52 protein-coding genes (2 of these 52 running past the window's edge) are annotated in these 56,582 nt (G+C 63.9%); 32 read left to right on the top strand and 20 right to left on the bottom strand.

The genetic code is table 11. The annotated features are described in order from the left end of the window. The 12 genes from nuoH to AC1Q7F_RS08125 form a co-directional block, all read left to right on the top strand. Positions 1-263, top strand: partial view of an NADH-quinone oxidoreductase subunit NuoH gene (gene nuoH, locus AC1Q7F_RS08180; RefSeq protein ID WP_492505593.1) — the end only. 766 nt of this gene lie to the left of the window's left edge; the window shows 263 of its 1,029 coding nt (coding positions 767-1,029); the start codon falls outside the window, past its left edge; it ends in the stop codon at positions 261-263. A gap of 72 nt (positions 264-335) precedes the next feature. Further along, entirely contained in the window at positions 336-824 is a 489-nt protein-coding gene (nuoI, locus tag AC1Q7F_RS08175) for an NADH-quinone oxidoreductase subunit NuoI (protein WP_492505591.1), read from the top strand. Between the two features lie 99 nt (positions 825-923). Then, a complete protein-coding gene (locus tag AC1Q7F_RS08170) occupies positions 924-1,541 on the top strand; it encodes an NADH-quinone oxidoreductase subunit J (protein ID WP_492505589.1) in 618 nt (205 codons plus the stop codon). A gap of 2 nt (positions 1,542-1,543) precedes the next feature. Then, positions 1,544-1,861 carry an NADH-quinone oxidoreductase subunit NuoK gene (gene nuoK, locus AC1Q7F_RS08165; protein ID WP_492505587.1) on the top strand — a complete coding sequence of 106 codons (318 nt, stop codon included), beginning with the start codon at positions 1,544-1,546 and terminating at the stop codon, positions 1,859-1,861. A 10-nt stretch (positions 1,862-1,871) separates the two neighbouring features. After that, a complete protein-coding gene (gene nuoL / locus AC1Q7F_RS08160; protein ID WP_492505586.1) occupies positions 1,872-3,809 on the top strand; it encodes an NADH-quinone oxidoreductase subunit L in 1,938 nt (645 codons plus the stop codon). Between the two features lie 18 nt (positions 3,810-3,827). Continuing rightward, the gene (locus AC1Q7F_RS08155; RefSeq protein ID WP_492505584.1) at positions 3,828-5,396 is read left to right on the top strand and encodes an NADH-quinone oxidoreductase subunit M; all 1,569 of its coding nucleotides are present in this window, start codon (positions 3,828-3,830) and stop codon (positions 5,394-5,396) included. A gap of 3 nt (positions 5,397-5,399) precedes the next feature. Next, positions 5,400-6,851 carry an NADH-quinone oxidoreductase subunit NuoN gene (gene nuoN / locus AC1Q7F_RS08150; protein ID WP_492505582.1) on the top strand — a complete coding sequence of 484 codons (1,452 nt, stop codon included), beginning with the start codon at positions 5,400-5,402 and terminating at the stop codon, positions 6,849-6,851. A 14-nt stretch (positions 6,852-6,865) separates the two neighbouring features. Continuing rightward, entirely contained in the window at positions 6,866-7,648 is a 783-nt protein-coding gene (locus tag AC1Q7F_RS08145) for a biotin--[acetyl-CoA-carboxylase] ligase (RefSeq protein WP_492505580.1), read from the top strand. Between the two features lies 1 nt (position 7,649). Beyond that, positions 7,650-8,438 (top strand): type III pantothenate kinase, encoded by a 789-nt coding sequence (locus AC1Q7F_RS08140; RefSeq protein ID WP_492505578.1) that lies wholly within the window; start codon positions 7,650-7,652, stop codon positions 8,436-8,438. A gap of 12 nt (positions 8,439-8,450) precedes the next feature. Next, positions 8,451-10,136: a ribonuclease J gene (locus AC1Q7F_RS08135; RefSeq protein WP_492505576.1), complete on the top strand. Its 1,686-nt coding sequence runs from the start codon at positions 8,451-8,453 to the stop codon at positions 10,134-10,136. 80 nt (positions 10,137-10,216) lie between these two features. Beyond that, on the top strand, positions 10,217-10,621 hold the full coding sequence (gene mce, locus AC1Q7F_RS08130; RefSeq protein WP_492505574.1) for a methylmalonyl-CoA epimerase: 405 nt from the start codon (positions 10,217-10,219) through the stop codon (positions 10,619-10,621). Between the two features lie 10 nt (positions 10,622-10,631). Continuing rightward, entirely contained in the window at positions 10,632-10,880 is a 249-nt protein-coding gene (locus AC1Q7F_RS08125) for a DUF1467 family protein (protein WP_492505572.1), read from the top strand. Between the two features lie 13 nt (positions 10,881-10,893). On the opposite strand, the gene AC1Q7F_RS08120 is transcribed toward AC1Q7F_RS08125, so the two are convergent. After that, on the bottom strand, positions 10,894-12,309 hold the full coding sequence (locus AC1Q7F_RS08120) for a purple acid phosphatase family protein (RefSeq protein WP_492505570.1): 1,416 nt from the start codon (positions 12,307-12,309) through the stop codon (positions 10,894-10,896). Positions 12,310-12,463: 154 nt separating this feature from the next. Next, the gene (locus AC1Q7F_RS08115; protein ID WP_492505568.1) at positions 12,464-15,307 is read right to left on the bottom strand and encodes a TonB-dependent receptor; all 2,844 of its coding nucleotides are present in this window, start codon (positions 15,305-15,307) and stop codon (positions 12,464-12,466) included. A 222-nt stretch (positions 15,308-15,529) separates the two neighbouring features. Between AC1Q7F_RS08115 and AC1Q7F_RS08110 the strand changes: the two genes are divergently transcribed. Next, the gene (locus AC1Q7F_RS08110; RefSeq protein ID WP_492505566.1) at positions 15,530-16,108 is read left to right on the top strand and encodes a DNA-3-methyladenine glycosylase I; all 579 of its coding nucleotides are present in this window, start codon (positions 15,530-15,532) and stop codon (positions 16,106-16,108) included. 631 nt (positions 16,109-16,739) lie between these two features. Here AC1Q7F_RS08110 and AC1Q7F_RS08105 read toward each other — a convergent pair. Further along, positions 16,740-18,035 (bottom strand): NCS2 family permease, encoded by a 1,296-nt coding sequence (locus AC1Q7F_RS08105; RefSeq protein WP_492505564.1) that lies wholly within the window; start codon positions 18,033-18,035, stop codon positions 16,740-16,742. Positions 18,036-18,115: 80 nt separating this feature from the next. On the opposite strand from AC1Q7F_RS08105, the gene AC1Q7F_RS08100 reads away from it, so the two are divergent. The 3 genes from AC1Q7F_RS08100 (at position 18,116) to AC1Q7F_RS08090 (ending at position 20,802) form a co-directional block, all read left to right on the top strand. Continuing rightward, positions 18,116-18,490, top strand: a complete 375-nt coding sequence (locus AC1Q7F_RS08100) for a hypothetical protein (RefSeq protein WP_492505562.1) — start codon at positions 18,116-18,118, stop codon at positions 18,488-18,490. Positions 18,491-18,513: 23 nt separating this feature from the next. Beyond that, the gene (gene ade / locus AC1Q7F_RS08095; protein ID WP_492505560.1) at positions 18,514-20,229 is read left to right on the top strand and encodes an adenine deaminase; all 1,716 of its coding nucleotides are present in this window, start codon (positions 18,514-18,516) and stop codon (positions 20,227-20,229) included. Positions 20,230-20,415: 186 nt separating this feature from the next. Beyond that, positions 20,416-20,802, top strand: coding sequence for a hypothetical protein (locus AC1Q7F_RS08090; RefSeq protein WP_492505558.1), 387 nt, complete (start codon positions 20,416-20,418; stop codon positions 20,800-20,802). Positions 20,803-20,903: 101 nt separating this feature from the next. Here AC1Q7F_RS08090 and AC1Q7F_RS08085 read toward each other — a convergent pair whose 3' ends face one another. Continuing rightward, entirely contained in the window at positions 20,904-22,604 is a 1,701-nt protein-coding gene (locus AC1Q7F_RS08085) for a hypothetical protein (RefSeq protein ID WP_492505557.1), read from the bottom strand. Between the two features lie 89 nt (positions 22,605-22,693). Beyond that, positions 22,694-23,536 carry a glycosyltransferase family 25 protein gene (locus AC1Q7F_RS08080; protein WP_492505555.1) on the bottom strand — a complete coding sequence of 281 codons (843 nt, stop codon included), beginning with the start codon at positions 23,534-23,536 and terminating at the stop codon, positions 22,694-22,696. Between the two features lie 354 nt (positions 23,537-23,890). Between AC1Q7F_RS08080 and AC1Q7F_RS08075 the strand changes: the two genes are divergently transcribed. Beyond that, complete coding sequence (locus tag AC1Q7F_RS08075) at positions 23,891-27,172, top strand: sensor histidine kinase (RefSeq protein WP_492505553.1); 3,282 nt, start codon at positions 23,891-23,893, stop codon at positions 27,170-27,172. Between the two features lie 475 nt (positions 27,173-27,647). Here the strand turns inward: AC1Q7F_RS08075 and AC1Q7F_RS08070 are convergent, their stop codons facing one another. Together AC1Q7F_RS08070 and AC1Q7F_RS08065 are read right to left on the bottom strand one after the other, a co-directional pair. Further along, positions 27,648-28,031: a type II toxin-antitoxin system VapC family toxin gene (locus AC1Q7F_RS08070; protein WP_492505551.1), complete on the bottom strand. Its 384-nt coding sequence runs from the start codon at positions 28,029-28,031 to the stop codon at positions 27,648-27,650. After that, positions 28,028-28,201: a type II toxin-antitoxin system Phd/YefM family antitoxin gene (locus AC1Q7F_RS08065; RefSeq protein WP_492505549.1), complete on the bottom strand. Its 174-nt coding sequence runs from the start codon at positions 28,199-28,201 to the stop codon at positions 28,028-28,030. Before AC1Q7F_RS08065 ends, AC1Q7F_RS08070 begins: the two co-directional genes overlap by 4 nt. Positions 28,202-28,429: 228 nt before the next feature. On the opposite strand from AC1Q7F_RS08065, the gene AC1Q7F_RS08060 reads away from it, so the two are divergent. Then, positions 28,430-29,392 carry a DUF2806 domain-containing protein gene (locus AC1Q7F_RS08060; RefSeq protein WP_492505547.1) on the top strand — a complete coding sequence of 321 codons (963 nt, stop codon included), beginning with the start codon at positions 28,430-28,432 and terminating at the stop codon, positions 29,390-29,392. Between the two features lie 12 nt (positions 29,393-29,404). Here the strand turns inward: AC1Q7F_RS08060 and metH are convergent, their stop codons facing one another. Continuing rightward, the gene (gene metH / locus AC1Q7F_RS08055) at positions 29,405-32,089 is read right to left on the bottom strand and encodes a methionine synthase (protein ID WP_492505545.1); all 2,685 of its coding nucleotides are present in this window, start codon (positions 32,087-32,089) and stop codon (positions 29,405-29,407) included. A gap of 87 nt (positions 32,090-32,176) precedes the next feature. Here metH and AC1Q7F_RS08050 point away from each other — a divergent pair, with 87 nt between their 5' ends. After that, positions 32,177-32,476 (top strand): hypothetical protein, encoded by a 300-nt coding sequence (locus AC1Q7F_RS08050; RefSeq protein ID WP_492505543.1) that lies wholly within the window; start codon positions 32,177-32,179, stop codon positions 32,474-32,476. After that, positions 32,473-32,904, top strand: coding sequence for a type II toxin-antitoxin system VapC family toxin (locus tag AC1Q7F_RS08045; RefSeq protein WP_492505541.1), 432 nt, complete (start codon positions 32,473-32,475; stop codon positions 32,902-32,904). The genes AC1Q7F_RS08050 and AC1Q7F_RS08045 overlap by 4 nt, the downstream gene beginning before the upstream one ends. A 10-nt stretch (positions 32,905-32,914) precedes the next feature. Here AC1Q7F_RS08045 and AC1Q7F_RS08040 read toward each other — a convergent pair whose 3' ends face one another. Then, complete coding sequence (locus tag AC1Q7F_RS08040) at positions 32,915-33,982, bottom strand: homocysteine S-methyltransferase family protein (RefSeq protein WP_492505539.1); 1,068 nt, start codon at positions 33,980-33,982, stop codon at positions 32,915-32,917. Between the two features lie 103 nt (positions 33,983-34,085). After that, complete coding sequence (locus tag AC1Q7F_RS08035; RefSeq protein WP_492505537.1) at positions 34,086-36,269, bottom strand: ATP-binding protein; 2,184 nt, start codon at positions 36,267-36,269, stop codon at positions 34,086-34,088. A 163-nt stretch (positions 36,270-36,432) separates the two neighbouring features. On the opposite strand from AC1Q7F_RS08035, the gene AC1Q7F_RS08030 reads away from it, so the two are divergent. Next, a complete protein-coding gene (locus AC1Q7F_RS08030; RefSeq protein WP_492505535.1) occupies positions 36,433-36,963 on the top strand; it encodes a pentapeptide repeat-containing protein in 531 nt (176 codons plus the stop codon). A gap of 10 nt (positions 36,964-36,973) precedes the next feature. On the opposite strand, the gene AC1Q7F_RS08025 is transcribed toward AC1Q7F_RS08030, so the two are convergent. Beyond that, the gene (locus tag AC1Q7F_RS08025) at positions 36,974-37,342 is read right to left on the bottom strand and encodes a VOC family protein (protein ID WP_492505533.1); all 369 of its coding nucleotides are present in this window, start codon (positions 37,340-37,342) and stop codon (positions 36,974-36,976) included. 172 nt (positions 37,343-37,514) lie between these two features. On the opposite strand from AC1Q7F_RS08025, the gene AC1Q7F_RS08020 reads away from it, so the two are divergent. The 5 genes from AC1Q7F_RS08020 to ligA all read left to right on the top strand — a co-directional run bounded on the left by AC1Q7F_RS08020 (position 37,515) and on the right by ligA (position 43,544). Next, the gene (locus AC1Q7F_RS08020; RefSeq protein WP_492505531.1) at positions 37,515-37,934 is read left to right on the top strand and encodes a hypothetical protein; all 420 of its coding nucleotides are present in this window, start codon (positions 37,515-37,517) and stop codon (positions 37,932-37,934) included. A 97-nt stretch (positions 37,935-38,031) separates the two neighbouring features. After that, positions 38,032-39,384 carry a histidine--tRNA ligase gene (gene hisS / locus AC1Q7F_RS08015; protein WP_492505530.1) on the top strand — a complete coding sequence of 451 codons (1,353 nt, stop codon included), beginning with the start codon at positions 38,032-38,034 and terminating at the stop codon, positions 39,382-39,384. A 177-nt stretch (positions 39,385-39,561) separates the two neighbouring features. After that, positions 39,562-40,332, top strand: coding sequence for a GIN domain-containing protein (locus AC1Q7F_RS08010; protein WP_492505528.1), 771 nt, complete (start codon positions 39,562-39,564; stop codon positions 40,330-40,332). 195 nt (positions 40,333-40,527) lie between these two features. Then, a complete protein-coding gene (locus AC1Q7F_RS08005) occupies positions 40,528-41,322 on the top strand; it encodes a head GIN domain-containing protein (protein ID WP_492505526.1) in 795 nt (264 codons plus the stop codon). 86 nt (positions 41,323-41,408) lie between these two features. Continuing rightward, on the top strand, positions 41,409-43,544 hold the full coding sequence (gene ligA / locus AC1Q7F_RS08000; RefSeq protein WP_492505524.1) for an NAD-dependent DNA ligase LigA: 2,136 nt from the start codon (positions 41,409-41,411) through the stop codon (positions 43,542-43,544). 31 nt (positions 43,545-43,575) lie between these two features. On the opposite strand, the gene AC1Q7F_RS07995 is transcribed toward ligA, so the two are convergent. From AC1Q7F_RS07995 to AC1Q7F_RS07980, 4 genes are all read right to left on the bottom strand, one after another. Next, the gene (locus AC1Q7F_RS07995; RefSeq protein WP_492505522.1) at positions 43,576-43,875 is read right to left on the bottom strand and encodes a ribbon-helix-helix domain-containing protein; all 300 of its coding nucleotides are present in this window, start codon (positions 43,873-43,875) and stop codon (positions 43,576-43,578) included. A 112-nt stretch (positions 43,876-43,987) separates the two neighbouring features. Then, a complete protein-coding gene (gene rnhA, locus AC1Q7F_RS07990; RefSeq protein ID WP_492505520.1) occupies positions 43,988-44,458 on the bottom strand; it encodes a ribonuclease HI in 471 nt (156 codons plus the stop codon). Further along, positions 44,458-45,423, bottom strand: a complete 966-nt coding sequence (locus tag AC1Q7F_RS07985) for a homoserine kinase (RefSeq protein WP_492505717.1) — start codon at positions 45,421-45,423, stop codon at positions 44,458-44,460. The genes rnhA and AC1Q7F_RS07985 overlap by 1 nt, the downstream gene beginning before the upstream one ends. A 71-nt stretch (positions 45,424-45,494) precedes the next feature. Further along, positions 45,495-46,592: an alkene reductase gene (locus AC1Q7F_RS07980; RefSeq protein ID WP_492505519.1), complete on the bottom strand. Its 1,098-nt coding sequence runs from the start codon at positions 46,590-46,592 to the stop codon at positions 45,495-45,497. A 233-nt stretch (positions 46,593-46,825) separates the two neighbouring features. On the opposite strand from AC1Q7F_RS07980, the gene AC1Q7F_RS07975 reads away from it, so the two are divergent. Both AC1Q7F_RS07975 and AC1Q7F_RS07970 read left to right on the top strand, forming a co-directional pair. Beyond that, positions 46,826-48,118 carry a hemolysin family protein gene (locus AC1Q7F_RS07975; protein WP_492505517.1) on the top strand — a complete coding sequence of 431 codons (1,293 nt, stop codon included), beginning with the start codon at positions 46,826-46,828 and terminating at the stop codon, positions 48,116-48,118. 194 nt (positions 48,119-48,312) lie between these two features. Next, positions 48,313-50,454, top strand: coding sequence for a transglycosylase domain-containing protein (locus AC1Q7F_RS07970; RefSeq protein ID WP_492505515.1), 2,142 nt, complete (start codon positions 48,313-48,315; stop codon positions 50,452-50,454). Between the two features lie 15 nt (positions 50,455-50,469). Here the strand turns inward: AC1Q7F_RS07970 and AC1Q7F_RS07965 are convergent, their stop codons facing one another. Then, positions 50,470-50,709: a hypothetical protein gene (locus AC1Q7F_RS07965; protein WP_492505513.1), complete on the bottom strand. Its 240-nt coding sequence runs from the start codon at positions 50,707-50,709 to the stop codon at positions 50,470-50,472. 72 nt (positions 50,710-50,781) lie between these two features. Here AC1Q7F_RS07965 and AC1Q7F_RS07960 point away from each other — a divergent pair, with 72 nt between their 5' ends. From AC1Q7F_RS07960 to AC1Q7F_RS07950, 3 genes are all read left to right on the top strand, one after another. After that, the gene (locus AC1Q7F_RS07960; protein WP_492505511.1) at positions 50,782-50,925 is read left to right on the top strand and encodes a hypothetical protein; all 144 of its coding nucleotides are present in this window, start codon (positions 50,782-50,784) and stop codon (positions 50,923-50,925) included. A 49-nt stretch (positions 50,926-50,974) separates the two neighbouring features. Continuing rightward, positions 50,975-51,655 carry a PspA/IM30 family protein gene (locus AC1Q7F_RS07955; protein ID WP_492505509.1) on the top strand — a complete coding sequence of 227 codons (681 nt, stop codon included), beginning with the start codon at positions 50,975-50,977 and terminating at the stop codon, positions 51,653-51,655. A gap of 74 nt (positions 51,656-51,729) precedes the next feature. Continuing rightward, positions 51,730-52,026, top strand: coding sequence for a PspC domain-containing protein (locus AC1Q7F_RS07950; RefSeq protein WP_492505507.1), 297 nt, complete (start codon positions 51,730-51,732; stop codon positions 52,024-52,026). Between the two features lie 57 nt (positions 52,027-52,083). Here the strand turns inward: AC1Q7F_RS07950 and AC1Q7F_RS07945 are convergent, their stop codons facing one another. The 4 genes from AC1Q7F_RS07945 to AC1Q7F_RS07930 are packed head-to-tail and all read right to left on the bottom strand — an operon-like array spanning position 52,084 to position 56,091. Next, positions 52,084-53,418, bottom strand: a complete 1,335-nt coding sequence (locus AC1Q7F_RS07945; protein ID WP_492505505.1) for an NAD(P)/FAD-dependent oxidoreductase — start codon at positions 53,416-53,418, stop codon at positions 52,084-52,086. Positions 53,419-53,454: 36 nt separating this feature from the next. Continuing rightward, the gene (locus AC1Q7F_RS07940) at positions 53,455-54,933 is read right to left on the bottom strand and encodes a cryptochrome/photolyase family protein (protein ID WP_492505503.1); all 1,479 of its coding nucleotides are present in this window, start codon (positions 54,931-54,933) and stop codon (positions 53,455-53,457) included. Further along, positions 54,930-55,658: a ligase-associated DNA damage response endonuclease PdeM gene (pdeM, locus tag AC1Q7F_RS07935; RefSeq protein ID WP_492505501.1), complete on the bottom strand. Its 729-nt coding sequence runs from the start codon at positions 55,656-55,658 to the stop codon at positions 54,930-54,932. Before pdeM ends, AC1Q7F_RS07940 begins: the two co-directional genes overlap by 4 nt. Before the next feature lie 10 nt (positions 55,659-55,668). Beyond that, positions 55,669-56,091: a VOC family protein gene (locus AC1Q7F_RS07930; protein ID WP_492505499.1), complete on the bottom strand. Its 423-nt coding sequence runs from the start codon at positions 56,089-56,091 to the stop codon at positions 55,669-55,671. Between the two features lie 260 nt (positions 56,092-56,351). Here AC1Q7F_RS07930 and AC1Q7F_RS07925 point away from each other — a divergent pair, with 260 nt between their 5' ends. Next, positions 56,352-56,582, top strand: the 5' end (the start) of a protein-coding gene (locus AC1Q7F_RS07925; protein ID WP_492505497.1) for a hypothetical protein. The gene runs 390 nt beyond the window's last position; 231 of the gene's 621 nt are visible here — the first part of the coding sequence; its start codon is at positions 56,352-56,354; its stop codon lies beyond the right edge, outside the window.

Genomic DNA, 56,582 nt, shown 5'->3' with positions numbered 1-56,582 from the left:
GCGCGATGACGTCCATCCTGTTCCTGGGCGGCTGGCTGCCGCCCATGGACATCGCGCCGCTCAACTGGATCCCTGGTCCGCTCTGGTTCATCGCCAAGATCTGCTTCGTGCTGTTCTGCTTCATCTGGGTGCGCGCCACGCTGCCGCGCTACCGGTATGACCAGCTGATGCGTCTGGGCTGGAAGGTGTTCCTGCCTTTCTCCCTGATCTGGGTGGTGCTGACGGCCGGCGTGCTCGTCTATTTCGATCTGTTGCCGAACTGATTTGGTGGGGACGGGGCGACCCGTCCGGTATTGCCGGGTGGACCACGGTCCACCCATTGATGGAGGTGTGTGATGGCCTTGCTCGACCGTACGGCGCGCGGCCTGTTCCTGGTGGAACTCGTGAAGGGACTGGCGCTGACCTTCAGCTACATGTTCCGTCCGCGGGTGACCCTGAACTATCCGTTCGAACGTGGCCCCACGAGCCCGCGCTTCCGCGGCGAACATGCGCTGCGCCGCTATCCCAACGGGGAAGAGCGCTGCATCGCCTGCAAGCTGTGCGAGGCCATCTGCCCGGCGCTCGCCATCACCATCGAAGCCGAACCGCGTGAGGATGGCAGCCGCCGTACCACGCGCTACGACATCGACATGACGAAGTGCATCTATTGCGGCCTGTGCCAGGAGGCCTGCCCGGTCGATGCCATCGTCGAGGGGCCGAACCTGGAATTCGCGACGGAAACGCGCGAGGAGCTGTACTACAACAAGGACAAGCTGCTCGCGAATGGTGACCGCTGGGAGGCCCAGATCGCGGCCAACCTCGCGGCCGACGCGCCCTACCGTTAATCCCGTGGGCGGCCGGGTTCCCGGCCGTCTCCCGTCCTTCGCCCGGAGTATCCTCCGTGACCCAGTACCCGATGACCACAGCGCCGGAGGCGGCGTAACATGACCCTGACCGCTGTCGCATTCTATGCGTTCGCCATCGTCCTGCTGGCATCCGCCGTGCGGGTGATCACGGCCAAGAATCCCGTGCACTCGGTTCTGTTCCTGATCCTCGCCTTCTTCAACGCGGCCGGCCTGTTCGTGCTGATCGGCGCTGAATTCGTGGCCATGATCCTGGTCATCGTCTATGTCGGCGCGGTGGCGGTGCTGTTCTTGTTCGTGGTGATGATGCTCGACATCAATTTCCAGGAACTGCGGCAAGGGTTCATGCGCTACATGCCGGTGGGGCTGGTGGTTGGCGCCATTCTGGCGGTGGAACTGGTGTTCCTGGCGGCGACGCAGCTGGCCGGCGGCCCGGTGGGCGGTCAGGCCAACAATGCGCCGATCCCGCCGCTGGACCAGGTCACCAATACCGAGGCCATCGGCCACATCCTCTATACCGACTATGCCTATGCCTTCCAGGTCTCCGGCCTGATCCTGCTGGTCGCGATGATCGGCGCCATCGTGCTGACGCTCAGGTCGCGCCCCGGTGTCCGTCGCCAACAGATCGGCCAGCAGCTTGATCGCAAGCGGGACGAGGTTGTGCAGGTCCGTAAGGTCCCGACGCGGGGGGGCGTCTGATCATGGAATTCGGCGAAATCGGCCTGGCGCATTACCTGACGCTGTCGGCCATCCTCTTCACCATCGGCGTGTTCGGGATTTTCCTGAACCGGAAGAACGTCATCATCATCCTGATGTCGGTCGAGATGATCCTTCTCGCCGTCAACATCAACCTGGTGGCCTTCTCCGTCTATCTGAACGACCTGGTGGGACAGATCTTCACCATGTTCATCCTGACCGTTGCCGCGGCGGAAGCCGCCATCGGCCTGGCGATCCTGGTGGTCTATTTCCGCAACCGCGGCACCATCGCGGTTGAAGACATCAACATGATGAAGGGCTGAGGCGGGCATCATGGAAATCGCTGCCATCTTCCTGCCCCTTCTGGGCGCCTTCATCGCCGGGTTCTTCGGGCGCCTCATCGGCGACCGCGGGGCCCAGATCGTCACCTGCGCCGGTGTGCTGACCGCTGCAATCCTGTCCGTCATCCTGTTCACCCAGGTCGGTTTCGGCGGGCCTGAGGCCGCACGCACCATCGAGCTGTTCACCTGGATCGACAGCGGCACCTTCGAGGTGTCCTGGTCGCTGCGCATCGATACGCTGACCGCCGTCATGCTGGTCGTCGTGAACGGCGTGTCCTCCATGGTGCATGTCTATTCGGTCGGCTATATGAGCCACGATCCGCACCGGGCGCGCTTCATGGCCTATCTGTCCTTGTTCACCTTCATGATGCTGATGCTGGTGACCGCCGACAACCTGTTGCAGATGTTCTTTGGCTGGGAAGGCGTGGGTGTCGCCTCCTACCTGCTGATCAATTTCTGGTACGAGAAGAAGAGCGCCAATGACGCCTCCATGAAGGCGTTCCTGGTGAACCGCGTGGGCGATTTCGGCTTCGCGCTGGGCATCATGGCCATCTACATCATCTTCGGCACGGTCGAGTTCGACGGCATCTTCGCGCAGGCGGCGGGCAAGGCCGATGCGACCTTCCACTTCCTCAGCTGGGAGGTGCATGCCCTGACCTGCGCCTGCCTACTGCTGTTCGTGGGTGCCATGGGCAAGTCGGCCCAGCTTGGCCTGCACACCTGGCTGCCGGACGCTATGGAAGGCCCGACGCCGGTGTCGGCGCTGATCCACGCGGCCACCATGGTGACCGCCGGCGTCTTCATGCTGGCCCGGATGAGCCCGGTGTTCGAATATGCGCCGGTGGCCCTGGAGGTCGTGACCTACCTGGGCGCCGCCACGGCCTTTGTCGCCGCGACCATCGGCCTGACCCAGTTCGACATCAAGCGCGTCATCGCCTATTCGACGATGAGCCAGCTGGGCTACATGTTCTTCGCCATCGGCGTCGGTGCCTATCCGGCCGCCATCTTCCACCTGATGACCCATGCCTTCTTCAAGGCATTGCTGTTCCTGGGCGCCGGATCGGTGATCCACGCCATGTCGGACGAGCAGGACATGCGCAGGATGGGCGGCATCTGGAAGCTGATCCCGGCGACCTATGTGCTGATGTGGATCGGCAATCTGGCGCTGGCCGGCATCCCGTTCTTCGCGGGCTTCTATTCCAAGGACATGATCCTGGAAGTGGCCTATGCCAAGCACAGCGCCGCCGGCTCCTTCGCCTTCTGGATGGGCATCGCGGCTGCCTTCATGACCGCCTTCTATTCCTGGCGCCTGCTGATCATGACCTTCCATGGCAAGCCGCGCTCGTCGGAGAAGGTGATGGCGCATGTGCATGAAAGCCCGGCGGTCATGCTGGTGCCGTTGATCGTGCTGGCCACGGGCGCCTTGTTCGCCGGTTTCGTGGCCTATCCCTGGTTCGTCGGCCATGACATGGCCCATTTCTGGTCGGGCAGCATCGTGATGCTGTCGGGTGAGCACGGGACGATCATCGAGGCCGCGCACCATGTGCCGGGCTGGGTGCCCTATGCCCCGCTGGCGGCCGGCGTCTCGGGCATCGTGCTGGCCTATCTGTTCTACATGTTCAGCCCTGGCCTGCCCGGCGCCTTCGTCAACAGCTTCAAGGCCATCCACGGCTTCGTGTTCCGCAAATACATGTTCGACGAACTGTATGACGCGCTGTTCGTGCGTCCGGCCATGAAGCTGGGATTCGGCCTGTGGAAGGGCGTGGATATCGGCGTCATCGACGGGCTGGGTCCCGACGGGGCCGCGGCCGTTACCCGCCGGCTGTCGCTGGCTGCCAGCCGGGTGCAGTCGGGTTACATGTATCATTATGCTTTCGTTATGGTGATCGGTGTGGTCGCGTTGGCCGCCTGGTTCCTCCTGGCGCGTTGAGGTAGGGAGTCTTTCGAAATGGCCGATGTGCCGATCCTTTCGCTGACGACGTTCCTGCCCCTTGTCGGTGCGCTGTTCATCCTGCTCATCCGTGGTGAGCAGGAGACGGTGAACCGCAACGCCAAGAGCGTGGCGCTGTGGACGTCGATCATCACCTTCATCGTCTCGCTGTTCATCTTGACCGGCTTCGACCCGTCCAACCCTGGTTTCCAGCTGGTGGAGGAGGTGGCCTGGCTGCCGGCCTTCAACATCGCCTATGTCAAGGGCGTGGACGGCATCTCCATCTGGTTCGTGCTGGCCTCCACCCTGCTGACCCCGATCTGCGTCCTGGCTTCCTGGGATGCCGTTGAAAAGCGGGTCAAGGAATTCATGGTGGCGCTGCTGGTGCTGGAGACCATGCTGATCGGCATGTTCACGGCATTGGACTTCGTGCTGTTCTACCTCTTCTTCGAAGGGGTGCTGCTGCCGATGTTCCTGCTGATCGGCGTGTGGGGCGGCCCCAACCGCGTCTATGCGGCCTACAAGTTCTTCATCTACACCTTCGTGGGTTCGGTGCTGATGCTGCTGGCCATCCTGGCCATGTATCTGACGGCCGGGACCATGGATATGCGGGTGATGGTGGACTATCCGTTCGCCGGCAACATGCAGATCTGGCTGTGGCTGGCCTTCTTCATCGCCTTTGCGGTGAAGACGCCGATCTGGCCGGCCCATACCTGGCTGCCGTTCGCCCACGTGGAGGCGCCGACGGCGGGTTCCGTGATGCTGGCCGGCGTGATGCTGAAGATGGGCGGTTACGGCCTGATCCGCGCCAATGTCCAGATGCTGCCGGAAGCCAGCTTCTTCTTCCAGGACCTGGTCTTCTTCATGTCCATCGCCGCCATCATCTACACCTCGCTGGTGGCGCTGGCGCAGACCGACATGAAGAAGATGATCGCCTACAGCTCCGTGGCCCATATGGGTTACGTGTCCATGGGCATCTTCGCCATGAACCAGCAGGGTCTGGACGGCGCCATGTTCCAGATGCTGAGCCATACCTTCGTGTCGGCGGCTCTCTTCCTGTGCATCGGCGTCGCCTATAACCGCCTGCATACCCGCGAGATGGCCGCCTATGGTGGCATGGCCAAGAACATGCCGCGCTATGCGGTGGTCTTCGCCATCTTCATGTTCGCCTCGGTCGGCCTGCCCGGCACTTCGGGCTTCGTGGGTGAGTTCCTGACGATGCTGGGCGTGTTCGAGGTCAATACCTGGTACGGCATGCTGTCGGCCACGGGTCTGGTCCTGGGTGCCGCCTATATGCTGCTGCTCTATCGCAAGCTGTTCTACGGCAAGCTGGAGAAGCCGGAAGTGAAGGCGATGCAGGACCTGTCCCTGCGCGAGGTCGCCTTCTTCGCGCCGCTGGTCGCCATCGTGATCGTCATGGGCGTCTATCCGGCCAGCTTCCAGAATGTCTACAACCCGACCGTGGAGAAGATCCTGGCGGACCATGAGGCGTCGCTGAAGGCTGCCGGCCTGATCCAGGCCGATGGCACGAAGACGGCCGAAATGCTGACCGAAACCCCGGCGACGCCGCCGGCGAGCGAGAACTGAGCCATGGCAACCATTCCCGATCTGGCCCCGGCCCTGCCCGAGATCTTCCTGGCCTGTGCAAGCATGGCCCTGTTGATGATCGGCGTGTTCCGGGGTGACGGCAGCCTGCGGCTCGTCTCCTGGCTGACCGTCGCCTCCTTCATCGCCACCGGGTTCCTGCTGTTGCAGGGGCCCGAGGGTCGTGCCGTCACCTTCAACGGCCTGTTCGTGGCCGACAGCTTCGGGGTGTTCGCCAAGCTGCTGATCCTCATCGCCTCGTCGCTGGCCGTCATCCTCTCGGTCAATTACCTTGAGAAGGAGCGTGTGGCCCGGTTCGAGTATCCGGTGCTGATCGCGCTGGCCACGCTCGGCATGCTGGCCATGGTGTCGGCCAACGACCTGATCTCGCTCTATGTCGGGCTGGAGCTGCAGTCGCTGGCGCTCTACGTCATCGCCTCGTTCAAGCGTGACGTGGCCAAGTCGACGGAAGCCGGTCTGAAGTATTTTGTGCTGGGTGCCCTGTCCTCGGGTCTGCTGCTCTATGGCTCGTCCCTGGTCTATGGCTTTGCCGGCACCACCAGCTTCGACAAGCTGGCCACGGTCCTGACCGGAGCGGAGGGCGCGCCGTCCATCGGCGTGGTCATTGGCATGGTGTTCGTGGCCGCTGGTCTGGCCTTCAAGATCTCCGCCGTGCCATTCCATATGTGGACGCCGGATGTCTATGAGGGTGCGCCCACCTCCGTCACGGCCTTCTTCGCCGTGGCGCCCAAGGTGGCGGCCATCACCCTGTTCATCCGCGTCCTGGTCGGCCCGTTCGGCGATCTGGCGGTGCAGTGGCAGCAGGTGATCCAGTTCTGTGCCGGTGCGTCGATGATCGTCGGTGCCCTGGGCGCCATCCAGCAGAAGAACATCAAGCGCCTGATGGCCTACAGCTCGATCGGCCATATCGGCTACGCGCTGCTCGGCCTGTCCGCCGGCTCGGTCGAGGGCGTGCGCGGCGTGCTGATCTATATGGCGATCTATCTGGCCATGAATGTCGGCGTCTTCGCAATCATCCTGTCCATGCGCCAGTCCGGTCGCGCGGTGGAGGAGATTGCCGATCTGGCCGGCCTGTCCAAGACCCATCCGTTGCTGGCCTTCGCCATGGCGGTGTTCATGTGGTCGCTGGCCGGTGTGCCGCCGGCGGCGGGCTTCTGGGGCAAGTGGGCGGTGTTTCTGCCGGCCATCCAGGCGGGCCTGTATCCGCTGGCCATTGTCGGCGTCATCGCGTCGGGCATCAGCTGCTTCTATTACCTGCGCGTCATCAAGGCGATGTATTTCGATGACGTGACGGAGCCGCTGGACCGTCCGGCCCCGATCACCGGCTTCGTGGTCGCCGGTGCGGCCCTGTTCGTGTTCCCCGTCTATATCGTCTTCCTGTCGCCGATCACGTCGGGTGCCGCTGCCGCTGCCGCCGCCCTGTTCGGGGCCCGGTGACCGGCGTTCCGGGCATGATGGCCGGAAACGACCCATCCGTTGAAACGCGGGCAGCCACGCTGTCCGCGTTTTTTCGTCTGATAGCCCTGGATGAATGCGCCAGCACCAATGACGAGGCCAAGCGTCTGGCCGCCGACGGTGCACCGGAAGGCACGATCGTCTGGGCCAGACGCCAGACGGCCGGGCGCGGGCGGCGGGGCCGGGCCTGGAGCAGTGGCGAGGGCAATCTCGCTTGCTCCTTGGTCCTGCGACCCGGCATGGCGCCGGGGCAGACGGCCCTGACCTCCTTCATCGCGGCGGTGGCGGTGGGGGAGGCGGTGTCGGCCCTGGTGCCGGGCACGGTCACCCTGAAATGGCCCAATGACGTGCTGGTCGATGGGGCCAAGATTTCCGGTATCCTGTTGGAGTCCGAAGCGGGGCGTGCCGGATCGGTCGAATGGCTGGTGCTGGGCGTGGGCATCAATGTCCGGCATTTCCCCGACGCGGCGCTGTATCCCGCCACCTCGCTGCTGGCGTCCGGCGCCGATGTCACGGTGGAGCGGGTGCTGGCGGCCTATGCTGCGTCGTTCCAGGCCTGGTATCAGCGTTTCCGGGCCCAGGGTTTCGCGCCCATCCGTGCGGCCTGGCTGAATGCCGCGCAGGGGCTGGGTGGCGACGTCACCGTGCGCCTGCAGGATGAGAGCTTCACGGGCCGCTTTGTCGATATGGATGATGACGGGGTGCTGCTGGTCGATACCGGGCGTACCATCCGCCGGGTGACGGCCGGCGACGTGTTCTTCCCGACGCAAGGGGGTTGAGATGCTTCTGGCCATCGATGCCGGCAATACCAATGTCGTCTTCGCCGTGTTCGACGGTGACGAGAAGCGGGCGCATTGGCGCATCTCCACCGACAGCCAGCGCACGGCCGACGAATATGCCGTCTGGCTGGTGTCGCTGATGGCGATGAAGGGGCTGAAGCCGGCCGATATCGACGCCGCCATCCTGTCATCGGTGGTGCCGGCGCAGACCTATGCCCTGGTCAAGCTGACCGAGGATCATTTCGGCTGCACGCCGATGCGCGTCGGCGATCCGGCGGTGGCGCTGGGGCTGGAGGTCAAGCTGACCAACCCGAAGGAGGCGGGGGCGGACCGGCTGGTCAATGCCGTGTCGGCCAAGGCATCCTATCCCGTGCCGCTGATCGTCATCGATATCGGCACGGGTACCACCTTTGACGTGGTCGACGCCGATGGCAACTTCGCCGGCGGTGTCATCGCCCCGGGCCCGGCCCTGTCACTGGACGCGCTGCACCGTGTGGCCGCCCAATTGCCCAAGGTCGATATCGCCAGGCCGGAGGCCGCCATCGGTCGTGGCACGGTGGCGGCGATGCAATCGGGCATGTTCTGGGGCTATACCGGGATGATCGAAGGGATCCTGAAGAAGATCATCGCCGAGCTGTCGCCCGATGGGCAGACGCCGGTGACGGTGATCGGAACCGGCGGCCTTGTCCGCCTGTTCGCTGAAGGAACCGACATGATCCACCATATTGATGGGGACCTGACGTTGCGCGGTCTCCGGCTGATCCATGAACGCAACGCCGCTGCCAGCTGAAAACAGGACCGAATGACGCAAGCAAAGCATCTGGAGACCAAGGATTTCGACCCCAAGGGCCTGCATTTCGTCCCCCTGGGTGGGGCTGGCGAAATCGGGATGAACCTGAACCTCTATCACCATCAGGGCAAATGGCTGATGGTGGATCTGGGCGTCAGTTTCGGTGACGAAACGACCCCCGGCGTGGACATCATCCTGCCCGATACCAGCTTCATCGAGGAGCGGCGCGCCGACCTGCTGGGCATCGTCGTCACCCACGCGCATGAGGATCACCTGGGTGCCATCCCCTATCTGTGGGAGGATTTGCGCGTGCCTGTCTGGTGCACGCCGTTCACGGCCAGCTTTCTGAAGGCCAAGCTGACGGAGACGGGCCTGCAGAACAAGGTGCCGATTAACATCATCCCGCTGGGTGGCAAGGCCAGCATCGGTCCTTTCGATATCGAATTGATCAGCCTGACCCATTCGATCCCCGAACCCAACGCCCTGGTGATCCGCACGTCGGCGGGCACGGTGCTGCATACCGGCGACTGGAAGCTGGACCCCGACCCCGTCATCGGCCTGCTGGCGGATGAGGAGGCGTTGCAGAAGCTGGGGCGCCAGGGTGTGGACGCCATGATCTGCGACAGCACCAACGCCATGGTCCCCGGCACGTCCGGGTCGGAAGCGGCGGTGAAGGACAGCATGGTGGAGCTGTTCGGGCGCCATACCGACACCCGCATCGCCGTCACCTGCTTTGCCAGCAACGTGGCGCGGTTACATTCCATCGCCGTGGCGGCCATGGCCAATGGCCGGCAGGTGGCATTGGCCGGCCGGTCGCTGTGGCGTATCAACGAGACGGCGCGGGCCAACGGTTATCTGACCGACCTGCCGCCCTTCCTGACAGAACGCGAGTCGGCATTCGTCCCGCGTGAGAAGCTGGCGGTGATCTGCACCGGCAGCCAGGGGGAGCCACGCGCCGCCCTGGCCCGCATCGCCAATGACGACCATCCGGACGTCGTGCTGGAACGCGGCGATGTGGTGATTTTCTCCGCCCGTGAAATTCCCGGCAACGAGAAGGGCATTGCGAAGATCCAGAACGGGCTGATGCGCCAGGGGATCGAGGTGATCACGGCGGATGAGGAATTCGTGCATGTGTCCGGCCATCCGGCCCGCGATGAACTGGTGCAGATGTATCAGTGGGTGCGGCCCCGGATTGCCATCCCCGTGCATGGCGAACATCGCCACCTGACGGTGCATGCCGCCTTGGCCCGCGACTGTCAGGTGCCGGAGGTGCTGATACCGGAGGATGGCGTGGTCATCCGGCTGGGGCCGGGCCCGGCTGCCAATCTGGGCCATGTCCATGCCGGCAAACTGTGCATCGATGGCAAGCGCATCGTGCCGCTGACCAACATGGCCATGCGCGGCCGCACCCGCATGGCGCAGTCCGGCGTCTCCATGGTCACCCTGGTCATGACCCCGCGGGGCGACCTGCTGGCCGACCCCAAGGTCACCTCCATCGGCCTGCTGGAAGAGGATGAGGTGGATGAGGAGACGGCGGACCTGATCGCCCGCGTGCGCGGTGCGGTGGAGCAGCTATCCAAGACCGCCCGCATGGATGACGCGCAGGTGAAGGAGGCGGCGAGGCTTGCCATTCGTCGCTCCTTCCATTCCAGCCAGGGGCGCAAGCCCCTGACGGAAGTGCATCTGGTCCGGGTTTGAGATGCGCGATTTGTCACGGGTGACGTCAATGTCGCCCGTGGCTATCTTTCGGCCAGAAAATCAAACTGGAGGAAGTTGGGATGATCGGCCGGTTGAACCATGTCGCCATTGTCGTACCGGATCTGGCGGCGGCGGCGGAAACCTATCGCACGACGCTGGGGGCCACGGTGTCGGCCCCGCTGGACCTGCCCGAGCATGGCGTGACCACGGTGTTCGTGGAACTGCCCAACACCAAGATCGAGCTGCTGCACCCGCTGGGGGAGGGCAGCACCATCGCCAAGTTCCTGGCCAACAACGCGTCCGGCGGCATCCACCATGTCTGTTACGAGGTCGAGGATATCATCGCGTCCCGCGACAAGCTGAAGGCCGACGGGCTGCGCGTGCTGGGCGACGGGGAGCCGAAGATCGGCGCCCATGGCAAGCCGGTGCTGTTCCTGCACCCCAAGGACCTGTTCGGGACCCTGGTCGAGATCGAGCAGGTCTGAGGAGAGCACCATGGGCTGGGCAACCTGGGCCGCCATCTATTTCACCGTCTGGTGGACGGTCCTGTTCCTGGTGTTGCCGTTCGGCAGGAAGCAGGAGGGGGATGTGGACGAGGTGGGGCACCAGCCCGGTGCGCCGGCCCGGCCGATGATCGTCAAGAAGTTCCTGTGGACATCGGCCATTTCTGCGGTGCTGGTGCTGCTGGCCTGGGCCAGCGGCCATTTCGGGCTGGTGGATTGGCAGGGCCTGTTCCGGGATTAGGTCCCGCCACCCCTCAATCCTTGGCCTTGGCCACGCACTTGTCGCCGTCGGGCCCCTGGCCGTCCTTGCAGGTGCGGGTGGCCAGCATCGGTTCCGTCAGTTCGACCATGCGGTTGCGGCCATCCTTGCGCCGTTCCAGGTCGAACCCGTCATAGAGCTTGCCGGACGCCGTATAGGTGCGGAATTTCAGGCGGCCCATCTCGACATCGACGATCTGGTACAGTTCCGTCGCCTCGGCCACCTTATCCGGCTGGGTGCCGGCGCGGTCATTCAGCCCGTACATCTTGGATCCGGTGACGGAGACCAGATAGACAGGCCCCTGCGTTTTGCCGCTCTTGCGCGCCGTGATGCCGGCGGCGCGGCCTGCCTCCGACGACAGGCGGCTATAGCAATGGTCATGGCCCTGCAGCACCAGGTCGACCTTGCGCTTGTCGAAGATCGGCTTCCAGGCGGCCTTCAGTTCCTCGGTATCATTGGGCCGGGCACAGGTGAAGATCGGCTGGTGGAACAGCACGACGTTCCAGTTGGCCTTGCTGGCGGCCAGCGTGTCGTCCAGCCACTTGGTCTGCACCGCCAACTGGCCCAGATCCAGGGCGGCCGTGCCGTCCAGCACGATGAAGCGCACGCCCTGGTAATCGACATAATAGGTGGTGGCCGTCAGGCCCGCAGCACCATTGGCCGGCAGGGCGAACTGCGCCTGCCAATGCTGGCCCAGCTTCCGGCTTTCGGTGCCGTCGGGCAGGACATGGTCGGCATATTCATGGTTCCCGGTGGCCGGCAACTGCGGCACCATGGCGTAGCTGTAGCCGCCCGCCTGGGTCCATTCACCCCATTCATCATCATGGTCCAGGTCGTCGCGCTGTGCCACCAGATCGCCGGCATGCACCACCAACTCCACCTTGCCCTCATGGAAGCCGCGGCGGATGACGCGGGAGGCGAAATCCAGGATACCGTTCTGGGTGTCGCCCAGATACATGAAGCGGAAGGGCCTGGCCTCCGTGGCGGCGGTCTTGAACTGGTGCCATTCGGTGAAGCCGGCCTGTCCCTTGACGCGATAGGCATAGACGGTGTCGGGCTTCAGGCCGGTGAAGCGGACATGATGGTAATGCGCCAGCCCGTTGGAGCTGGGCAAGACGATGGAGGTGCCGGTGACGGTGCTGGCATGCTTTTCCAGGGTCGGACCATCCACGGCGATGGCCAGTTGCGCCTCCGCGTTTCGCTGCAAACTGTCGGTGCGAAACGACACTGCCATCTGCGTGGCCGGATCGGCGCCGGGGGTCAGGACGACACGGTCGGGAATGTTGCGCACGGCATAGGGCAGGCCCGGCGTCCGCGGGATCTCGATGGGCGGCAGGTCCTCGGCCAGGGCGGGCAGGGAAGGTGCCATCAGGGCAAGGCCGCAGACGAAAAGCCGCAGGGTCGAAATCATCCGTGTTTCTCCTGGAAATGGTGCGGGGCCCGGCCTGACCTCTTGTGAAGGTCGGTTCCGGACCCCGCTGGTCATGACATCATGCCGGCCTGTTCAAGCCGCATGCTGGAAACGAAATGCCATCTTCAACATGAATGACTTCTGAATATCCTGGTCAGAAATTGAACTTGGCGCCGAACTTGCCGGTCCAGCTGTACTCTTCATACTGGAGCAGGTTCTCGCGGCCACCGACCTTGTTATAGGCGGTGTAGGTGGCATCGTTGGCGTTCACCAGTTCGGCGAACAGGCGGACATTGTCGGTGACCCGGTACTTGGCGCTGAAATCCCACTGGCGGTGCGGCTTGATCCAGCGATCCTCCTCGGCATCGCCGCCCAGCTCGTCCAGATAGCCCGAACGATAGGCCAGCGAGGCGCGCAGGGTGATCGGGCCCTTCTCGTAACCCAGCACGACATTGGCCGTATGCTTGGACGAGGCCGGCAGCGATACGGTGCGGCCCAGCACATCGCCCTCGGCATCGGTGTAGGTATAGTTGACATTGACCAGCAGCCCGTCGAACGGGGCCGGCAACTCGGTGAAGGCCTGGGCATAGGCCAGTTCGATGCCTTTCACCGTGGCCTTGTCGCCATTGACGGGGATCACCGCCTCGTCATAGGCGATGCCGGCGAAACTGCCGTTCTCGAACTCGGCATCGACGATGAAGTCATTGATCTTCTTATAGAAGACGCCCGCCTGGATGACGGAGTTGCTGGCGAAGTAATATTCCAGCGTGGCGTCGAAATTGTCGGCCTTGTAGGGGTTCAGCTCGGGATTGCCGAACTCGCCCGACCGTTCATTGTCGTCATTCTCCTCGATCACGAAGCGCGGGGCCATCTTGCCGAAGGACGGGCGCATGATCGACTTGAAATAGGCGGCACGGGCCACGACATCCTCGCCCAGCTCATAGCGCAGGTTCAGGCTGGGCATCCAGTCCGTGTAATCCTTGTTGAAGGACACGGGCGTGATGAACAGTGTATCGTCGTCCAGCTCCACCCCGCCGACGGTGGCCCCTTCCTCCACCAGTTCCAGCCGGTTGCCGCGCAGCTCGACCTTGGTCTGCTCCACGCGCACGCCGCCGATCAGGCGCAGCGGGCCATTGTCGTAGCGGCCCTGGATATAGCCGGCATAGATATCCTCGCTGGCGTCGAAATTCTCGGCGTTGGACGCGAAGTCGGTGTCCAGGTCATCCAGCTCGAAATCGGCGATGTTGGTGCGCACGAAGCTGCGCACGCCCTTCAGATCGGGCACGATGCCGATATCGGCCAAGCCGTAGCTGGGCTTGCCAGCCACGTCGGCCAGGGTGAAATCGCCGTCATAGCCGTCGAACACATCATAGATGAAGGACAGGCTTTTGTCGCGCAGGCGGGCCTTGGCCCCGAACTTCACCTGCGCGGCACCTTCATCCAGGTCGAAATCATAGGCGGCGTCTGCCTTGAGGGAATATTCCTCGTCCTTGCTGTTCTCGTCCGTGGTCCGCTCCAGCTTGTCGAACTCATAGTTGGACGCATCCAGGAAGTCTGCGCTGCCCTGGGTGATCGAATAGGCCGGTTTCTTCAGGTTGGCATAGTCGATGACCACGCCCAGCGAACCCTCATCCTCGAATTCCTGTTGGAAGACGATGGGGTCGAAGGAGCCATCCTCCCACTGCCGCGCCTGCGAATAGGCCGCGTCATAGGTCAGGGTCCATTTGTCCAGAAAGGTCTCCCCCCCGGCGGAGAAGGTCTTGACCGACTGCACCTCGCGCCGGTCCTTCAGGTCGCGCTCCACCGTGATGGCGGTATCACCGCTATCGTCGATGCCGAAGGTGGCACGATTGCCCGAGACGGTGATGTCGGCATCGGCCAGGTCGAAGACCAGTCGCGTGCGCTTTTCCGTATCGTCGAACTTCGAATAGAGCGAGCGCAGATAGAGCGAGGTGCTTTCCCCGGCGCGGAAATCAAAATTCAGGGTGCCGCCATAACGCTTACGGCGCACATCGTAATCGCGATATTCCAGGTCTTCGGCATAGAGACCGCCATTATCCTCCTCCCAGCCATCGGCTTCGATATTGTCGGTGGAGAACTTGCGGTCGTAATAGCTGAAGCCGCCGGCCACGCCGATATTGTCGGTCAGGCGGGTGGAGAAGTCGAGGCTGCCCTTGGGTGAGGTTTTTTCGTTCAGGTCGTTGTAGGAGCCCTCGATGGAGCCGGAGACGAAGCCCGTCTTGCGGTCGAAGGCGGAGGTCGTGTTGATCTCGATGGAGGCGCCGATCGTGTCGGCGTCCATATCGGCCGTCAGGCTCTTCTTGATGTCAATCGATTCAATCAGCTCGGATGGGATCACATCCATGGCCACGGCGCGGTCGTCGCCGCCGGTGGCCAGGATGCGGTTGCCGTTGATCGAGGCGGAGTTCAGGTTGGGATCAAGGCCACGCACGGAGACGAAGCGACCCTCGCCCTGATCGTTCAGCGTATTCACGCCGGGTGCGCGACGGATGCTCTCCGCCACATTCTGGTCGGGGAAATTGCCGATACTGTCGCGCGACAGGGTGGTTTGCACGCTGTCGGACGAACGCTGGCGTGAGATGGAGGAGGCGAGGTTGGCGCGCTGACCCACCACCAGGATCTCGGCCAGTTCGGTATTGGCACCGGCCAGCGCGAACTGGGCGCTGATATCGCCCGTCTGCGGTACGGTGATCTGCTGGACCTGATCCTCCGCCCCGGCATAGCGTACATGCAGCTTGTAGGTACCGGCCGGCACGCTGGCGAAGCGGAAGGAACCGTCGGCCTGCACCGTGGCGCTCTGCCCCAGTTCGACCAGGGTGACCTCGGCACCGCGCAGCGCGCTGGTCCCCGTCACGTCGGTGACGGTGCCGGTGACCGTCCCGGCATAGGCGGCGGAGACGGCGGCCGTGGAGACGATAGCGGTCGTGGCCAGCAGCCGGGCCGCGCGCCGGAAGCCGAGGGAGAAACGGGTGTGCATGACGGGTCCCCAACTGATCAGAAGCTTTTTCAGCGGGGTAGCGGGATTGTGTGACAGTTTGAGTTGGTTTTCGTGAAAGAAACATACTGCCGGTTCCCTATGGCTTTTTGGCCACGCTCAGGCATCCGGGGCTTGGATGGATACAAAACAAGAACATTGGGGGCGACAGGCGGGGCGTCACCGGCTATTCTGCCGCCCTCCCTTGGTTCGCGATAATGAAGGATGTCGGGCGTGTCGGGCTATTGCGATGTGGCACCGGGGCATGAATGGCATGGCCCCTATCACCAATATGAATATGGTGCGCCCTTGACCGGGGATGACGAGCTGTTCGAACGGTTGGTGCTGGAGATCAATCAGGCCGGCCTGTCCTGGCTGACCATCCTGAAGAAGCGGGAAGGGTTCCGTGCCGCCTATTCCGGCTTCGTGGTGGACAAGGTCGCGGCTTATGGGCCGGGCGATGTCGACCGGCTGCTGGCCGACCCCGGCATCATCCGCAACAAGCTGAAGGTGCATGCCGCGATCAACAATGCCCAGGTGATTCAGCGCCTGCGCGACAGCCATGGATCCTTCCATGCCTGGCTGCGGACCCATCATCCCAGGGCCAAGGCCGACTGGGTGAAGCTGTTCGGAAAGACCTTCCGCTTCACGGGCGGGGAGATCGTGGGGGAGTTCCTGATGAGCATCGGCTTCCTGCCGGGTGCTCACCGCGCCGACTGCCCCGCCGGCATCGCCCTGCGCCGGCTCGATTTGCCCTGGCAAAGGGCCGTGGCCGCGGGATTTGCCGGATATGCCGCCTTCTGATTGGGCAAACACCTGTTCGGATGGGCGGCATTTGCACAAGTGGCAGGCAAAAATCTAAAAATCGACCAAATAAAAAGGCAAGCCGATAAAATCGGCTTGCCTTCATATTCAGAAAGTTAAAAACTTAACTTGTCTAACGGGGTTGGATCCCTGTTTTGACACCGCCTGGTGGCGATTCCTCCCTAAACTCAGGCCGCGCTGCCTTGCTGGCGCGGTCTTTTCTTTTGTGGGGCGGAGTATAAGCAGTGCTCGCAAAAGCCGTCACCATCTAAATTCGATGAACAGACGTTAAGCTTAAAAATGCAGCGGCCACTGTTGCCGCCTTGCCACGATTGCATGCGTCCAGACGGGCCCATAACCGTATCGCATGGCTCACGATCATGTGAGTGATGATCTAACTATATGAAAAACAACAATATTGATGACAAGTGAAGGTTTAGCTGCGGAAGGGTTTGGTCTCGCTGTTTACGTCAACGGAAGATATGCCCAGAGTTTCACCTTATGCCTATAATATAACCATTGCTATCGGTACCATGATTTTGACTGCACAGTGAACAGGCTTCACTGGCGGTCATGAAAAAGGGGCCGCCCCGGCGGGAGCGGCCCCTGTCATCGAATCATCTCGAATCAGTTACGCCAGCAGGATGAATTTCAGCAGGAACAGCAGCGCCAGCACCGCCACCACCGGCCCGACATCGCGCCAGCGTCCGGCCAGGATCTTGATGCCGGTATAGGTGATGAAGCCGATGGCGATGCCGTGGGCGATGGAATAGGTCAGCGGCATGGAGATGGCGGTCATCACCGCCGGTGCATAATCGGTCACGTCGTCCCAATCCACCTCCGTCAATCCGCGCGCCATCAGGCAGGCGATATAGAGCAGGGCCGGAGCCGTGGCATAGGCGGGGATGTTGGCGGCCAGCGGTGCCAGGAACAGGCAGGCCAGAAACAGCAATGCCACCGTCACCGCCGTCAGCCCGCTGCGCCCGCCAACATTGGTGCCGGCCGCACTCTCGATATAGGAGGTGACAGTGGAGGTGCCCAGCGTCGCACCGATGGTGGTGGCTGCGGCGTCGGCGAACAAGGCCCGCTTCAGGCGCGGCAGCTTGCCATCCTTGTCCAGCAGCCCGGCGCGGTGCGACACACCGATCAGGGTGCCGGCCGTGTCGAACAGATCGACGAAGAAGAAGGCGAAGACCACGGTGATCAGCCCGACGCTGAACGCACCGCCCAAATCCATGGCCATGAAGGTCGGGCTGGGGTCCGGCGGCAGGGAGACGATGCGGCCATTGAAGGGCGATACGCCGGCCAGCATGCCGATGACCGCCACGGCCAGGATGGTCAGGATCACCGCCCCCGTCACCTTGCGCGCCGCCAGCGCGCAGAGCAGGATGAAGCCGATGGCGGCCATCACCGGCGGTGCCTTGGTCAGGTCGCCCATGGTGACCAGCGTGACGGGATGCGCCCGGATCAGGCCGGCATTTTCCAGCGCGATGATGGCCAGGAACAGGCCGATGCCGGCGGAAATGGCCAGTTTCAGCGTGCGGGGGATGGCGTTCACCACCGCCTCGCGCACGGGCAGGATCGACAGGATGATGAACAGCACGCCCGACAGGAACACCGCCCCCAGCGCCACCTGCCATGAATGGCCCATCTGCCCCACCACGGTGAAGGCGAAATAGGCGTTCAGCCCCATGCCGGGGGCCTGGGCGATGGGGTAGTTGGCATAGAGCCCCATGATGGCCGACCCGATGGCGGCGGCCACGCAGGTGGCCACGAACACCGCCCCATGATCCATCCCCGCCGCCGACAGGATCTGCGGATTGACGAAGATGATGTAGGCCATTGTTAAAAAGGTGGTGAAACCGGCCAGCAACTCCGTCCGGACATCACTGCCCAGTTCGTTCAGCTTGAAGTAGGATGTCAGCATGTGCGGGACGCCCCGGCGAAGGAGGGGAAATGACGAGGATGCCAGTATTCCTTGAAAAAGCGTTGGGGGCCATAGGGTTGATGGCGCTATTCGCAAGTGCGGCACAGGCCGACACGCCCACCATCCGCGTCGATCCGGCCGCCTGCCGCTATGTTACCCGCCATCAGCCCAGCGCCGATGTCGAATACAAGCCGGGCGTGGACGTGCATGGCAAGCCCGTCGCCCCCGCCGACCTGCCCGATGGCGCATCGATCCAGATGCCCGACCATATCGATATCGACCTGACGGCCGATATTGCGCGCCGCTTCGGCATCCCGACAAATAACCTCTACCGGGGGGAGGCGCGGATCGGTACCGTGACGGTTCAGGGCAGCCAGGTGCTGTTCAACGGTCGCCCCATCCAGCCGGCGGCCGAAGCCGACCTGCTGGCGCTCTGTGCCAAGACACCGCGTTGATATTGATAGCGAAGGACGAACCCATGGACCGCGCCGCCGCCAAAGCCATCCTGAAACAGCGGATCGACCAGGCCATGGGGCGCAACCGCGCCGACCTTGTCATCAAGAATGTCCGGCTGCTGAACGTCGCCACGGCCACGATCGAGGAGACGGACATCGCCATCTGCGGCGACACCATCGTCGGCACCTATGACCGCTATGACGGATTGGTGGAGATCGACGGCAAGGGCCGCTTCGCCGTGCCCGGCTTCATCGACACCCATGTGCATTGCGAAAGCACCCTGGTCGCCCCGTCGGAATTCGACCGCTGCGTCCTGCCGCGTGGCACCACCACGGCCATCTGCGATCCGCATGAGATCTGCAATGTGCTGGGGGAGACGGGGCTGACATATTTCCTGGACAGTTCGCTGTCCACCGCCATGGATCTGCGCGTGCAGCTGTCCTCCTGCGTGCCGGCCACGCATCTGGAAACGGCGGGCGCCCGGCTGAAGGCCGACGATCTGGCCCGTCACCGCCATCATCCCAAGGTCATCGGCCTGGCCGAGTTCATGAACTTCCCCGGCGTGCTGTGGAAGGACGAGGAGGTGCTGGACAAGCTGGCGGAATTCTACGGCGCCCATATTGACGGCCATTCGCCGCTGGTCACCGGCAAGGAACTGAACGCCTATCTGTCGTGCGGCATCCGCAACTGCCATGAATGCACCAGCCAGGCCGAAGCGCGGGAGAAGATCGCCAAGGGCATGCAGGTGCTGATCCGCGACGGGTCGGTGTCCAAGGATGTGGATGCGCTCTCCGGTTTGATCGACCCGGTGACCAGCCCCTTCCTGGCGTTTTGCACCGATGACCGCAACCCGCTGGATATTGCCGAGGAAGGGCATCTGGATCACCTGATCCGCCGCGCCATTGCCGGCGGGGCCGACATCGCGGCGACATATCGCACGGCCACATGGTCAGCGGCGCGCGGCTTCGGGCTGAAGGACCGGGGGCTGGTGGCGCCAGGATATCTGGCCGACATTGTGCTGCTGGACGATCTGGCCCAATGCACGGTGTCCCAGGTCATCCGCGCCGGCAAGCCGGTGACGGCGGAGACGTTTGCCGGCCGCGCCTCCCCGCCGCCCGTGGGCCTGAATTCCATCAAGCGCGACCGGATCGTCGCCGAAGACCTGGCCATCCCGGCCAACGGCCCCGGCACACCGGTCATCGGCGTCCTGCCCAACAAGATCATCACCGAGGCCTTGCAGGCCACCGTCCCCTATCGCAACGGCCGCCGCCATGCCGATCCGGACAATGACATCCTGAAGATCGTGGTGGTGGAGCGCCACGGTTTCACCCGCAATATCGGCAAGGGCTTCGTGAAGGGCTTCGGCATCCGGTCGGGTGCGCTGGCCAGCTCCGTCGGCCATGACAGCCACAATATCTGTGCCGTCGGCTCCAGCGATGCCGATATGGTGGTGGCCATCAACCGCCTGACCGAGATCGGCGGCGGCTTCGTGGCCGTGAAGGATGGCGCGGTGGTCGGCGAACTGGCCCTGCCCGTGGCCGGCCTGATGAGCCTGAAGCCGTTCGAGACGGTGGAACATGAGCTGGAAGCCCTGCGCGCCGCGGTGAAGGCCCTGGGCTGCCCGTTGGCCGAACCCTTCCTGCAACTGGCCTTCCTGCCGCTGCCGGTGATCCCGCATTTGAAGATCACCGATATGGGGCTCGTGGATGTGGACAAGTTTGAACTGGTGGCGGCGTGAGGGGACGAGTTCCATATATCGTCTATGGTTTGAGGGACGGCTTGTCTGCCATGGTCATCATCAAGGTAACTTCCGGCGAGTGATGGAGATTTATTTCCTCAATAAGGATTTGTTTGATCAGCATATTCTCATTATGATTGTTCGGGTTTGACATATCGACATCGGGAAATTGATTGGCGGTAAATCATGGATCTGATAATCGTCATTGTGCTTGTTGTCGTTTCCATTTTTTTTGCTTCTATTTCCGTGTTGACCGTCTATTTAAATCGATCAGATAAGGTCATGGGTCGTGGGGAATTTGCGAAAAAAGTATTAGCCTCTTTTGTCCTAGCCATTGTTCTTCGGGCGTTGGTGTCTTCCAGTCCTTATGGCTCGTTTATTGGGCTGATGATCAGTGTGGTATTTTTAATCCTGGCGACAAATTGGTCGATATATCGGTGCACCGATGCTGGCATATCCAGGAAAGTAGCAATTCTCATTGGAATCCCGCTTTTCGGATTCTTGGTTTTGGTCTTTTTGATGCTGTTAAGGAATGATCGGGAGCTTGGCCTCGCGGAGGATGTGCGCGATTGAATGGGGGATGGTTTGGCGGGGTCTTTCCAACCCCACCCACACGGAGTTCTTGCGAGGAGCAGGGGCGAGCGGACGCTGCCGCGCCGCTTGGCTTATCCGTCTCAGACCAGGGCGGTTTTGCAGAAGATGATGCAGCCGCTGGCATTGTCCTCGACCAACTTCTGCAACAGAGCGGGGAATGCCGCCTTTCCGCCCTGCAGCATGGCAAAGGGTGCATAACCGAACTCGAAACTGTCGCTCAGCAGGGCCGCGACCTTCTCAACCTTGTCGGGATGGGTGCGGAAGCCTTCCGCGGCAAAGTCCAGGAACAGCAGACGCGCCTGCTTCAATGTTTGCTTCGCCCCGGTCAGTGCGGCCAGCTCCCCACGCCCGTGAATTGTCGACACCACGACCTGGGCAGGCTCATCGAAATAATCATCGACCCGAACGCAGTTCACATAGAGGATCTCAGCGCCGTCGCTGGCGATATCGTCAGCCTCGGCCATATCGACCAGCCCCGCAAACTGGTCCCGGCCCCGCACGAATTTCGCCACCGCGTTATGGTCATAGGCGGCGAGCCGCTCGACCTTGGCATTCCCGCAGCCATTCACCTGGCAGGTCAATGACAGGGCCTCCACGGCCGCCGCATCGGGATCCAATGCCCATGCAAAGCGCGCGCGGCGGGCGATATCGACAATCGTGGTCGAATAGCCGGGGCCCAGCAGCAGAACATAATCATCCGGCAACAGCAGGTTCGTCACATAGACCGGAAGTTCCGGTGCCAAGGAAGCGGCCGCTTCCGTGGCGGGGGCGTCGCCGGGCCGGACAATGAACTTGTCGGCCTTCCTGTACAGCGCACCCACCAGGCCGTCGCGCTGCTCAAACGTATGTGTCCTGAGCTGGTGATAATTGTTGTAGTTGGTGAAATCGTTATTCAGAAGCTCCGCTTCCTGCAGGGAATTGATCTCGATCACCTTGCGCCGTTTGCGCAGCGACTGCTCCGCCAACTTGGCGTTGGAGCGGGAGTAGGTATCGATCTCATCGGAATCAAGATTACCCTTCAGCCGGGCCGGCACACCACAACCGGGGCAGAACTTCTTGACCTGCGAGGTGAAGTCCTGAAGCGGCTTGTTCCACCAACCTTCGACGACGGGATAACCGTAATCCTCCCCGCGCGCCAGATCGAAGGATCCCGCCACTTCACAGAAATAGGCCCGAAGCTCGCCCTTATTCTGCAGGACGGTGGCCGACCATTGGCGGTTGATGTCGCAGGTCGAAATCTGGTCCCACATTTCTGTCTTGTCGGGATACAGATCCTGCACCGCCGTCAACAAGGGGGAATGGTGCGAGTGGCCGTTGAAAAAATTGACCCTTGGTATCAATTTTTTCAATCGTTCCAATGATTTGCGCCCGCGCTGATCATTGTGGGGATTGAGATTGAAAAAGCCGAACGTGTCGGCGACAAGCTGTTCATAGTCGAACAGATTGTTCGACCAAAGGCCGCGCTGCGATTTGATTGGCACTTCTTCGGTGAAAATCTGGCACAGCTCGGCAAACTGCTTATGGACACAGGGATTGCCGCCGATCATGGCGATGACGCCGTTGAAGCCGCGCAAACTCCGCAATGCCAGTCGGAAATTCTCCGGCGTCATGTCCCAGAAACTGGTCTGATTCTTCAGCAGTCTCGTGCAGTTCGAACAGTGAAGATCACACTTGTTCGTCACATCGACGCAGATGATGTGCATTTCGGAGGGCGAGCGCATCCTGGCGATCGCCGCATCGGCGAGCTGATCGTCATTCACGGTCGATATTTCCGCAAGCATGATTCTCCTGCTTTCCTGTCCTTGGAAGTGGAGATAATCCACCCTCGCGCCGCATTGCGGCCGGCCTCCATCGCCGTAGTCCAGCTTAGCTAGATCAAGGCGTACTGTCGAGATAGCAAGCGACCGAAGACGGATTGGAAGCGCTCAACATCAGGCGTGACCTCGCCACGCGCCAGCCCGGGACGTTGCAGGTCGAGGTCGCTTTCCACCCAGATCAAGCGGCGAAATTCATGCATCAGGCTGCATTCATAAACCCAGTCGTCTGGATGGGCCACGTCCGGGGCGTCGCCATGAAGGTTGACTGTTGCCGGAAATGGGAAGATGGCAAATGCCTTGACCTCACCATTGTCAATGCGGCTGCGTAAATACACGTCATATGCGGCAGGGATGCTGTCGACATTGAAGGTTGCGAACATTTTGCGCAGGGAGGCATTATTCACGATATAAGCGCCGGCGCCGATAAATCCAAATCGACTGCGAAGCGATTCCAGATTTAGAACAATAGTCTCTTTCCTCAATGCGCAATATTGTCTCATAGAGAAGAACAATGGCATATCGATGGCGCGGGGAATCAGCAAATCGAGAAAAAAAATATCCCAGCTATCCGGGTCTACGCCGTGGAGGGCTGTATTGACCATCTCCTCGGCCTTTGGTGAGAATTCGGCGTCATCTTCCGCGATCAGAAGGTGAGATGTCCAGCCATTGTCAATGGCCGTCTTCATGCAACCGACATGGCTCAGCCAATTGCCCTTCAGGGTCGGTTTTGCCGGGCCCGGCATCTGCGTCACGGCATCGGTGGTCCACAGGATCGCGGGAAACCGGGTCAGCCGCCAGGCGCTGGAGAAATTTGCGTCACGGAAGTTCCGTTCCAACGCCTCGCGCCGCTCAACGGCGCGGTCCAGATTAATGTAAATCAGATCAATATCCGGCATCGCCCCTGCTCTACTTGATTGGTTGATTTTGCGATTTGGAAAATGGCGTCGCCGATGGAGAATAGCCGCCCGCGCCGCCGAAATATATACTCACCAGCGGCCACCGCGATGTGAAAAGGTCGGCTGAGACAGAAAGGGGGGCTGCCGCCTTGCGGAGGTGACGGTCACTCAAGATTGCAGATTTCGTGTCCATAACCGCCATGCGGATTCCCCTTATGACCGCGGCTTGCTATGGTGTCGCCATCCGCAAGATGGCTGATGATGATGCCGGTGACAACAATGTCTTTCGATCGGTCGCAGCATCCGCAGCCGTGGTTTCGATGGGTGCGCTTCTTAGCCCCCCTGGTTGCGATGATGCTTGGATCGGCTCCGGCGCTCGCCGCCGACTGGTCGGCGTTCTCCGAGCCCTTGTTCGAGCGGCTGGGGCGGGAGCAGGGGTTGCCCAACGACGTGGTGGGCGCCATCGTCCAGGACCGGGCGGGCTTCATCTGGTTCGGTACGGGGGGCGGGCTGGCCCGGTATGACGGGCACCGGTTCCGCCATTATACGGGCAATGCCGGCGATCCGGACAGCCTGCCCGACAGCTATGTCACCGCCCTGCATGTCGATCCCCAGGGCGTGCTGTGGGTGGGGACCAATGCCGGCGGACTGGCGCGGTTCGATGCCGCCACCGACCGGTTCGTGCGCGCCAATGACGGGCTGCAGAACCTGTCCGTGCTGTCGATCCTGACCGATGCGCAGGGCCGGCTATGGACGGGCACGGTGGGCGGCGTGCATATGCGCGACCCGGCCAGCGGCGCCAACCGCTTCTACACACGGCGCGGGCCGGAACCCGACAGTCTGGCCCTGGACCAGATCCGCGACATGGTGGAACTGCCCGATGGCGGGCTGCTGCTGGCCAGCGGGCGGGGGCTGGTGCGCCTTGACCCGTCGGGCGATATGGCGGTGCCGGTATCGCTGGGCGGCATCGTCCCGGCGGATGCGCCCATCCAGGGGCTGCTGCGCGATGGCAAGGGCCGGCTCTGGGTGACGGGGGAGTTTCCCGGTATCGCCATGTGGGACCCGGCCACGGGGGAGCAGCGCCTGTTCGACCTGCCGGGCATGGGTGAAGCGGCCGCCGCCCCGGTGGCCAAGCATGCCTTGGCCGAACTGGCGCCCGACCGCATCATCATCGGCACGCAAGGGGCGGGGCTGGCGGAACTGGATGTGGCCAGCGGCCAGGTCACCGTGCATCGCAATGACCCGACCCTGATCAGCAGCCTGGTGGCGTCCGACGTGCGGTCGCTGCTGGTCGACCGGTCGGGTATCCTGTGGATCGGTACCTGGGGCGGCGGGGTGGCCCGTCGCAACCCGGTGACCAGGGCCGTGCTGTCCGTCCCCGCCTCCCATATCCGCGCCGACCGCCTGTCCGACCCGCAGGTGCGCAGCCTGATGCTGGCCGGCGACGGCAAGCTGTGGGCGGGGTTGCAGGCCAATGGCATCGACATCCTGGACCCGGCATCGGGGGAGCGCGACGGGATCAGGCCCGGCCCCGGCGGCCTGCCCGACGGGGCGGTGCTGTCGATGGAGACCCTGCCCGACGGTACGATCTATATCGGCACGCAGCGCGGATTGTTCCGCCGCCGGCCGGGCGCGGTGGGGAAGCTGGAGGCGGTGCCGCTGCCGGCACCCGGCCCTAATGCTGCCGTCTGGTTCCTGCTGCGCCGCGACAATGTGCTGTGGATGGCCACGGACGGGCTGGTGGTGCTGGACCTGACCACCGGCACCATGCAGGTGGACCGCACCCGGCTGGGCGATGCCCGCTCGTTGATCGACAACCGGCTGCGCCTGCTGGCGCCCGGCCCGGAGGATGGGCTGTGGGTGGGCGGCAATGCCGGGCTGCATTACCGCGACGCCAAGGGCGGGTTCCAGCGCATCCGCAACGACCCGGCCGATGCGCAATCGCTCAGCCATAATTTCGTCACCGCCGTCCTGACCGATGCCAAGGGCCGCGTCTGGGTCGGTACGCTGGGCGGCGGGCTGAACATCCTGGCGGCCGGGTGGCAGCCGGGGCAGGTGCCGCATTTCCGCCGGCTGGGCCAGGCGGAGGGCCTGCCCACCCTGCTGATCAATGCCCTGCGGGAGGATGCGGCGGGCCGTATCTGGGCCTCCACCGATGCCGGGCTGGCGGTGATCAACGGCGATGATCTGTCGGTGCAGGCGCTGGGCCGGCCGGACGGGGTGGGGGTGGGCAGCTTCTGGGCCAATTCCGTCGCCACCGACGCTGATGGGCAGATGATGTTCGGCGGGCGTGACGGGCTGGTGGTGGTGAAGCCGGCCCTGCTGGATGCCTGGCGCATGCTGGCGCCCACCGTGGTCACGGACCTGCGGGTGGATGGACGGCCGGTGCCGGCCGACATCTATAACCTGCCCAACCCGCCCGCCCTCCGCCTGCTGCCCGATCAGCGGTCGCTGTCGGTGGAATTCGCCGCCCTGGATTATACCGCACCCGACCGTACCCGCTTCCTCTACCGCCTGGACGGGTTCGAGGAGCAATGGATAGCGGGCGATGGCAATCACCGCCATGTCGCCTATGCCAACCTGTCGCCCGGTTCCTACCGGCTGCTGGTGCAGGGCAGCAACCGCGCCGGGATGTTCGCGCCCGAACCGCTGGTGCTGCCGGTCACGGTGCTGCCGGCCTGGTGGCAGACCTGGTGGTTCCGGGGGCTGATGCTGCTGGTCGGCGCCCTGGTCGCCTGGGGGGCCGTGCAGGTACGCACGCTCAGCCTGCGCCGCCGTCAGCGGGAGCTGGAGCGCGAGGTGGATGAGCGTACCGAGGTCATCGCCCGGCAGAAGGACGAACTGGCCGCCACGCTGGAGGATCTGCGCGCCACGCAGGACCGGCTGGTGCGGGAGGAGAAGCTGGCCAGCCTGGGTCGCCTGGTCTCCGGTGTGGCGCATGAGATCAACACGCCGCTGGGCGTGGCCATCACCACCTCCAGCTTCCTGTCGGAGGAGATGGGGGCGGTGGGACGGCAGGTGGAGGGCAAGGCCCTGACCCGCACGGCCCTGTCCGATTTCCTGGCCACGGGGCGGGAGGCGATGGCCGTGCTGCAAGCCAATCTCCAGCGCGCCGCCCGGCTGGTGCAGAGCTTCAAGCAGGTCTCCGCGGAGGAATATGCCGGCCCCCGCCAGCGCCAGCGCCTGTCCACCCTGGTGGCCGAGGCCGTGGCCCCGCTGCAGCCCCGCCTGCGCGAAAAGCAGGTGGCGTTCCATCTGGAGGGCGTGCGGGACCTGACGGCCCTGGTGCAGCCCGGCGCCATGGTCAATGTGCTGACCAACCTGCTGCTGAACGCGCTCCAGCATTCCTGGCCCCAGGGCGGGGGCGGCACCGTGACCGTCACCCTGTCGGCCATCGAGGATACAGCGGTGATCACCGTGGCCGATGACGGGGTGGGCATGGATGACAATGTCCGGACCAAGGCCTTCGACCCGTTCTTCACCACCAGCCGCGACCATGGCGGCACCGGCCTGGGCCTGCATATCGTCCATAATCTGGTGGCCGGCCCGCTGTCCGGCAGCATCAGCCTGGAAAGCGCGCCCGGCCTGGGCAGCCGGTTCATCATCACCCTGCCGGGGGCGGTGGCGGCTGAGTAGGGTCTGTCAGTTTTAATTAGAATCAAGACTTTACCCGCCTTCCCGGCGCAGGCCGGGACCCAGGGGCCACAAGCTCAAACCTCTACGCGGCTTGGATCAAAGCTGCCGACAGGTCGGGCGCTTGGCCCCTGGGTCCCGGCCTGCGCCGGGAAGGCGGAAGAGACGATCCCATCTAAACCAGGCCAGTTCCCGCGGAAGGTGGCGAAGGCGCCGCCGACGCCGGGGCAAGGGCGGCTTGTGCAACATCGTGCAACATAAAAACGGGGTGTGTTGCACGGGTGGCTTTTCAGGTATTGAGTAAAATCAATGGCTTGATGGCCGTGGTATTCGGAGGTGCTGGTGATCGGCTCCGAATGCATTCGGAGTGCTGTTGTGGTCTTCTCCTGTTTGAATGGACGGTAGCGGCGGACAGAGTTCATGCGATTTTAGGATTAAGAGCCTAAGTCAGATTGGGCCGCGGCGCAAGAGATGCGTGCTACCAGAGCCGCTGGACGTGACCATCGAAGTTGGCGTCGGCGGAGATGAGGGGCAAGTTGTGATGTCGGGCCGTGGCGGCCAGCAGCCGGTCAAACGGATCACGGTGCGGCCAGTCCATCAGGCCGGCGGCAATGGCGATGGCGGGATCGAGTGACAGGGCCGCGCGCTCCTGTTCGGCCAGCAAGTCCGGCAGGGTGGCGACATGAGATGCCACTTCCGGCCATTTGCCCAGCCGGGCCTTCTGGGCGATCTCGAAGAAGCTGACGGCGCTGACGCAGACCCGGCTGGCTTGGGCGATGGCGGTCAGGGCGGTTTTGGGAAGCCGGCTGTCACCCGTCAGGCTCCAGGCCCAGGCATGAGTGTCCAGCAGGATGGCAGTCAAGCGCCACCTTCCCACCAGTCAAGCTCGTCCGCATCCATCAGTTCCAGGAGGTCGGGGGTCTGACCCAGCTTGTCCTTCAGGATGCCGACCTTGAAGCCGCCCTGGACCACGGGCACCAGTCGCACCATGGGCTTGGCGCCCTTGGCAATGACCACGCCCTCGCCGTTCATGGCCTGCTCAATCGGCTGGGACAGGTTGGTTTTGCCGCTGTGGATAGTGACCTGAAGCATAGCGGGGCGGTTGTGATTATGGTTAGCAAATAGGACCAAGATAACGAAACAGTGAGGGCTTTTGGAGTTTGACGGATAGATGTTTTTGATGTTTTTTGTATATGGTCGGCTTTATTAAAAAATTGTATTGTAATTTCTAATTCAGAACGCTTCTGTGGAGTTGATGACATGGTTGGAAAGCAGGTTGAAAATGTTTCTATTGAGGGCCGGCTTACTGATTCAGGCTTTTCTGCTAAAGTTAAAAGCAGAGCTTTTGCCGCAGCTGATCGTCTTCTCGGGTCATTGATTGACGTGCCAAACGTATATCTGGAAGGCGTTGCTGAGAGAATTCGGAAGAAAAATGAATTTAAGATAAAAATAATTGAAGGGGTAAATGAAAGAATTGAAGAAATTGTCGTATCTGAATCTATTAGTAATGAAATAAGGAAGATTGAAAACAGATCGGCCGTCGTTTCATTGGCATTTGAAGAGTTAAATTCAACAAAAAATGGCAAAAAAGAAGATATCAATAATTTATCTGGTGACGAATATTTAAATCCAGACTGGCTAAATGCATTCTATGATTACGCTGGGCGAGCGTCTACGGAAGATATGCAGAAAATTTGGGGGCGTCTATTGGCTGGGGAAATTAAAATACCAGGTGCCTTTTCTATAAGAGCGATGAGAATAATTTCTGAATTAGATAATAGCTTAGCGTCATTATTTCAGAAATTTGCTTCTATTCGTATTGCCAATGGCGCCATCATTAAAATGGACGCCAGTGATGACATTATGGATATTATATATCTAAAAGAAGTTGGGCTAATTGAAGATAGTGGACTTGGACTAAGTTTTTCTTTTAAGAAGCAGTCGGATGGAAAGTTTGTACAGAGAATCAATGAGCATGTCGTTATTGTTGAATTTAATAAAGAAAAAAGCGACGAAATTGAAATACCAGTTTATGCAATTACGAGATCTGGGGTTCAGTTATGCTCTCTGTTTGAATGGGATGGGCTGGCAGCGGCGAAGTATTTTGTTGAATATTTGAATGTTTCAGAAAACTATAAAGATTATTCTTTTACTATTGGAAAGGTAACAAATGTCCTCCCGGGGCATGTTCGGTATGATACAATTCAGTCTGGATCAAAATAAAACGGTGTTCCGTCAAGCCGCCGCCACCCCCGCCCGGTCCGCCGCATCCGGATCGTAGTTCAGGTTGGGCGCCAGCCAGCGTTCCATCTCGGCCAGGGGCATGCCCTTGCGGGCGGCGTAGTCAGCGACCTGGTCGCGTTCCACCTTGGCGACGCCGAAATATTTCGCGTCCGGATGGCCGAAATACCAGCCCGACACGGCGGCCGTCGGGGTCATGGCGAAGCTTTCGGTCAGGGTGATGCCGGCAGCCTTGGTGGCGTCCAGCAGGCGGAACAAGGTCGCCTTCTCGGTGTGGTCGGGGCAGGCGGGATATCCTGGGGCGGGGCGGATGCCGCGATAGGCCTCGGCGATCAGCTGCTCGTTGGTCAGGGTCTCGCCAGCGGCATAGCCCCAGAGTTCGGTGCGCACGCGTTGATGCAGGCGCTCGGCGAAGGCCTCGGCCAGACGGTCGCCCAGGGCCTTCAGCAGGATGGCGCTGTAATCGTCGTGGGCGGCCTCGAACGCCTTGGCCCGTTCCTCAAGCCCGATGCCGGCGGTGCAGGCGAAGCCGCCCATCCAGTCGGCGATGCCGCTGTCCTTGGGCGCCACATAGTCGGCCAGGGACAGATGCGCGCGGTCGCGGCCGGGATCGCGGGCCATCTGCTGACGCAGCATGTGCAAGCGGTCCAGGACGGTGCTGCGGGTGTCGTCGGTATAGAGCTCGATATCATCGCCGGTGCTGTTGGCGGGCCACAGGGCGACCACGGCATTGGCGCGCAGCCATTTCTCACCCACGATGCGCTGGAGCATCGATTGGGCATCGGCCCACAGGGCGCGGGCGCTTTCGCCCACCTTCTCATCCTCCAGGATGGCGGGGAAATTGCCGTGCAGTTCCCAGGCCTGGAAGAAGGGCTTCCAGTCGATATGGCTGACCAGCTCGGCCAGATCATAATCCTGGAAATGGGTGATACCGGGCTTCAGGGGCTGCGGCGCGTCGTAGGCGGCCCAGTCCAGCTTCAACGCGTTGGCCTGCGCCTGGGGGAAGGGCAGGCGGGCGCGGTTGATCTGGCTGCGGGCATGGGCCTCGCGCATGGCGGCATAGTCGGCCTTGGTCTTTTCGGTGAAGGTCGGGCCGTTGACGGCGTTCAGCAGGTTCTGGGCCACGCCCACCGCCCGGCTGGCATCCAGCACATGCACCACGGGGCCGTCATAATTGGGGTCGATCTTGACGGCGGTGTGGACCTTGGACGTGGTGGCCCCGCCGATCAGCAGGGGCATCTTCAGGCCCGTGCGCTGCATCTCCTTGGCCACGAACACCATCTCGTCCAGGGACGGGGTGATCAGGCCGGACAGGCCGATGATGTTGCACTTATGCGCCTTGGCCTCTTCCAGGATGCGCGCACAGGGGACCATGACGCCGAGATCCACGATCTCGAAATTATTGCACTGGAGCACCACGCCGACGATGTTCTTGCCGATATCGTGGACGTCACCCTTCACCGTGGCCATCAGGACGCGGCCGGCGGGTTCGGACTTGCCGCCGCCCTTTTCCTCCTCGATGAAGGGCAGCAGCCAGGCCACGGCCTTCTTCATGACGCGGGCCGACTTCACCACCTGCGGCAGGAACATCTTGCCCGCACCGAACAGGTCGCCGACGACATTCATGCCGTCCATCAGCGGGCCTTCGATGACATGCAAGGGGCGTTCGGCCGCCAGCCGCGCCTCCTCCGTATCCTCGTTGATGAACTCGTCAATGCCATGGACCAGGGCATGGGCCAGACGCTGGCTGACCGGCAGGCTGCGCCAGGTCAGGTCGGCGGCCTTGCGTTTCTCCCCGCCCTTGTACTTGTCGGCCACTTCCAGCAGCCGGTCGGTGGCATCGTCGCGCCGGTTGAGGATGACATCCTCCACCCGCTCGCGCAGCTCTTCCGGGATATCGTCATAGACCGGCAGTTCGCCGGCATTGACGATGCCCATATCCATGCCGGCCGGAATGGCGTGATAGAGGAACACGCTGTGCATGGCCGCGCGCACGGTATTGTTGCCGCGGAAGCTGAAGGAGACGTTGGACAGGCCGCCGGAAATATGGGCGCCGGGGCATTCGCGGCGGATGTCGCGCGTAGCCTCGATAAAGTCGACGGCGTAGTTGTTATGTTCCTCGATACCCGTGGCGACGGCGAAGACATTGGGGTCGAAGATGATATCCTCGGGCGGGAAACCCACCTGCTTCACCAGGATGTCGTAGGAGCGCTTGCAGATTTCCAGCTTGCGCGCGCGGGTATCGGCCTGTCCGACCTCGTCGAACGCCATGACGACGACGGCGGCGCCATAGCGGCGCAGCTTCTTCGCATAGGCGATGAAGGGCTCCTCGCCCTCCTTCAGGCTGATGGAATTGACGATGGGCTTGCCCTGGACATTCTTCAGCCCGGCCTCGATCACGCTCCATTTGGAACTGTCGATCATCACCGGCACCCGTGCAATGTCGGGTTCCGAGCCGATCAGGCGCAGGAAGCGGACCATCGCCGCCTCGCTGTCCAGCATCGCCTCGTCCATGTTGATATCGATGACCTGGGCGCCGTTGGCCACCTGGTCGCGCGCGATGTCGAGTGCGGCCTCATACTGCCCCTCCAGCACCAGCTTCTTGAACTTGGCCGAACCGGTGACGTTCGTGCGCTCGCCGATATTGATGAAGCTGGCGGTGCGGGGGGCGGTGGTCATGGGGGCGTCTCGGGGGTTCTGGGCGGGGGACTTGGGGGGAGGGGACGGGCGTGCTATATCACTGATATGGCCGACCGGGAGGTGGCAATGACGATGAAACTGACATTGGAGATCGATGACGATCTCCGCGCCCGTATCGAGGCCCGCGCCCGAACCAATCAGCGCAGTGTCGAGGAAGAGGCTGTGGACATGATCTGGGGTGGTTTGCGGCCTCTACCCGATGATCCGTCCCTTCCGGCGGGGGAGCGCATTCGGCGGGCTTGCGCCGGCTCTGGCCTCTGGCTGGACGAGCAGTTCCAGGAGCAGAATGACGCCATGTGGCGGGAAGATCAGTGGCGGTTGCCGGACCTGGAGCATCTGCTGGATGAGAAGGACAGCGCTGCGTGATTGTGCTGGATACCAATGTCGTATCCGCCATCACGTCGCGGCTGCCACCGCAGCCGGTCATCCATTGGCTGAATGGCGTTCCGATTGCGGAACTGGCCATCACCAGCATCAATCTGTTTGAAATGCGGTTCGGGATCGAATTGTTGAAAGACCCGGTCGCACGCGAGCGATTGGCGCTTCGGCTAAACTGGTTTCTGGAACGCTTCATCGGCAACCGCGTGTTGCCATTGAATGCACGCAGTGCGGAGGCCACGGCAATTCTGGCGGGAAGGCTGCAACGATCAGGCAGGCCTGTTGGCCGGGAAGACACCATGATCGCCGGCATCTGTCTGGCCCATGGGGCGACGCTAGCCACCCGCAACATCCGGCATTTCGCCGATGCGGGCGTGACGCTTGTCGATCCCTGGGCTGAACCGGCGGACACCTGACGCGTCCCCCTCAGAAGGCCGACATGGTGAAGGGCTCCAGCCCCGACAGGCGCATCACCGCATCCGGTGCTGCCGGCTGACGCGGCGGCACGCCCTGGACGGCCAGCGCGATGGCGCGGATATGGTCAGGCGTGGAGCCGCAGCAGCCGCCGACGATATTCACCAACCCATCCTTGGCCCAGCCGGCCAGATCGCCGGCCATATGCTCGGGCTTCTCGTCATACTGGCCGAATTCGTTGGGCAGGCCGGCATTGGGATAGGCGGACACGAACACGTCGGCCACGCGCGACAGTTCCTGCACATAGGGGCGCATCAGGTCGGCCCCCAGCGCGCAGTTCAGCCCGATGGAGAAGGGCTTCACATGGCGCAGGCTGTTCCAGAAGGCCTCCGTCGTCTGGCCGGACAGGGTGCGGCCGGACCGGTCGGTGATGGTGCCGGAGATCAGGACGGGCAGTTCCAGCCCCTTCTCCTCCAGCACCTCCTCAATCGCGAACACGGCCGCCTTGGCGTTCAGCGTGTCGAAGATGGTTTCCACCATCAGAACGTCGGCCCCGCCATCAATCAGGCCGGCCGTCTGTTCCTTGTAGGCCACCCGCAACTCATCGAAATCGACATTGCGGAAGCCGGGGTCGGTCACCACCGGGCTGATGCTGGCCGTGCGGTTGGTGGGGCCCAGCGCGCCGGCCACATAGCGCGGGCGGGTGGGATCGGCGGCCTCCGCCACGTCGGCGGCCTGGCGGGCCAGTTTCGCGCCTTCGACATTCAACTCATAGGCCAGATTCTCCATGCCGTAATCGGCCAGGCTGATGCTGGTGGAATTGAAGGTGTTGGTTTCGATGATGTCGGCGCCGGCATCCAGGTATTGCGCATGGATGTCATAGATGATCTTCGGCTGCGTCACCGACAGCAGGTCGTTGTTGCCCTTCACGTCGCGGTGCCAGTCCTTGAACCGTTCGCCGCGGTAATCTTCCTCTTGCGGGTTATGGCGCTGGATCATGGTGCCCATGGCGCCGTCGATCACCAGGATGCGCCGAAGGGCAATGTCACGCAGCCGCGACAGCCGTTCCGTCCTTGTCATCAACCCCTCCATCCAAACGCGGAAAAATACCGGTGGGCGCGCACGGCACCCCTGGCCCCGGTTCTAACCCGGCGCCGCCACGCATGCAAACATAAAGATATCTTTATGTGATGATGGCTGTCATGCCGATGGCGCCCACGGTGGGGGCGGGCGGTGGTGGGGCGTCGTCCCCTTTGCGGGTAGTGCCAGGCAGGCGGACCCGCGCGCGGGTGCCACCGCCGGACCGGTCCTCCATCTCCACCGTGCCGCCCAGGGGGCCGGCCACCAGCGTATAGACCATGTGCAGGCCCAGGCCCGTACGACCCTCCGCCCGGCCGGTGGTGGTGAAGGGCTCGAACAGGCGGGGGCGCACGGCGGCGTCCAGGCCGATGCCGTCATCCTCCACCACCAGCTCCACGGTCCCGTCCGGCGTCAGGCTGGCAGCGACGCGGATATGGCCGCCACGACCCTCGGGGAAAGCGTGGTCCATGCAGTTGGACAGAAGCTGCCCCAGCACCTGGGTCAAGGCCCCGCCATTGGTTTCCAGCACCAGACCGGGCTTGCTGTCCACGGTCAGGCGGATATTGGGGGCATCGGTGCGCACCTCCATGGCGGGGCGCAGCTCGTTCAACAGGTCATGCACATCCAGGCGGCGCAGCGTCTCGTCCGAGCGTTCGGTGGCGATCTGCTTGAAGCTCTGCACCACGGCGGCGGTGCGTTCCACGGTGCTGGTCAGCAGGCCCGCCGCCTCTTTCACCTCGGCCAGGAAATCGGTCAGCTGGCGCCGGGTCATGGTGCCGGCATTGATGGCCACCTCCGCCGCTTCCACCTGCTGGGCCAAGTGGGTGGCGGTGGTGAGCGCCGTGCCGACAGGGGTGTTGACCTCATGCGCCACGCCGGCGACCAGCCGGCCCAGGCTGGCCAGCTTTTCCGACTGCACGATGCGGTCCTGGGCCAATTGCAGCCGGTCGACGGTTTCCGACAGGTGCCGGGTGCGGTCAGCCACCTGGTCCTCCAGCGCGCCGTTCAGGGCGGCCAGCCTTGCATTGGACTGCTTGGCCTGGTCCAGCATGTGGCGCAGCCGGTCGATCAGCAAGGCAGCCTGCAGGAACAGCATGAAGCAGTATCCGGCCTCCATGATGCCGGTGAAGCCGACACGGTGGACCAGCGCCAGATTGGCGCAGCCCAGCACGGTCCAGGCGATGGCCATGGGCAGGGCCAGCGGCTGTCGCTGCCGGGCGGCCAGGACCGTGGCGCAGATCAGCGTCATCATGGACAGGATAAGGCCGATGGTGGCCGTCCAGGTCAGGAGCCAGGGGAACTGCAAGGTCCACAGGCTGGCCACCGGCACGGCCAGGATGAACAGGAAGGACGGCCAGGCCAGTTCCTTGCGCAAGCTGCCGGGGAACAGCAGGGTCGCACTGGCCAGACAGGACAGCCAGACGAAGGGGAACATCACATTGTTGAGAAAGCCCAGCAGCTGCCCCGGCAGGCTGTACAGAACCTCGCTGCCCAAGGGCGTGTTGGAGGTCAGCTGCACCAGCGCGATGGCCACCGACATGACGGAGAAGACCAGACATTCCCGGTCGCGCGGCCGCAACACATAGAGGATCAGGTACAGCAATCCGATGGACAGGCACAGTGACAGGAAGGCGGCCCGAAAGGCCAATTCCTGCTGCCAGTCGCCATACATGCTGTCGGCATCGCCCAGCAGCAGGGCGCGGGGAATGCCGCCATAGCCGCCGAAAGCCGACACCTGCACCGTGATGTCCAGCACCCCGTCGATGGGGCGGACGGCGGCGATGGCCTTCTGCCCGGCGCTGTTGGTGCTGCTCTCGTCCGGACCGACCTTGCCGGCATGGATGGCGCGTTCACCATTGACCAGCACATCCCAGGCCACGAAGCGCTGGTTGTGGCGCATGGCCAAGGGCGGTGCATCCTTGGGCAGCAGTACACGCAGATGATAGGTGCCGATACCTTCGGCAGCCAGCGGAATGCCGTCCACGCTCTGACTGGTCCAGCGGCCGGGCACGGCCAGCAGGGCGGGCCGCGGGGCGCTGCCGTCGGCAATATCCGACGGTGCCACCAGCCGGTCGCGCCAGAATTGCCAGTCGCCTTCCAGGAAAATCTGACCGCTATTGCGGAAATTCCAGCCACGCAGGTCCAGCACGCCGTCAACCGCCAGGGGACGCTGGTTCAGGGCCGCCGACAGGCCGGCCCAGAGGGTGGAGAGGATCAGTGCCGCGACCAGAGGCGCCCAGAACCAGCGCATCATACCGGAATGGCCCAAATAACGCCGCACGGCCATCTTTACGCACGATCCCACTTGCAAGGTTGTTCCAACCAACCTTGCGCCACTCGGCGCGCCGTTGCAATCCGCGCGTTTGCCGCGTCTGGCATTCAATTGCGCCTCTGGCAGCTTTTTGCGTCTACCCGTTGCACCGACCCGGGTGGCTGCTTATTTTCATGGCATGAGAAACCAACGCCGGCCGCACCCTCCGCTCGTTCCCCGCCTTTTTCGCCTGTCGGGCCTGGTGGCCGTCCTGCTGGTCACGGCGGGCGCGGCCAATGCCGCCTGCACGGACCCGGCGGCCGACGGGGTCAACTGGCGCCGCTGTTATCTGGATGGACGCGACCTGAAGGGGGTGGCGCTGGCCCAGGCGATGTTGCGCGAGGCGACGTTCCAGCGCAGCGATCTGTCGGATGCCAAGCTCACCAATGCCGATGCCTATCGCGCCAAGTTCCTGTCGGCCCGGCTGGACCGTGCCGTGCTGGACGGCGCCCGCCTGATCGAGGCCGATTTGACCCGTGCCGAGCTGGTGGGGGCCAGCCTGAAGGGCACGGACCTGCGCAATGCCAAACTGGTGGGGGCGGTCATGAAGGGCGCCGACCTGACCGGCGCCCGGCTGGAAGGGGCTGACTTGCGCAATGCCGACCTGACGGGGGCCCGCTGGACCGATGGCCGCGCCTGTGGCGAAGGCTCGGTCGGGCAGTGCCACTGAGGTCCTGGTCTCAGCCCTCCAACGCCTCGTCGGGATGGGGGAAGTACAGCTGGTTGCCGCTGGGGTCGGTGATGACCAGCAGGGGCCGGCCCCAGAACTCATCAGCCTGTTCCACCTCCTTGTTGGTCAGCCGTTCCTTCAGCAACGCGAACTCATCCTTGTGGAGCGCGGTATAGAGCACGCCGGTACCATTCTTGTCCGGCCATTGGTCAGTAAGGAGAATGGCGCAGCCATCGCCGTTGCTGACGCCAGCCACCCGTGCCCGTCCGTCCTCCTCATACCGCATGTTGAGGATGAAGCCGAGGCGGTCGATATAGAAGTCGATCGCGGCTTCGACGTCGGTGACGAAAAACAGTGTGCTGGATGTCCACTGTTTCATGTCTATTTCCATTGGCAGCTAGTGGGTAGATATTCTTGCCACGGGATCGGAAGGGCCGTCCAGACGTAACGATTGATGGGTATTTTCTAAAATTGTATACATTAAATCGTATAATATCTTCACCGCATCGTTGACGCAGAGAGTAGTAAAAGACATATTGCAACCCGCTTTCATGGCTAGTCGGGTCGATCATATGTTCTCCGTGGGTCACGGCGCGGACCATATCACCATCGCGCTCAGCGAGGGGTTTCTGTGCTTCCACCTGTCGGGGGATGTGACGTCCGCCGATATCGAGACCGCCTTGGGTCTGGCGGCGGTCGATGGCATGCTGCGGCCGGATAATCTGGTGCTGGTGGATATCCGCAAATTCACCGGCTCCATCGACTGGGGCATGATCCGTGACATGCGCCGTTTCGCGCCGTGGGTTCAGGGGCGGCCGACGGGCCTGCGCTGCGCCTATCTGCTGCCGGAAGGGTTCGCCAGCTTCGTCACCATCCTGGCCAGCTTCTATCCCGGTGCCAAGCACCGCGCCTTCCGGGATGAGGGGCCGGCCCTGCGCTGGCTGGCGGAGAGTCGTCGCCAAGCCGCTTGAAGGGCATGGCCCCCCCGCCGGCATTGCCGCTGGCGGGCGGGCCCGGAGGTCGGTAAAAGGCTGGCAGCCTGTTGAAATACCGTCCGGAACCCATCCAATGGCCCTGATCACCCCTCGCACCCCGCCCGGCACCATGGAACTGCTGCCGCGTCGGCAGATCGCGTTTCAGCGCATGCTGGACACCATCCGCCGCAATTACGAACGGTTCGGCTTCATTCCGCTGGAGACGCCGGTGTTCGAGGTGGCGGATGTACTTCTGTCCAAGTCGGGCGGGGAGACGGAGAAGCAGGTCTATTTCGTGCAGTCGACGGGGGCCATCGAACAGGGTCACAAGCCCGATCTGGCCATGCGCTTCGACCTGACCGTGCCGACCGCCCGCTATGTGGCGCAGTATGAACGCGAGCTGGCCTTCCCCTTCCGCCGTTACCAGATGCAGCGCGTCTATCGCGGCGAACGGGCGCAGAAGGGGCGTTATCGCGAATTCTACCAGTGCGACATCGATGTGATCGGCAAGGACAGCCTGCCTGTGGCCTATGATGCGGAAATGCCGGCCGTGATCTATGCGGTGTTCACGGACCTGAATGTCGGGCCGTTCCAGATCAATTTCAACAACCGCAAGATCCTGCTGGGCATGTTCGAGGCGCTGGGGGTCACCGATCCCGGCATCCGCACCCTGGTGCTGCGCCAGGTGGACAAGCTGGACAAGCTGTCGCGTGAAGACGTGTTGGCCCTGTTGACGGCGGAAGGGATCGCCCTGTCGGCCGAACAGGCGGCGTCGGTGCTGGACATGATCGGTTTCAGCGGGCCGTCGGCGGACACGCTGGCCCACCTGAACCGCCTGGGCTTGGACAATCAACTGTTCAAGGAAGGTGTGGACGAGTTGACCCAGGTCGTGGGTGCGCTGAAGGCGTTCGGCGTGCCGGAAACGCATTGGCGCATCAATCTGGCCATCGCGCGGGGCCTGGATTACTACACCGGCACGGTCTATGAGACGTTCCTGACCGACCATCCGTCGTTGGGCTCGGTCTGTTCCGGCGGACGGTATGAGAATCTGGCCGGGCTTTATACCAAGTCCAAGCTGCCGGGCGTGGGCATTTCCATCGGCCTGACGCGCCTGTTCTATGCGCTGGAACAGGCCGGCATCGTCAAGGATGGCGACAGCAGCGTGCAGGCGCTGGTGACGCAGTTCGATCCGGCCCTGCTGACCGACTACCTGTCCATCGGTGCCGAGCTGCGCGCGGCCGGCGTCAATACGGAGATCTACCTGTCCCCCGACAAGCCGGCCAAGCAGTTCAAATATGCCGACAAGGCCGGCATCCGCTATGCCGTCATCATGGGTGGCGACGAGAAGGAGAAGGGCGAAGTCCTGGTCAAGGATATGGCCGCAGGCAGCCAATCCGCGGTGAAGCGCGAAGAGTTGGCGGCTTGGCTGAAGGGTGTAGTCGGCTAATCGCACGACAATGAAGGTGGCGCATGTCGCCACCTTCAATCGCCATTCTCACCACTTCATTGCCGCATTCCCACCGCGCAACAGCCGCACCCTAGCAAATCCGCCATTCTCCGGCTTGGCACGGCGGTTGCTTTTACCCTGGTCAGAACCAACCGACGCCATCGGAGCCTGACCATCATGTCGCTGAAGCCCTTCCTGCTTGCCACCGCCCTGACCCTGACGGCCCTGCCGGTGCTGGCCTTCGGGCCGCAGGATTTCTCCGCCAAGGAGGTTTCCGTCCAGGGTGTGGTCGGCCGGCTGGAGGTGAAGGTGGACAGCAATGTCTCCAAGGTCACCGCCAGCGTCACCGGTCCCGCCCGCTGGGTGGATCTGGTGGAGGTCCGGCTGGAGGGTGGTGACCTGGTGATCCGCCAGAAGGAGGCGTCGCGGGAGCGCCGCTGGCGCGAGCAGGAGGATTGGGTGACTGTCCAGGTCACCGTACCGGCCGGCACCAAGCTGGAGATCGATGATTTCGCCGGTGAGGGCATTGTCGGCGACCTGCGCGGCGCCTTTTCCGTCGATGGCATGAATTCCGGCAAGCTGACGGTCGGTCGCGTCACCACGGCCAGCATCGGTATCGACGGGTCGGGCGATGTGAAGCTGGGCGATGTCGACCGCGATGTCAGCCTGGAAATCAATGGCAGCGGCTCCATCGTCACCGGCCGCACCGCCGGCAAGACCGAGCTGGAGATCAACGGGTCGGGTGAGATCACGCTGGCTCACGCCAATGGCCCGATCAGTGCCGAGATCAACGGGTCCGGCGATATCCGCATCCAGTCCGGCGTGGCCGACCCGCTGGCCGTGGAGATCAACGGCTCCGGCTCGCTGCTGCTGGACGGCGTGGCCCGCAACCAGAGCATCGAACAGTCCGGCTCCGGCAATGTGAAGGTCACCGGCCGGACCAGTTAATCATTCCCTCAGGCGCCGGGCGCCGCCATCCGGCGGCTTGGCTTACGCGGGCATGGGCCGGCGGTCGCCGGCCTCCAACGGTCATGGGCAATGACCGTTGGCACTACCCAGAATCCAAACGGTTTCACCGCCCCAACCGGGCGGGACCGGCACCATCTTGCCTGAATGAACCGGGGCCACGGGGGGCCTTCAACCATGCGCAAGCTTGCTTCCATCCTTCTCTCCACCATCGCGCTGTCGGCCTTTGCCAGTGCTGCCTGGGCGGAAAGTTCGGGTCCGATGCGTTTCGACGGGACCAGACTGACTGTCCGCGATGTGATCGGCGAGGTGCGGGTCACTGTCGATCCGTCGGCCCGCGGCGTGACGGTGACCATCGATGCCAAGGCGGAGGAGTTTCCGTTGCTGTCGGCCAAGGCCGGTAACGACGGGGTCATCGTGGCCCGGTCGCGTCCGCCGGAGAAGAAGCGGCGCGAATGGAACGTGCAGGAGAATGAGGTCACCATCACCGTCACCCTGCCCAAGGGGACAGCCATCCATATTGACGACATGATCGGCAAGCTGGATGTGGGTGATCTGGATGGGCCGCTGACGGCGGACATCCGCTCGGCGGTCGATATCAAGGCCGGCCGCCTGTCCAGCGCCCGCATCGACGTGGCGGGGGCCGCCGGCATCGATACCGGTGACATTGCCGGCAAACTGGAACTGAACATCGCCGGGGCGGGCGACGTGGATATCGGTACCGTGCGACAGGGTGCTGATATCCGTATCGCCGGCTTCGGCAATGTCGATGTCGCCGGCGTCAAGGGACCCGTCTCCGTGAGGGTCAGTGGCGTCGGCGACGTCGATCTCAACAAGGGCGACGTCGACCTGCTGGACGTTTCCGTCTCCGGTTTGGGTTCGGTCGCCTTTGAAGGGCAGGCCAAGGAACGGCGGATCAGCTCGTCGGGCATGGCCAGCGTCAAGGTGAACGGCAAGAAGGTTTCGGGCTGAGGGCGGGGCGGCCGGGGAAGCCATTGCCCCCGGCAATCCTCTCTCGTACAAGTGGCGCAAACGCCCGCCGATCCGAGAGCGCCCGCATGTCCTCCCCCCATCGCCTGACCGCCGTCGATGAATTGAGCCTGGAGGCGGCGGCTGCCGACCATGCCGCCCTGGTGGCGGAGATCCATCATCACCGCGCGCTCTATTACGCCAAGGACGCGCCCGCCCTGACAGATGCGGAATATGACAGGCTGGAACAAAGGCTGGCGGCCATCGAGGCACGGTTTCCCGAACTGATGACGGCGGACAGCCCGACCCAGACGGTGGGGGCCGCCCCATCGTCAGGATTCGGCAAGGTCAGGCATGCCGTTCCGATGCTGTCGCTTGCCAACGCGTTCGAGGATGCGGATGTCAGTGATTTTGTGGGCCGTGTCCGCCGCTTCCTGAACCTGTCCGATGAAACGGCGGTGGCCTTCGTGGCGGAGCCCAAGATCGACGGGCTGTCGCTGTCGCTGCGCTATGAGAAGGGCAGGCTGGTCCAGGCCGCGACCCGTGGCGACGGGGCGGAAGGGGAGGATGTGACGGCGAATGTCCGCACCATCCGCGACATCCCGCATGAGTTGCAGGGCGACGCCCCCGATCTGGTGGAGGTGCGGGGCGAGGTCTATATGACCCGCGCCGATTTCATGGAATTGAACAAGGCACAGGCGGAGAAGGGCGACAAGGTCTTCGCCAATCCCCGCAACGCCGCCGCCGGTTCCCTGCGCCAGCTAGATAGCAGCATCACCGCCGGAAGGCCCCTGCGCTTCTTTGCCTATGCCTGGGGCGCCCTGTCGGCACCGCTGGGCGCGACGCAGTGGCAAAGCCGGCAGCGGCTGGGCGATTTCGGCTTCACCCTGTCGGCCCCGTCGCGCCTGTGCACGGGGGCCGACGAACTGCTGGAATATTACCGGGAGATCGGGCGCAGCCGCGCCGAGCTGCCCTTCGACATCGATGGTGTCGTCTACAAGGTGGACAGCCTGGCCCTGCAGGAACGGCTGGGCTTCATCTCCCGCTCCCCGCGCTGGGCCACGGCCCACAAATACCCGGCGGAGCAGGCGACGACGCGGCTGAACAATATCACCATCCAGGTGGGCCGTACCGGCGCCCTGACGCCGGTGGCGGAGCTGGAGCCGGTGAATGTCGGCGGCGTGGTGGTCAGCCGCGCCACCCTGCACAATAAGGACGAGATCGAGCGTAAGGATGTCCGCGTCGGCGATCTGGTCATCGTGCAGCGGGCCGGCGACGTGATCCCGCAGATCGTCGGCTTCGTGGCGGAGCCCGGGCGGGAACGGGCCGAACCCTATGCCTTCCCCGAATGCTGTCCTGAATGCGGTTCCATCGCCGTGCGGGAGGAGGGGGAGGTGGTAACCCGCTGCACCGGCGGCCTGGTCTGCCCGGCCCAGGCGGTGGAGCGGCTGCGCCATTTCGTGTCGCGCAACGCGTTCGACATTGAAGGGCTGGGGATCGAGCGTATCCAGCTGTTCTTCGAGCAGGGGCGCGTGAAGCAGCCGGCCGACATCTTCACGCTGGAGAGCCGTGAGGAGGAAAGACTCGACCGGCTGGTCAGCATGACCGGCTTCGGCAAGAAATCGGTGGAGAAGCTGTTCGCCGCCATCGAGGCGCGGCGCACCATCGCGCTGGACCGGTTCATCTTCGCGCTGGGCATCCGCCAGATCGGGGAGGCGACGGCCAAGCTGCTGGCCCGCGCCTATCGCACGGCGGATAACTGGCAAGCCCGCATGATCGCCGCCGCCGCCGAGCGGGCGGAAAAGCGTGAGGAGAAGAAGCCGGAACTGGTGGGCGAGGCCTATGCCGAACTGTGCGGGATCGAGCAGATCGGCGTCAGCGTCGCCGACGACCTGACCGACTTCTTCCGCGAACAGCATAATCTGGACGCGCTGGCAGCATTGCTGGCGCAGGTGAGGCCGGTGGAATATGTGCCGCCAGCCGCCGCCGCCACGTCACCCGTGGCGGGCAAGACAGTGGTGTTCACAGGCACCCTGGTCACCATGGGCCGGTCGGAGGCCAAGGCCAAGGCGGAGGCGCTGGGCGCCAAGGTCGCCGGTTCCGTCAGTGCCAAGACCGATTATGTGATCGTCGGTGCCGATGCCGGGTCGAAGGCCGCCAAGGCCCAGGAACTGGGCGTGACCATCCTGACCGAAGAGGAATGGGCGGCGCTGATCGGGGGGTAAAGGAGCCGGGATGGGGCCGGTGCGGCGCGCCTCAGCAGGGCAGCAGGTTTGCCGGCTCGATATCGCGCAGGCCACCCGCAGGCAGGCTGGCGGTCTGGTAATAGGAGACGGCGAACAGGTCCAGTTCCAGTGACAGGCTGCGCCGGCCGCAGCGGCGGGCAATGCCGGATATCAGGGTTTCCAACGAAACCCCCTCCAGCACGGCGATATCCTCCAGCGCGTCCCAGCATTCCTGGCTGATGCAGGCACTGACGCGCCGCCCATCGACGGTGAATTCACGCCGCCGCTGTTCGTAGGAGGTCTGCCCCAGAATGCGCAGAAGATTCTGCACCGGTCGGGAACCCTGCTTGGTTAATCGACACCATATTTATACAGGCACTGGCGTTGGAACGCAAAAGCCGATCAGTATATTTCGTATACGTTCCGAACGGCGGAGCCAGTCGTTAAACGCAGGCCCCGTCTCGTGCTTCACGTAACCCGTCGCGCGCCAGCTGGTCGGCGCGTTCATTTTCCACATGGCCGGCATGGCCCTTGACCCAGTGGAATTCGACGGTGTGGCGGGCGACCAGCGCGTCCAGGCGGCGCCACAGATCCTCGTTCTTCACGGGGTCCTTGGCGGCCGTCTTCCAGCCATTCTTCTTCCAGCCATGGATCCAGGTGGTGATGCCGTTCTTCACATACTGGCTGTCGGTATGCAGCCGCACGGGCACCGGCCGCTTCAGGGATTCCAGGGCGCTGATGGCGGCCATCAGTTCCATGCGGTTGTTGGTCGTGTCGGGTTCCCCGCCCTTCAGTTCCTTCTCTGTGCCGTTCCAGCGCAGCAGCACGCCCCAGCCACCGGGGCCGGGATTGCCCGAACAGGCACCGTCGGTGAAGGCGTCGATCACATTGTCCGTCACGGCCGCACCCTCCATCACCGGTCCAGCCCGTAATCGGCGACGTGGCGGATCTGCTGATGGAAGCGCAGCTTGTGCAGATATTCCAGCGGGTCCTTGCGCTTGACCATGGCGCCGGCCGGGGTGTTCAGCCAGTCATAGAGGCGGGTCAGCAGGAAACGGATGGCGCTGCCGCGCGCCAGCACCGGCAGGGCCGCACGCTCCATGTCCGACAGCGGTCGCACCCGGTCATAGCTGGCCAGCAGCATCCGCGCCTTGGTGACATTGAACGACCCGTCCGCCTCGAAGCACCAGGCATTCAGGCAGATGGCCACGTCATAGGCGAACAGGTCGTTGCAGGCAAAATAGAAATCGATCAGGCCCGAGAGCTTGCCGTCGCTGAAGAACACATTGTCGGGGAACAGGTCGGCATGGATGATGCCGGCCGGCAGGTCCCGGGGCCATGCCCCTTCCAGATAATCCAGCTCGGCCGCCAGCGCGTCGGCCAGGCCCGGCTTCACCTCGTCCGCGCGCCAGCGGGCGGCCTCGAACAGGGGGCGCCAGCCGGAAACCGACAGCGAATTGCGCCGGGTGATGGTGAAGCCCTCCCCCGCCAGATGCAGGCTGGCCAAGCCGCCGCCCAGACCCGCGCAATGCTCGGCCAGGATGCGCCGCGGCCACATGCCCTTCAGGAAAGTGACGATGACGGCGGGCCGGCCGCACAAGCTGCGCAGCGCGACGCCGTCGGTGCCGGCCACCGGCTGCGGGCAGGTCAGGCCGCGGGCCGCCAGATGGTCCATCAGGCCCAGGAAGAAAGGCAGGTCCGCCGGGTCCACGCGCTTTTCATACAGCGTCAGGATATAGGGACCCTTGTCGGTCACCAGCAGGAAGTTGGAATTCTCCACGCCCTCCGCGATGCCCTTGCAGGACATCACCGCGCCCAGATCATACTGGGCGACGAACGCGCGGACATCTTCGTCGGAGACTTCGGTATAGACGGCCATGGCCGGATGGGTAGCGGGTTCCGCCGGCCGGGTCAATATCGACCCGGTGCGGCGGAACCACCAATGCCAGCTTACGCCGCATTCAGCGCCGGATAGTCCAGATAGCCCTTTTCATCCCCGCCATAGAAGGTGGCACGATCAGCGCTGGCCAGTGGGGCATCAAGACGGAAGCGCTCGACCAGATCCGGATTGGCGATGTAGGGAACGCCGAACGCGATGGCGTCGGCCGCACCCTCCAGGATCAGCCGGTCACCCACGTCACGCGTGATGCCGCCATTCAGGATGAAGGGCCCCTTGAATGTCCGGCGCAGCAGGCCGGCCACGCGGGTGGCGCTAGGCGGCGGGCTCATCATATGGTCATCGACCAGCGGTTCGATCACATGCAGGAAAGCCAGATCGAAGCGGTTCAACTGTTCGGCGGCATAGCCGAAGGTGGCTGCCGGGTCGCTGTCCGACATGTTGTGATAGGCGCCGTTCGGGCTGAAGCGGATGCCCACGCGCCCGCCGCCCAGCACATCGGTGACGGCTTCCACCACCTCCAGCATGAAGCGGTTGCGCCCTTCCACCGACCCGCCATAGCGGTCGGTGCGCTGGTTCGACCCGCTGCGCAGGAACTGGTCGATCAGATAGCCATTGGCGCCATGCAGTTCCACCGCGTCGAATCCGGCCGCCCTGGCATTCTCGGCCGCCTTGGCGAAGTCGGCGACGATGGACGATATCTCGTCCGTTTCCAGCGCACGCGGCGTCTCATAGTCCAGCATACCCTCCGGCGTGAAGGCCTGGCCGTCGGGCTTTATGGCGCTGGGCGCCACGGGAAGGGCGCCGCCCGGCTGCAACACCCGGTGCGACAGCCGGCCGACATGCCAGAGCTGGGCCGCGATGCGCCCGCCGGCCGCATGCACGGCATCGGTCACGTCGCGCCAGCCAGCCACCTGCTCAGGGCTGAAGATGCCGGGCGTGAAGGCATAGCCCTGGCCCTGCTGGGTGATCTGGGTGCCTTCGGTGATCAGCAGGCCGGCGCTGGCGCGCTGCACATAATATCTCGCCGTGGCCTGGGTGGCGACATCGCCCTTGCCGGCGCGCGACCGGGTCATGGGCGCCATGATGACGCGGTTGGGCAGGTCGAGTGCGCCCAGGCGCAGCGGCGAAAGCAGGTTGGTCTGGCTCATGTGGGAAAACCCCGAAGCAGGAAGTTGCGGCGCGTCACGACCGTTTGCGGCGGCGCACCATGGTTCATGCATCCAGGTGTAGCGACGCCGGTGATCGCGACAAGTGACGGCGGTCACCGGCCGCATTTCGTTATGAAACCGTGACAGGCATGCATGACCATTCGCATTTCGCGTGCGATGCGATAGGATAGATTGCGGGCCGCCTCCGTGCCCGCGCCACATCACACGAGAAGATGGTTTCGCTCGAACTCGCTGCGGTCCTGTTCCTGATCCTGTTGAACGGGTTCTTCGCCATGTCGGAACTGGCCGTGGTCTCGGCCCGCAAGATCCGGCTCCAGCAGATGGCCGAAGAAGGCAGCCGTGGCGCCAGAACCGCGCTGGCCCTTCAGGAAGATCCCTCCCGCTTCCTGTCCACGGTGCAGATCGGCATCACGCTGATCGGCGTCATCAATGGCGCCGTGGGCGGCGCCACCCTGGCCGACCGGCTGGCCCCAGTGCTGGACGCCGTTCCCGCCCTGGCCGGCTATGGGGAAACGATGGCCATCGCGCTGGTGGTCATGGCCATCACCTACCTGTCGCTGATTGCCGGCGAACTGGTGCCCAAGCGCATCGCGCTGAACAATGCCGAAGCCATCGCCAGCTTCGCCGCCCCCATCATGCGCTCGCTGTCGCGCGCCACGGCCCCCTTCGTCTGGCTGCTGGGTGCCAGCACCGAAGCCATGCTGAAGCTGCTGCGCGTGCCGGAGAAATCCGAGCAGATGGTGACGGAAGAGGAGGTGAAGAGCCTGATCGCCGAAGGCACGGCCACCGGCGTGTTCGATCCCGGCGAGAAGCGGATGATCGAGGGCGTGATGCGCCTGGCGGACCGCACGGTCCGTTCCATCATGACGCCGCGCCCGGAAGTGATGTGGCTGGACATCGATGACGAGCCGGAAAACATCAAGCGCGAGATCCGTGAAACCAGACACAGCCGCTTCCCCGTCTGCCGGGGTGATTTCGACGATGTCATCGGCGTCATCCATACCAAGGACCTGCTGCACCGCCTGCTGCTGGGCGGGACGTTCGAGCTGCGCGCCGATGTGCGCGACGCCCTGGTCGTGCATGACGGCACGGAGGTCATGCGCCTGCTGGACCTGTTCAAGAAGTCGGGCGAGCAGATGGCCATCGTCGTGGATGAGTATGGTACGGTGGAGGGCATCACCACCCTGACCGACGTGCTGGAAGGCATCGCTGGCGAACTGCCCGACGAGGGCGGGGAGGATAGCGACATCGTCCGGCGCGCGGATGGCTCGCTGCTCATCGACGGCATGATGGCCGTGGAGGAAGTGGAGGCGCATCTGGGCCTGAAGAGCCTGCGTGACGAGGATAGCGGCTATCACACGCTGGCCGGCTTCCTGCTGTTCAAGCTCGGCCGCATCCCCACCGCCGGGGAATATGCCGATCATGACGGCTACCGGTTCGAGGTGGTGGACATGGATGGACGGCGCATCGACAAGGTACTGGTGATCCCCACGTCCGACGCCTAGTGCGCCCTTCCGGGCGCCGCCGCCGGCGCCATGCATTCGCCCCGTTTTAAGGCCCTGTGGCGGATGATGCGACCTACAGGCTGCTGCATCATCCCTGAAATCGCCGCAATGCGGGCGCATCAGCTTGTCCGGTCGGTGACCCGGCCCTATCCTGGCCGCCGATCCCTGAAAACGCCGTTGCCGGACCTGTCGCCTTGAGCACCCTGAACGCCCCGCCCCGTTTCCGTCCCGCCGCCGCACCGGCCAAGCGCAGCCCGCCCGGTTCGCCGCCCGGCGGCAACGGCAATGGCGGCGGCGGTCCTGGCGCCGGCGGTCCGCCCCGGGAGCCGGAGAAGGGCAAGACCCCGCGCAAGGCCAAGGCGGGGCGCAAGACCTGGGGCCAGCGCATCCTGTCCGGCCTGATCGTCACCGGCATCTGGGGCGTGATCGTGGCCGCCGGCACTGTGGCCTATGTCGCCCATGACATGCCCAGCATATCCGAAGTGGCCACGGCGACGCGCCGCCCGGCCATCACCCTGGTGGCGCTGGACGGCACGGAGTTCCAGCGGTTGGGCGATCTGCGCGGGGAAACGCTGGATGCCAGCGAACTGCCCAAGCATTTCATCCAGGCCCTGGTGGCGACGGAGGACCGGCGCTTCTTCAGCCATTTCGGCGTCGATCCTCTGGGCATCCTGCGCGCGGCCTATGCCAACCATCAGGCGGGCCGCACGGTGCAGGGCGGTTCCACCCTGACCCAGCAGCTGGCCAAGAACCTGTTCCTGACGCCCGACCAGAATTTCAAGCGCAAGGCGCAGGAAGCCCTGCTGGCGGTGCAGCTGGAGGCGACCTACAGCAAGGATCAGATCCTCACCGCCTATCTGAACCGCGTCTATCTGGGTGCCGGCACCTTCGGCGTCGATGCCGCCGCCCGCACCTATTTCAACAAGTCGGCACGTAACCTCAGCCTGCGCGAATCGGCCATCATCGTGGGGTTGCTGAAGGCGCCGTCCCGCTATGCGCCTACCGCCAGCCTGAACCGCGCCACCCAGCGCATGGGCGTGGTGCTGCGCGCCATGCTAGACGAGGGCTATATCACCCCGGCCCAGTATGATGCCGCCATGGCCGTGCCGCCCGTGCCGGCCCGCAAGCAGGATGAGGATGGCGACGGCCGCTATTTCGCGGGCTGGGTGGCCGACCAGCTGCCGGCCTTCGTCGGCGCCGATCATGGCGACCTGGTCGTCTACACCACCTTCGACCCCGGTCTGCAGCGCATGGCCGAGCAGAAGGTGGTGGAGATGCTGAAGGGACCGGGGGCCGAGGCCAAGGTCAGCCAAGCCGCCGCCTTGGTCATGACGCCCGATGGCGCCATCCGGTCGATGATCGGCGGCCGGGATTACAGCAGCAGCGAGTTCAACCGCGCCACCCAGGCCCTGCGCCAGCCCGGCTCCGCCTTCAAGCCTGTCGTCTATCTGGCGGCGCTGGAGGAAGGGTGGGGCGAGGATAGCACCATCCTGGACGCGCCCTATCGCAAGGCCAAATGGAACCCCGGCAATTATGACGGGCGCTTCCGGGGCGATGTCAGCCTGCGCGACGCGCTGGCCCATTCGCTGAACACCGCCACCATCCGGCTGGCGGAAGCCGTGGGCATCGACAATGTCCGCCATGCCGCCAAGCGCCTGGGCCTGACCACGCCCATGCGCCGCGACCTGTCGCTGGCGCTGGGCACGTCGGAGGTGACGCTGCTGGACCTGACCGGCGCCTATGCCACGCTGGCCAATGGCGGGGAGGCGGTGATCCCCTATGGCATCCTGGAAATCCGCGACGCGGGCGGCGGCATCCTCTATCAGCGCCAGGGATCGTCGGCCGGCTTCGCCGTGGCCGCCCCGCATGTGGAGGCGATGAACCGCCTGCTGTCGGGCCCCGTCACCTATGGCACCGGCAAGGCCGCCATGCTGGACCGGCCCACTGTGGGCAAGACCGGCACCACCCAGGATTACAAGGATGCCTGGTTCATGGGCTATACCGCCGATCTGGTGGGCGGCGTCTGGCTGGGCAATGATGACGGCGCACCGATGAAGAAGGTCACGGGCGGCGGCCTGCCGGCCAAGCTGTGGCATGCCATCATGATGGATGCGCATCAGGGCCTGCCGGCCCGTGGCCTGCCGGGCCTGGGTGGCGCACCGGCGGTGGCGGCGCTGGACGAGCCGACGGCCATGGCCGCCGAACCCGCGTCCGAACTGCCGGCCGATGGCAGCATCGTGCAGACAGCGGAAGGGGCTCCCCCGCCGGAGCCGCCGCCCGCCCAGGAGGGCGGTGATCCCATCGGCGATCTGCTGCGCCGCCTGACGGGACGATGACGCCACGCCCGTAGGTCAGGGCTCGCCTCCGGCTCGACCTGACCTACAGATAGTGTGAATTTTCGCGAAAGATTCGTGATCGGCCAGTTTCACAAGCCCCCAGCCCAGCCGGGTTGGGGGCTTTTTCAATTCCGCGACCGCGCCGGTGGTGGATTTCGCCACTCCTTTGCTGATGTCGCCATCTTCACCAGTCCCGCCGATCGGTGTGTTGGTGAAGAATGGCGGAAATCCGCCATTCTTGGGCGGCGGCAGCACTTGGCACGCTCCTTGCTTTTATGTCGTCATGGCTGAAACGGCCACCGACATTCGAACCCGATGGAGATAACGATGACCACCATGACCTTCTTCGCCAAGCGCGCCGCCCGCACTGCCAAGGTTACCGGCGACCTGAACTTGGCCTCGCTGACCGAGATGGTGCCGGTCCTGGTCGCTGCCCTGGCCGCGGTCATGATGCTGAACCTGATGCTCTGATCACCGTCCCGCCAAATCCCACTCTACCCTGTTCAGAAGGAGCCCCAAAATGGGCCTGATCGATCGCCTCGGTGATGTCATCAACGCCAACCTGTCCAGCCTGCTGGACCGGTCGGCGGACCCGGAGCAGACGCTGAACCAGGCGATCCGGGAGATGGAGGACACGCTGTCCGAAGTGCGCTGCGGCACCGTACGCATGATCGCGGAGAAGAAGGAACTGGCCGCCAACTGGCGCGCCGCCGAGTTCGAGATGCTGGAATGGGAGCGCAAGGCGGAGATCGCCCTGTCCCACAGCCGCGAGGACCTGGCCCGCGCCGCCCTGGGCGCCAAGGAGGAGATCCGCCGCGCCGCCGCCCCGGCCGAGGCGGAGATCAAGGCCCTGGAAACCGCGATCTCGCGGATGACGGAAGATGCCCGCGCCCTGGAGGACAAGCTGGCCGAGGCGCATGCCCGCCGCCGCAGCCTGGCCGCCCGCTATCGCGGTGCCGTCGACCGGCTGCGGGCCCGCAGCAGCCTGTATGATGGCCGCCTGGACGAGGCACTGGCCCGTAGCCGCGAGCTGGAACGCGAGATCGACCATGTGGAAGCCGCCGGCGACGCCCTGTCCATGGGGCGCCCGCGCAGCCTGAAGGACGAGTTCGCGACGCTGGAGGCCAAGGGCCGGATCGAGGACGAACTGGCCGCGCTGCGTAAGCGGGTGGCCGAGCGCAACGGCAACAACGCTGCCTGAAGAGATTGAGCCTACCCCTGGCGCCGGTGAGGGCGACGGGGTCCCGACAGACAGATGGAATGATGGAGAGAAACGTGAGCCGCTATAACCGCCATTTCGACCGCTTCACCAGCCGCTTCCAGGGTGGCAAGCTCTACAAGGACAGTGTCAACGGCATCCTGTTCGGCGTCTGCGCCGGTGTTGCCGACTGGCTGGGGATCAGCCGCCTGTGGGTGCGCATCGCCGCCGTGCTGAGCATGATCTTCCTGGGCGGCACCACCATCATCGCTTACTTCGTGGCGGCCCTGGTCCTCTCCAACCGCCCGGCTGCGGCCAAGTATGACCGCTATGCCCGTGCCTTCGGTGAGGATTACCGGGAGTGGCGCCGTTAACAACGGCGCCGCCCCTGACGCGAGTAAACAGGCGGGCCCCTTGTGACCCGCCTTTTTCTACTCTGCCGCCGCCTTGAACGGTCGCAAGGGCCGGGCGTTGCGGCCGGCGGGGGAGATTTCGGCGACGCTCCAGGGCCGTTTGGCGCCCAGCGCCTCCGCCACGGCCAGCCCGGCCGACAGCCCATCCTCATGGAAGCCGTAGCCCAGATAGGCGCCGCAGAACCAGGTGCGCCGTACCCCCTGGATACGGGCGAAGCCACCCTGGGCGTGGACGGCGGCGGCGTCGAACATGGGATGGTCGTAGATGAATTCCCGGATGCGGTATTCCGGACGCGGCGGCTGGATCGGGTTCAGGGTCACGAATAGCGGGTTCGCCTCGTCAATGCCCTGCAGCTCGTTCATCCAATAGGTGACGGCGACCTTGGCATTGCGGTCGCGGGTGTCACTGGCCAGATAGTTCCAGGCCGACCAGGCCTTGGGTCGCTTGGGCATCAGGGCCGGGTCGCGGTGCAGGTGGGCGCGGTTCAACTGATACCGGAAGGCGCCCAGCAACTGCTTTTCCTGCTCGTCGGCGTCGGTCAGCATGGACAGGGCCTGGTCGGCATGGGTGGCAATGACCGCATGGTCGAACTGGCTTTCCTGTCCGTGCGTATCGCGCAGCAGTACGCCGGCCGGCAGGCGCCGCAGGGCGATGATCGCCCGGTCGGCATGGAACCGCCCGGCCAGCGTATCGGCCAGGATACGCACATAGGTCCGGCTGCCGCCCTTGACCGTAAACCATTGCGGCCGGTTCTTGATCTTCAGCAGGCCGTGATTCTGGAAGAAGCGGATGAAGCTTTGCGCCGGAAAGGACAGCATCTCCGAAATGGTGGAGGACCAGATGGCCGCCCCCATGGGCAGCAGATGGTCATAGATGAAGCGATGGCCATAGCGGCCGGCATCCAGATACTCGCCCAGCGTCATGCCAATGGCCTTGGCATCGCGCAGCAGCTTGGGCGCCTGACGGTAGAAGCGCAGGATGTCGCGCAGCATCAGGTGATAGGTGGGCGACAGCAGATTGCGCTTCTGCGCGAACATGCCGGCCAGGTTGCTGCCCGAATATTCCAGGCGGCCGCGGTCCAGCGAGACGGCGAAACTCATGGTGCAGGGCCGCGACGGCACGCCCAGATGGGCGAACAGGGCGATCAGGTTGGGATATGTGCCGGCGTTGAACACGCTGAAGCCGGTATCCACAGTGATGCTTTGCCCATCCTTGCCCGTCACCTCCACGCTGTTGGAATGACCGCCCAGATCATCATTCTGTTCGAACAGGGTCACGTCATGCCCGTGCCGGTTCAACAGCCAGGCGGCGCTGAGGCCGGTGATGCCGGCACCGATGACCGCGATCCTCATAGCTCCCTTCCTTCACACCCGCTCCGCCGGGGTCCTTCACATCGGCTCCGCCGCATCGGTGCCCCGCATGGCGGCGAAGGCGTCCAGCGCGCGCTGTCGGCCCAGCGCATGGTCGATGACCGGGGCGGGATAGTCGCGGCCGAGCGAAATCCCGGCCCCGCGCAGCACCATCGGCGGTGCCGTCCACGGGGCATGGATATATTTGTCCGGCAAATGTTTCAGTTCGGGTAGCCATTGTCGCACATATCGCCCGTCCGGGTCGAATTTCTGCCCCTGCAGCATCGGATTGAACACCCGGAAATAGGGCGCGGCATCGGCACCGCAGCCGCCGATCCATTGCCAGCCCGCCGCATTGTTGGCCAGGTCGGCATCGACCAGCGTGTCCCAGAACCAGTTTTGTCCCGCCTGCCAGGGCAGCAGCAGATGCTTGACCAGCAAGGACCCAACGATCATCCGCACGCGGTTATGCATCCAGCCGGTGGTCCAGAGCTGGCGCATGCCGGCATCGACGATGGGATAGCCGATGCGCCCCTGCTGCCACGCCGCCAGGGCCGCATCATCGCGGGTCCAGGGGAAGCTTTCGAATTGCGGGGACAGGGGACGGTCTGGCAGGTGCGGGAAATGGTAGAGCAGCGAATGACAGAATTCCCGCCAGCCGATCTCGCGCAGGAAGCTGGCCATCTGCGCCTTGAACGCTTCCGTGCCCGCCGCGCCGGCCTTGCTGGCCGCATGCCAGACCTGGCGGGGGGAAATCTCCCCGAAATGCAGGTGCGGCGACAGGCGCGATGTGCCGTCGATCCCCGGCACATCGCGGCCAGCCGCATAGTGGGCCGCGCCATGGGCCAGGAAATGGGCCAGCCGGGCCGAAGCCGCCGCCTCTCCCACGCCCTCGCCATCCGCCCAGGTGCGGCGGAACCCACCGGCCCAGTCGGGACGGGTGGGCAACAGGGCCCAGTCGGACAGGCTGTCGCCGGCCGGCCGGCCGGGGCAGGGGGGCAGACGGTTCGGGGCGGGCAGGGGCGGTTCCGGGTTGGTCACCGACAGGCAGGCACGCCAATAGGGGGTGAAGACCTTATAGGCGGTGCCGGCCCCGCTCAGCACCTCCCACGGTTCGTTCAGCATCCCCGCCTTGAAGCTGGTGGCCTTGATCCGGCCCTTCAACGCCGCCTTCAGGCGCGAATCGCGGTCGATGGCAAACGGCTCGTAGCAGCGGTTCCAGACCACTTCCACCGCCCCCGTACGCGCCGCCAGATCCCCGATCACCGCGTCGCCCGGCCCGCGCAGCAGCAGCAGCGGGCTGCCCAGCCGTTCCAGCGCCGCCGACAGATGCGTCAGGCTGTGATGCATCCACCAGCGCGCCGCACCGCCCGCCTTCCACGCGCCCGGCGTGATGTCGTCCAGCACATAGACGGGCAGCACGGGCCTGCCGCTGGCGGCGGCATGGGCCAGGGCCGGGTTGTCGGCCAGACGTAGATCCTGGCGAAACCAGACGATGATAGGGGCTTGGCCGGTCATCGGCCGGGCTTGGCGCTGGCGGCTGCAATCTCCCGCCGCGTGGCGGCATCGGCCGACAGGCGGGTGCTGGGCAGGGGGAACAGCCGGCCGGTACCCAGCATCCAGGCCTGGAATGGCCGGTGCAGCAGGCCGGATATGGCTGGGTCCAGTACGTTGAGCCCGCCCGCATAGGCGCCGAAGGCCGGCAGGATCATCCGCCGTCCATCGCCGGCGAAACAGCGCGCGCTGATCCATTTGCCGCGCACCACCGTGGCGGCCTTGGGATGGTAATGGCCGGAGATTTCGCCCGCCGCCTGCGTCGGGTTGGTCGCCGCCTCATGCCGCAGGACCAGCGGGCCTTCGTGCAGCTCATCCGGCACGACGGTCCCGCCCCAGCCGGGCGGCGGTGCTGGATCATGATTGCCGGCAATCCAAACCCAGTCATGGGCCGCCGTCAGCGCCGCGATGCGCCGTCCGTCGGCGTCCGACACGCGGCCCGCCGCGTCGCGATCATGGAAGCTGTCGCCCAGGCAGATGACACGCGTCGGCTTCCAGACAGCACACAGCGCCTCCAGCCGCGCCAGGGTGGCGGCGGTATCGTAGGGCGGCAGGAACTGGCCATGCCGCGCGAAGGCCGACCCTTTCTCCAGATGCAGGTCGGCAACCAGCAGCCAGCCACGGGTGGGCCAGAACAGGGCACCGGCGGGGTCGGCCTTCAGCGTGGCGCCATTCAGCAGGATGTCCATCAGGCGGACCTCAATCCAGGGTGACTGTCCCGTCCTTGGCCAAGGGCCAATAGGGATTGAAGGCGATTTCCCAGTAATGGCCGTCGGGATCGGCGAACATGCCGCTATAGCCACCCCAGAATTGGTCGGCTGGCGCGCGCACCAGCCTTCCGCCCTGGGTCAAGGCGAAGGAAACCAGCCGGTCCACCTCTGCCTTGTCATGGACATTGTGGGCCAGCATGGTCGGGCCATGCGCCGCCTTGCCAGCGTCATCGCCGATCTCCTTGTCGTAAGCCGCCGCTTCCAGCAGGCCCAGCCCCATGCCGCCCATCTGGAAGAAGACGAAGGCTGGCTGGCTGCCGGATGCCGGCCGCCAGCCCAGCCCCTCGTAGAAGTTGCGCGAACGGGCCATGTCGGTGACGCGCAGGGTGACCAGGGTAATGCGCTGTTCCATGGCATGGCTCCTCGCTTCGGCTGTTGCCCATTCACCCACAGCGGCGGACAAACCGCAAGGGTGGCGGTGGGTTTGGTATCCGTCCGACCCCACCCCTATGGTGCCGATGCCATTGTCGGCACCAGTGATTGAGTTCAGGGCACCCGGCCCTAAGTCGGATTGCAATGGTATCCATGCGAATTCGTTCCTGTTTATTGCCCCTTTCAAGGAATTGAAACTTTCACTACAATAAATCGATTGGATAGAGTCCGAGGTTTCTTGTGCTGAACGGGATCATAGAGCTGGTCCGCTTCGCGGTTGTCACGTTTCTGGCGGCGGTGGCCGCCAACGTGATCGTGTCGCTGGTTGCCTATGCCTGTGCCAAGATGATCCGGGTGCAGGGGCAGGAGGCGGCGTTGCGCGACCGGCTGGCGCGCTATGCCCGCATTGCCACCGGTCTTACCAACCGGGTGGAGGCGCGCAAGAACACGGCCGCCGGGGCCGCGACCCAT

This window comes from Niveispirillum sp. GW835-FHT14G11 (genome assembly GCF_058793615.1).
This window is presented reverse-complemented; position numbering and strand designations above follow the sequence as displayed.

Excerpts from the sequence above, each read along its gene's own strand:
- nuoI (WP_492505591.1), top strand. The coding sequence starts at position 336 with ATGGCCTTGCTCGACCGTACGGCGCGCGGCCTGTTCCTGGTGGAACTC.
- AC1Q7F_RS08170 (WP_492505589.1), top strand. The coding sequence starts at position 924 with ATGACCCTGACCGCTGTCGCATTCTATGCGTTCGCCATCGTCCTGCTG.
- nuoK (WP_492505587.1), top strand. The coding sequence starts at position 1,544 with ATGGAATTCGGCGAAATCGGCCTGGCGCATTACCTGACGCTGTCGGCC.
- nuoL (WP_492505586.1), top strand. The coding sequence starts at position 1,872 with ATGGAAATCGCTGCCATCTTCCTGCCCCTTCTGGGCGCCTTCATCGCC.
- AC1Q7F_RS08155 (WP_492505584.1), top strand. The coding sequence starts at position 3,828 with ATGGCCGATGTGCCGATCCTTTCGCTGACGACGTTCCTGCCCCTTGTC.
- nuoN (WP_492505582.1), top strand. The coding sequence starts at position 5,400 with ATGGCAACCATTCCCGATCTGGCCCCGGCCCTGCCCGAGATCTTCCTG.
- AC1Q7F_RS08145 (WP_492505580.1), top strand. The coding sequence starts at position 6,866 with ATGATGGCCGGAAACGACCCATCCGTTGAAACGCGGGCAGCCACGCTG.
- AC1Q7F_RS08140 (WP_492505578.1), top strand. The coding sequence starts at position 7,650 with ATGCTTCTGGCCATCGATGCCGGCAATACCAATGTCGTCTTCGCCGTG.
- AC1Q7F_RS08135 (WP_492505576.1), top strand. The coding sequence starts at position 8,451 with ATGACGCAAGCAAAGCATCTGGAGACCAAGGATTTCGACCCCAAGGGC.
- mce (WP_492505574.1), top strand. The coding sequence starts at position 10,217 with ATGATCGGCCGGTTGAACCATGTCGCCATTGTCGTACCGGATCTGGCG.
- AC1Q7F_RS08125 (WP_492505572.1), top strand. The coding sequence starts at position 10,632 with ATGGGCTGGGCAACCTGGGCCGCCATCTATTTCACCGTCTGGTGGACG.
- AC1Q7F_RS08120 (WP_492505570.1), bottom strand. The coding sequence starts at position 12,309 with ATGATTTCGACCCTGCGGCTTTTCGTCTGCGGCCTTGCCCTGATGGCA.
- AC1Q7F_RS08115 (WP_492505568.1), bottom strand. The coding sequence starts at position 15,307 with ATGCACACCCGTTTCTCCCTCGGCTTCCGGCGCGCGGCCCGGCTGCTG.
- AC1Q7F_RS08110 (WP_492505566.1), top strand. The coding sequence starts at position 15,530 with ATGTCGGGCGTGTCGGGCTATTGCGATGTGGCACCGGGGCATGAATGG.
- AC1Q7F_RS08105 (WP_492505564.1), bottom strand. The coding sequence starts at position 18,035 with ATGCTGACATCCTACTTCAAGCTGAACGAACTGGGCAGTGATGTCCGG.
- AC1Q7F_RS08100 (WP_492505562.1), top strand. The coding sequence starts at position 18,116 with ATGGCGCTATTCGCAAGTGCGGCACAGGCCGACACGCCCACCATCCGC.
- ade (WP_492505560.1), top strand. The coding sequence starts at position 18,514 with ATGGACCGCGCCGCCGCCAAAGCCATCCTGAAACAGCGGATCGACCAG.
- AC1Q7F_RS08090 (WP_492505558.1), top strand. The coding sequence starts at position 20,416 with ATGGATCTGATAATCGTCATTGTGCTTGTTGTCGTTTCCATTTTTTTT.
- AC1Q7F_RS08085 (WP_492505557.1), bottom strand. The coding sequence starts at position 22,604 with ATGCTTGCGGAAATATCGACCGTGAATGACGATCAGCTCGCCGATGCG.
- AC1Q7F_RS08080 (WP_492505555.1), bottom strand. The coding sequence starts at position 23,536 with ATGCCGGATATTGATCTGATTTACATTAATCTGGACCGCGCCGTTGAG.
- AC1Q7F_RS08075 (WP_492505553.1), top strand. The coding sequence starts at position 23,891 with ATGCTTGGATCGGCTCCGGCGCTCGCCGCCGACTGGTCGGCGTTCTCC.
- AC1Q7F_RS08065 (WP_492505549.1), bottom strand. The coding sequence starts at position 28,201 with ATGAACGGCGAGGGCGTGGTCATTGCCAAGGGCGCCAAGCCCATGGTG.
- AC1Q7F_RS08060 (WP_492505547.1), top strand. The coding sequence starts at position 28,430 with ATGGTTGGAAAGCAGGTTGAAAATGTTTCTATTGAGGGCCGGCTTACT.
- metH (WP_492505545.1), bottom strand. The coding sequence starts at position 32,089 with ATGACCACCGCCCCCCGCACCGCCAGCTTCATCAATATCGGCGAGCGC.
- AC1Q7F_RS08050 (WP_492505543.1), top strand. The coding sequence starts at position 32,177 with ATGACGATGAAACTGACATTGGAGATCGATGACGATCTCCGCGCCCGT.
- AC1Q7F_RS08040 (WP_492505539.1), bottom strand. The coding sequence starts at position 33,982 with ATGACAAGGACGGAACGGCTGTCGCGGCTGCGTGACATTGCCCTTCGG.
- AC1Q7F_RS08035 (WP_492505537.1), bottom strand. The coding sequence starts at position 36,269 with ATGGCCGTGCGGCGTTATTTGGGCCATTCCGGTATGATGCGCTGGTTC.
- AC1Q7F_RS08030 (WP_492505535.1), top strand. The coding sequence starts at position 36,433 with ATGAGAAACCAACGCCGGCCGCACCCTCCGCTCGTTCCCCGCCTTTTT.
- AC1Q7F_RS08025 (WP_492505533.1), bottom strand. The coding sequence starts at position 37,342 with ATGAAACAGTGGACATCCAGCACACTGTTTTTCGTCACCGACGTCGAA.
- AC1Q7F_RS08020 (WP_492505531.1), top strand. The coding sequence starts at position 37,515 with ATGGCTAGTCGGGTCGATCATATGTTCTCCGTGGGTCACGGCGCGGAC.
- hisS (WP_492505530.1), top strand. The coding sequence starts at position 38,032 with ATGGCCCTGATCACCCCTCGCACCCCGCCCGGCACCATGGAACTGCTG.
- AC1Q7F_RS08010 (WP_492505528.1), top strand. The coding sequence starts at position 39,562 with ATGTCGCTGAAGCCCTTCCTGCTTGCCACCGCCCTGACCCTGACGGCC.
- AC1Q7F_RS08005 (WP_492505526.1), top strand. The coding sequence starts at position 40,528 with ATGCGCAAGCTTGCTTCCATCCTTCTCTCCACCATCGCGCTGTCGGCC.
- ligA (WP_492505524.1), top strand. The coding sequence starts at position 41,409 with ATGTCCTCCCCCCATCGCCTGACCGCCGTCGATGAATTGAGCCTGGAG.
- rnhA (WP_492505520.1), bottom strand. The coding sequence starts at position 44,458 with ATGGAGGGTGCGGCCGTGACGGACAATGTGATCGACGCCTTCACCGAC.
- AC1Q7F_RS07985 (WP_492505717.1), bottom strand. The coding sequence starts at position 45,423 with ATGGCCGTCTATACCGAAGTCTCCGACGAAGATGTCCGCGCGTTCGTC.
- AC1Q7F_RS07980 (WP_492505519.1), bottom strand. The coding sequence starts at position 46,592 with ATGAGCCAGACCAACCTGCTTTCGCCGCTGCGCCTGGGCGCACTCGAC.
- AC1Q7F_RS07975 (WP_492505517.1), top strand. The coding sequence starts at position 46,826 with ATGGTTTCGCTCGAACTCGCTGCGGTCCTGTTCCTGATCCTGTTGAAC.
- AC1Q7F_RS07960 (WP_492505511.1), top strand. The coding sequence starts at position 50,782 with ATGACCACCATGACCTTCTTCGCCAAGCGCGCCGCCCGCACTGCCAAG.
- AC1Q7F_RS07955 (WP_492505509.1), top strand. The coding sequence starts at position 50,975 with ATGGGCCTGATCGATCGCCTCGGTGATGTCATCAACGCCAACCTGTCC.
- AC1Q7F_RS07945 (WP_492505505.1), bottom strand. The coding sequence starts at position 53,418 with ATGAGGATCGCGGTCATCGGTGCCGGCATCACCGGCCTCAGCGCCGCC.
- AC1Q7F_RS07940 (WP_492505503.1), bottom strand. The coding sequence starts at position 54,933 with ATGACCGGCCAAGCCCCTATCATCGTCTGGTTTCGCCAGGATCTACGT.
- pdeM (WP_492505501.1), bottom strand. The coding sequence starts at position 55,658 with ATGGACATCCTGCTGAATGGCGCCACGCTGAAGGCCGACCCCGCCGGT.
- AC1Q7F_RS07930 (WP_492505499.1), bottom strand. The coding sequence starts at position 56,091 with ATGGAACAGCGCATTACCCTGGTCACCCTGCGCGTCACCGACATGGCC.